Annotated in this window: 56 protein-coding genes and 1 pseudogene (2 of these 57 cut by a window edge); 27 read left to right on the plus strand and 30 right to left on the minus strand. The window is 67.8% G+C overall.

The window, feature by feature from the left end:
* Positions 1–339 carry the final stretch of a glycosyltransferase family 87 protein gene (locus ACZYZ7_RS24705; protein ID WP_463742031.1) on the plus strand. Its footprint begins 975 nt before the window's first position, so 339 of the gene's 1,314 nt are visible here — the last part of the coding sequence; its start codon lies beyond the left edge, outside the window; it ends in the stop codon at positions 337–339.
* On the opposite strand, the gene ACZYZ7_RS24710 is transcribed toward ACZYZ7_RS24705, so the two are convergent.
* The 5 genes from ACZYZ7_RS24710 to ACZYZ7_RS24730 form a co-directional block, all read right to left on the minus strand.
* Positions 336–1,079, minus strand: coding sequence for a lysophospholipid acyltransferase family protein (locus ACZYZ7_RS24710; protein WP_135455740.1), 744 nt, complete (start codon positions 1,077–1,079; stop codon positions 336–338). The genes ACZYZ7_RS24705 and ACZYZ7_RS24710 overlap by 4 nt on opposite strands.
* A gap of 108 nt (positions 1,080–1,187) precedes the next feature.
* Complete coding sequence (locus tag ACZYZ7_RS24715; RefSeq protein ID WP_463742032.1) at positions 1,188–1,601, minus strand: hypothetical protein; 414 nt, start codon at positions 1,599–1,601, stop codon at positions 1,188–1,190.
* On the minus strand, positions 1,598–2,872 hold the full coding sequence (locus tag ACZYZ7_RS24720) for an ArsA family ATPase (protein ID WP_135455745.1): 1,275 nt from the start codon (positions 2,870–2,872) through the stop codon (positions 1,598–1,600). Before ACZYZ7_RS24720 ends, ACZYZ7_RS24715 begins: the two co-directional genes overlap by 4 nt.
* Complete coding sequence (locus tag ACZYZ7_RS24725) at positions 2,869–3,306, minus strand: SRPBCC family protein (RefSeq protein WP_135455747.1); 438 nt, start codon at positions 3,304–3,306, stop codon at positions 2,869–2,871. The genes ACZYZ7_RS24720 and ACZYZ7_RS24725 overlap by 4 nt, the downstream gene beginning before the upstream one ends.
* A gap of 103 nt (positions 3,307–3,409) precedes the next feature.
* Positions 3,410–3,799 carry a polyketide cyclase / dehydrase and lipid transport gene (locus ACZYZ7_RS24730; protein WP_135455749.1) on the minus strand — a complete coding sequence of 130 codons (390 nt, stop codon included), beginning with the start codon at positions 3,797–3,799 and terminating at the stop codon, positions 3,410–3,412.
* 241 nt (positions 3,800–4,040) lie between these two features.
* Between ACZYZ7_RS24730 and ACZYZ7_RS24735 the strand changes: the two genes are divergently transcribed.
* Positions 4,041–5,837 carry an AMP-dependent synthetase/ligase gene (locus ACZYZ7_RS24735; RefSeq protein ID WP_463742033.1) on the plus strand — a complete coding sequence of 599 codons (1,797 nt, stop codon included), beginning with the start codon at positions 4,041–4,043 and terminating at the stop codon, positions 5,835–5,837.
* Positions 5,838–5,847: 10 nt separating this feature from the next.
* Here ACZYZ7_RS24735 and pimB read toward each other — a convergent pair whose 3' ends face one another.
* The 4 genes from pimB to ACZYZ7_RS24755 form a co-directional block, all read right to left on the minus strand.
* Complete coding sequence (pimB, locus tag ACZYZ7_RS24740) at positions 5,848–6,981, minus strand: GDP-mannose-dependent alpha-(1-6)-phosphatidylinositol monomannoside mannosyltransferase (RefSeq protein ID WP_463742034.1); 1,134 nt, start codon at positions 6,979–6,981, stop codon at positions 5,848–5,850.
* Positions 6,982–7,041: 60 nt separating this feature from the next.
* Positions 7,042–7,917, minus strand: a complete 876-nt coding sequence (locus tag ACZYZ7_RS24745; RefSeq protein WP_463742035.1) for a peptidase — start codon at positions 7,915–7,917, stop codon at positions 7,042–7,044.
* Positions 7,886–9,019, minus strand: coding sequence for a peptidoglycan hydrolase RipC (ripC, locus tag ACZYZ7_RS24750; RefSeq protein WP_450070664.1), 1,134 nt, complete (start codon positions 9,017–9,019; stop codon positions 7,886–7,888). The genes ACZYZ7_RS24745 and ripC overlap by 32 nt, the downstream gene beginning before the upstream one ends.
* A gap of 152 nt (positions 9,020–9,171) precedes the next feature.
* Positions 9,172–9,438, minus strand: a complete 267-nt coding sequence (locus ACZYZ7_RS24755) for a hypothetical protein (RefSeq protein ID WP_286175061.1) — start codon at positions 9,436–9,438, stop codon at positions 9,172–9,174.
* Here ACZYZ7_RS24755 and ACZYZ7_RS24760 point away from each other — a divergent pair.
* Together ACZYZ7_RS24760 and ACZYZ7_RS24765 are read left to right on the plus strand one after the other, a co-directional pair.
* Positions 9,359–9,589 carry a hypothetical protein gene (locus ACZYZ7_RS24760; RefSeq protein ID WP_167857645.1) on the plus strand — a complete coding sequence of 77 codons (231 nt, stop codon included), beginning with the start codon at positions 9,359–9,361 and terminating at the stop codon, positions 9,587–9,589. The genes ACZYZ7_RS24755 and ACZYZ7_RS24760 overlap by 80 nt on opposite strands.
* Before the next feature lie 32 nt (positions 9,590–9,621).
* Positions 9,622–11,439, plus strand: a pseudogene (locus ACZYZ7_RS24765) (DEDD exonuclease domain-containing protein); the annotation flags it as partial.
* Here ACZYZ7_RS24765 and trpD read toward each other — a convergent pair.
* A complete protein-coding gene (trpD, locus tag ACZYZ7_RS24770) occupies positions 11,377–12,471 on the minus strand; it encodes an anthranilate phosphoribosyltransferase (protein WP_286175062.1) in 1,095 nt (364 codons plus the stop codon). The pseudogene ACZYZ7_RS24765 and the gene trpD overlap by 63 nt on opposite strands.
* Positions 12,472–12,606: 135 nt before the next feature.
* Here trpD and ctaE point away from each other — a divergent pair, with 135 nt between their 5' ends.
* From ctaE to ACZYZ7_RS24795, 5 genes are all read left to right on the plus strand, one after another.
* Complete coding sequence (gene ctaE / locus ACZYZ7_RS24775) at positions 12,607–13,218, plus strand: aa3-type cytochrome oxidase subunit III (RefSeq protein ID WP_135460124.1); 612 nt, start codon at positions 12,607–12,609, stop codon at positions 13,216–13,218.
* 11 nt (positions 13,219–13,229) lie between these two features.
* Complete coding sequence (gene qcrC, locus ACZYZ7_RS24780; RefSeq protein ID WP_463742141.1) at positions 13,230–14,063, plus strand: cytochrome bc1 complex diheme cytochrome c subunit; 834 nt, start codon at positions 13,230–13,232, stop codon at positions 14,061–14,063.
* Entirely contained in the window at positions 14,060–15,226 is a 1,167-nt protein-coding gene (gene qcrA / locus ACZYZ7_RS24785; protein WP_167857881.1) for a cytochrome bc1 complex Rieske iron-sulfur subunit, read from the plus strand. The genes qcrC and qcrA overlap by 4 nt, the downstream gene beginning before the upstream one ends.
* Positions 15,223–16,860: a cytochrome bc1 complex cytochrome b subunit gene (qcrB, locus tag ACZYZ7_RS24790; RefSeq protein WP_135455765.1), complete on the plus strand. Its 1,638-nt coding sequence runs from the start codon at positions 15,223–15,225 to the stop codon at positions 16,858–16,860. The genes qcrA and qcrB overlap by 4 nt, the downstream gene beginning before the upstream one ends.
* Before the next feature lie 237 nt (positions 16,861–17,097).
* Positions 17,098–17,316: a hypothetical protein gene (locus ACZYZ7_RS24795; protein WP_450070665.1), complete on the plus strand. Its 219-nt coding sequence runs from the start codon at positions 17,098–17,100 to the stop codon at positions 17,314–17,316.
* Here the strand turns inward: ACZYZ7_RS24795 and lpqN are convergent.
* The 5 genes from lpqN to ctaC all read right to left on the minus strand — a co-directional run bounded on the left by lpqN (position 17,306) and on the right by ctaC (position 21,196).
* Entirely contained in the window at positions 17,306–17,968 is a 663-nt protein-coding gene (gene lpqN / locus ACZYZ7_RS24800) for an envelope biogenesis lipoprotein LpqN (RefSeq protein WP_463742036.1), read from the minus strand. The genes ACZYZ7_RS24795 and lpqN overlap by 11 nt on opposite strands.
* Positions 17,969–18,081: 113 nt before the next feature.
* Positions 18,082–18,663 carry a DUF2561 family protein gene (locus ACZYZ7_RS24805; RefSeq protein WP_450070667.1) on the minus strand — a complete coding sequence of 194 codons (582 nt, stop codon included), beginning with the start codon at positions 18,661–18,663 and terminating at the stop codon, positions 18,082–18,084.
* A complete protein-coding gene (locus ACZYZ7_RS24810; protein ID WP_135455790.1) occupies positions 18,663–19,541 on the minus strand; it encodes an MmpS family transport accessory protein in 879 nt (292 codons plus the stop codon). The genes ACZYZ7_RS24805 and ACZYZ7_RS24810 overlap by 1 nt, the downstream gene beginning before the upstream one ends.
* Positions 19,542–19,726: 185 nt before the next feature.
* Positions 19,727–20,146 (minus strand): cytochrome c oxidase subunit 4, encoded by a 420-nt coding sequence (locus ACZYZ7_RS24815; RefSeq protein ID WP_135455791.1) that lies wholly within the window; start codon positions 20,144–20,146, stop codon positions 19,727–19,729.
* Positions 20,147–20,158: 12 nt separating this feature from the next.
* Positions 20,159–21,196 (minus strand): aa3-type cytochrome oxidase subunit II, encoded by a 1,038-nt coding sequence (gene ctaC, locus ACZYZ7_RS24820; protein WP_450070668.1) that lies wholly within the window; start codon positions 21,194–21,196, stop codon positions 20,159–20,161.
* Positions 21,197–21,386: 190 nt separating this feature from the next.
* On the opposite strand from ctaC, the gene asnB reads away from it, so the two are divergent.
* Positions 21,387–23,360, plus strand: a complete 1,974-nt coding sequence (gene asnB, locus ACZYZ7_RS24825) for an asparagine synthase (glutamine-hydrolyzing) (protein ID WP_463742037.1) — start codon at positions 21,387–21,389, stop codon at positions 23,358–23,360.
* A 91-nt stretch (positions 23,361–23,451) separates the two neighbouring features.
* Here the strand turns inward: asnB and ACZYZ7_RS24830 are convergent, their stop codons facing one another.
* Positions 23,452–24,426, minus strand: a complete 975-nt coding sequence (locus tag ACZYZ7_RS24830; protein WP_450070669.1) for a carbohydrate kinase family protein — start codon at positions 24,424–24,426, stop codon at positions 23,452–23,454.
* 172 nt (positions 24,427–24,598) lie between these two features.
* On the opposite strand from ACZYZ7_RS24830, the gene ACZYZ7_RS24835 reads away from it, so the two are divergent.
* The gene (locus ACZYZ7_RS24835) at positions 24,599–25,225 is read left to right on the plus strand and encodes an Rv0361 family membrane protein (protein ID WP_135455800.1); all 627 of its coding nucleotides are present in this window, start codon (positions 24,599–24,601) and stop codon (positions 25,223–25,225) included.
* A 20-nt stretch (positions 25,226–25,245) separates the two neighbouring features.
* Here ACZYZ7_RS24835 and ACZYZ7_RS24840 read toward each other — a convergent pair whose 3' ends face one another.
* Positions 25,246–25,602, minus strand: a complete 357-nt coding sequence (locus tag ACZYZ7_RS24840; RefSeq protein WP_044523587.1) for a HesB/IscA family protein — start codon at positions 25,600–25,602, stop codon at positions 25,246–25,248.
* A 154-nt stretch (positions 25,603–25,756) separates the two neighbouring features.
* Between ACZYZ7_RS24840 and ACZYZ7_RS24845 the strand changes: the two genes are divergently transcribed.
* From ACZYZ7_RS24845 to ACZYZ7_RS24860, 4 genes are read left to right on the plus strand one after another with little or no spacing between them, the layout of a single operon-like run.
* A complete protein-coding gene (locus tag ACZYZ7_RS24845) occupies positions 25,757–26,443 on the plus strand; it encodes a DUF3043 domain-containing protein (protein WP_450070670.1) in 687 nt (228 codons plus the stop codon).
* Positions 26,444–26,466: 23 nt separating this feature from the next.
* Positions 26,467–27,009, plus strand: a complete 543-nt coding sequence (locus ACZYZ7_RS24850) for a bifunctional adenosylcobinamide kinase/adenosylcobinamide-phosphate guanylyltransferase (protein WP_463742038.1) — start codon at positions 26,467–26,469, stop codon at positions 27,007–27,009.
* Positions 27,006–28,067 (plus strand): nicotinate-nucleotide--dimethylbenzimidazole phosphoribosyltransferase, encoded by a 1,062-nt coding sequence (cobT, locus tag ACZYZ7_RS24855; protein WP_463742039.1) that lies wholly within the window; start codon positions 27,006–27,008, stop codon positions 28,065–28,067. The genes ACZYZ7_RS24850 and cobT overlap by 4 nt, the downstream gene beginning before the upstream one ends.
* On the plus strand, positions 28,064–28,789 hold the full coding sequence (locus ACZYZ7_RS24860; RefSeq protein WP_463742040.1) for an adenosylcobinamide-GDP ribazoletransferase: 726 nt from the start codon (positions 28,064–28,066) through the stop codon (positions 28,787–28,789). The genes cobT and ACZYZ7_RS24860 overlap by 4 nt, the downstream gene beginning before the upstream one ends.
* Here ACZYZ7_RS24860 and ACZYZ7_RS24865 read toward each other — a convergent pair.
* From ACZYZ7_RS24865 to gcvT, 3 genes are all read right to left on the minus strand, one after another.
* Entirely contained in the window at positions 28,716–30,476 is a 1,761-nt protein-coding gene (locus ACZYZ7_RS24865; RefSeq protein ID WP_450070674.1) for an autotransporter outer membrane beta-barrel domain-containing protein, read from the minus strand. The two genes, ACZYZ7_RS24860 and ACZYZ7_RS24865, sit on opposite strands and share 74 nt — an antisense overlap.
* 73 nt (positions 30,477–30,549) lie before the next feature.
* Positions 30,550–31,656, minus strand: a complete 1,107-nt coding sequence (locus tag ACZYZ7_RS24870; protein WP_135455815.1) for a branched-chain amino acid aminotransferase — start codon at positions 31,654–31,656, stop codon at positions 30,550–30,552.
* Positions 31,657–31,679: 23 nt separating this feature from the next.
* Positions 31,680–32,777 carry a glycine cleavage system aminomethyltransferase GcvT gene (gene gcvT, locus ACZYZ7_RS24875; RefSeq protein WP_450070675.1) on the minus strand — a complete coding sequence of 366 codons (1,098 nt, stop codon included), beginning with the start codon at positions 32,775–32,777 and terminating at the stop codon, positions 31,680–31,682.
* Positions 32,778–32,831: 54 nt separating this feature from the next.
* Between gcvT and ACZYZ7_RS24880 the strand changes: the two genes are divergently transcribed.
* From ACZYZ7_RS24880 to ACZYZ7_RS24895, 4 genes are read left to right on the plus strand one after another with little or no spacing between them, the layout of a single operon-like run.
* On the plus strand, positions 32,832–33,917 hold the full coding sequence (locus ACZYZ7_RS24880) for an adenylate/guanylate cyclase domain-containing protein (RefSeq protein WP_286175063.1): 1,086 nt from the start codon (positions 32,832–32,834) through the stop codon (positions 33,915–33,917).
* 18 nt (positions 33,918–33,935) lie between these two features.
* The gene (locus ACZYZ7_RS24885; protein ID WP_463742041.1) at positions 33,936–35,018 is read left to right on the plus strand and encodes an adenylate/guanylate cyclase domain-containing protein; all 1,083 of its coding nucleotides are present in this window, start codon (positions 33,936–33,938) and stop codon (positions 35,016–35,018) included.
* 10 nt (positions 35,019–35,028) lie between these two features.
* Positions 35,029–36,549 carry a leucyl aminopeptidase gene (locus tag ACZYZ7_RS24890; RefSeq protein ID WP_463742042.1) on the plus strand — a complete coding sequence of 507 codons (1,521 nt, stop codon included), beginning with the start codon at positions 35,029–35,031 and terminating at the stop codon, positions 36,547–36,549.
* A gap of 54 nt (positions 36,550–36,603) precedes the next feature.
* Positions 36,604–37,518, plus strand: a complete 915-nt coding sequence (locus ACZYZ7_RS24895) for a lytic transglycosylase domain-containing protein (RefSeq protein ID WP_463742142.1) — start codon at positions 36,604–36,606, stop codon at positions 37,516–37,518.
* Between the two features lie 5 nt (positions 37,519–37,523).
* On the opposite strand, the gene ACZYZ7_RS24900 is transcribed toward ACZYZ7_RS24895, so the two are convergent.
* Both ACZYZ7_RS24900 and ACZYZ7_RS24905 read right to left on the minus strand, forming a co-directional pair.
* The gene (locus ACZYZ7_RS24900; RefSeq protein ID WP_135455826.1) at positions 37,524–39,260 is read right to left on the minus strand and encodes an SDR family oxidoreductase; all 1,737 of its coding nucleotides are present in this window, start codon (positions 39,258–39,260) and stop codon (positions 37,524–37,526) included.
* Between the two features lie 68 nt (positions 39,261–39,328).
* Positions 39,329–39,682 (minus strand): oxidoreductase, encoded by a 354-nt coding sequence (locus ACZYZ7_RS24905; protein ID WP_463742043.1) that lies wholly within the window; start codon positions 39,680–39,682, stop codon positions 39,329–39,331.
* Between the two features lie 216 nt (positions 39,683–39,898).
* Between ACZYZ7_RS24905 and sucB the strand changes: the two genes are divergently transcribed.
* Positions 39,899–41,695, plus strand: a complete 1,797-nt coding sequence (sucB, locus tag ACZYZ7_RS24910) for a 2-oxoglutarate dehydrogenase, E2 component, dihydrolipoamide succinyltransferase (RefSeq protein WP_463742044.1) — start codon at positions 39,899–39,901, stop codon at positions 41,693–41,695.
* 25 nt (positions 41,696–41,720) lie between these two features.
* A complete protein-coding gene (locus ACZYZ7_RS24915) occupies positions 41,721–42,629 on the plus strand; it encodes a TIGR01777 family oxidoreductase (protein ID WP_463742045.1) in 909 nt (302 codons plus the stop codon).
* Here the strand turns inward: ACZYZ7_RS24915 and ACZYZ7_RS24920 are convergent.
* Positions 42,626–43,117 (minus strand): STM3941 family protein, encoded by a 492-nt coding sequence (locus ACZYZ7_RS24920; protein ID WP_463742046.1) that lies wholly within the window; start codon positions 43,115–43,117, stop codon positions 42,626–42,628. The two genes, ACZYZ7_RS24915 and ACZYZ7_RS24920, sit on opposite strands and share 4 nt — an antisense overlap.
* 11 nt (positions 43,118–43,128) lie before the next feature.
* On the opposite strand from ACZYZ7_RS24920, the gene lipB reads away from it, so the two are divergent.
* From lipB to ACZYZ7_RS24935, 3 genes are read left to right on the plus strand one after another with little or no spacing between them, the layout of a single operon-like run.
* Positions 43,129–43,857: a lipoyl(octanoyl) transferase LipB gene (gene lipB / locus ACZYZ7_RS24925; RefSeq protein WP_463742047.1), complete on the plus strand. Its 729-nt coding sequence runs from the start codon at positions 43,129–43,131 to the stop codon at positions 43,855–43,857.
* Between the two features lie 4 nt (positions 43,858–43,861).
* On the plus strand, positions 43,862–44,806 hold the full coding sequence (lipA, locus tag ACZYZ7_RS24930; protein WP_450070684.1) for a lipoyl synthase: 945 nt from the start codon (positions 43,862–43,864) through the stop codon (positions 44,804–44,806).
* A gap of 4 nt (positions 44,807–44,810) precedes the next feature.
* The gene (locus ACZYZ7_RS24935) at positions 44,811–45,563 is read left to right on the plus strand and encodes a DUF4191 domain-containing protein (RefSeq protein ID WP_135455840.1); all 753 of its coding nucleotides are present in this window, start codon (positions 44,811–44,813) and stop codon (positions 45,561–45,563) included.
* Between the two features lie 69 nt (positions 45,564–45,632).
* Here the strand turns inward: ACZYZ7_RS24935 and ACZYZ7_RS24940 are convergent, their stop codons facing one another.
* A complete protein-coding gene (locus ACZYZ7_RS24940) occupies positions 45,633–46,109 on the minus strand; it encodes an RDD family protein (RefSeq protein ID WP_463742048.1) in 477 nt (158 codons plus the stop codon).
* A gap of 147 nt (positions 46,110–46,256) precedes the next feature.
* On the opposite strand from ACZYZ7_RS24940, the gene glnA (ACZYZ7_RS24945) reads away from it, so the two are divergent.
* The 3 genes from glnA (ACZYZ7_RS24945) to ACZYZ7_RS24955 all read left to right on the plus strand — a co-directional run bounded on the left by glnA (ACZYZ7_RS24945) (position 46,257) and on the right by ACZYZ7_RS24955 (position 48,779).
* The gene (glnA, locus tag ACZYZ7_RS24945; protein WP_135455844.1) at positions 46,257–47,693 is read left to right on the plus strand and encodes a type I glutamate--ammonia ligase; all 1,437 of its coding nucleotides are present in this window, start codon (positions 46,257–46,259) and stop codon (positions 47,691–47,693) included.
* Positions 47,694–47,881: 188 nt separating this feature from the next.
* The gene (gene dtd / locus ACZYZ7_RS24950) at positions 47,882–48,313 is read left to right on the plus strand and encodes a D-aminoacyl-tRNA deacylase (protein ID WP_450070686.1); all 432 of its coding nucleotides are present in this window, start codon (positions 47,882–47,884) and stop codon (positions 48,311–48,313) included.
* 31 nt (positions 48,314–48,344) lie between these two features.
* Complete coding sequence (locus tag ACZYZ7_RS24955) at positions 48,345–48,779, plus strand: DoxX family protein (protein WP_463742049.1); 435 nt, start codon at positions 48,345–48,347, stop codon at positions 48,777–48,779.
* On the opposite strand, the gene ACZYZ7_RS24960 is transcribed toward ACZYZ7_RS24955, so the two are convergent.
* The 6 genes from ACZYZ7_RS24960 to ACZYZ7_RS24985 form a co-directional block, all read right to left on the minus strand.
* Positions 48,776–49,633 (minus strand): TIGR03619 family F420-dependent LLM class oxidoreductase, encoded by an 858-nt coding sequence (locus ACZYZ7_RS24960; protein ID WP_463742050.1) that lies wholly within the window; start codon positions 49,631–49,633, stop codon positions 48,776–48,778. The two genes, ACZYZ7_RS24955 and ACZYZ7_RS24960, sit on opposite strands and share 4 nt — an antisense overlap.
* Positions 49,630–50,259 (minus strand): PaaI family thioesterase, encoded by a 630-nt coding sequence (locus ACZYZ7_RS24965; RefSeq protein WP_135455852.1) that lies wholly within the window; start codon positions 50,257–50,259, stop codon positions 49,630–49,632. Before ACZYZ7_RS24965 ends, ACZYZ7_RS24960 begins: the two co-directional genes overlap by 4 nt.
* Positions 50,260–50,338: 79 nt before the next feature.
* Positions 50,339–53,344 (minus strand): bifunctional [glutamine synthetase] adenylyltransferase/[glutamine synthetase]-adenylyl-L-tyrosine phosphorylase, encoded by a 3,006-nt coding sequence (locus ACZYZ7_RS24970; RefSeq protein ID WP_463742051.1) that lies wholly within the window; start codon positions 53,342–53,344, stop codon positions 50,339–50,341.
* Positions 53,345–53,395: 51 nt separating this feature from the next.
* Positions 53,396–54,736: a type I glutamate--ammonia ligase gene (glnA, locus tag ACZYZ7_RS24975; RefSeq protein ID WP_036449413.1), complete on the minus strand. Its 1,341-nt coding sequence runs from the start codon at positions 54,734–54,736 to the stop codon at positions 53,396–53,398.
* A 52-nt stretch (positions 54,737–54,788) separates the two neighbouring features.
* Entirely contained in the window at positions 54,789–56,312 is a 1,524-nt protein-coding gene (locus ACZYZ7_RS24980) for an alpha/beta hydrolase (RefSeq protein ID WP_463742052.1), read from the minus strand.
* 89 nt (positions 56,313–56,401) lie between these two features.
* On the minus strand, positions 56,402–56,472 hold the final stretch of the coding sequence (locus tag ACZYZ7_RS24985; RefSeq protein ID WP_286175064.1) for an alpha/beta hydrolase. The gene runs 1,447 nt beyond the window's last position; only the last 71 of its 1,518 coding nucleotides appear in the window; its start codon lies off the right edge, out of view — the gene reads right to left on this strand; its stop codon occupies positions 56,402–56,404.

Raw genomic sequence — 56,472 nt, forward strand, 5'->3', positions numbered from 1 at the left:
CCGGTGTCGTGGTCACATCACTGGGTCTGGACCCTGCCGACCCTGGTGGTGACCGGTGTGCTCGCCTACCGGATGCGCAAGATCCCCCTGGCCGCGCTGTCGCTGGCCCTGGTGACCCTGATCGGACTCGCCCTGATGGTGTGGACGCCCATCGCATTGTTGACGCCCCACCACGAGACCGCCGCGTCGCTGATGCGGCAGCTGGCCGGTGACGCCTACCTGTGGTGGGCACTCGCAGTCATCGCGGTCATCGGCTTCGCGTGCGCCGCCCGGGCGGGTCAGACCACCGCTGAGCCCGCCGCCCCACTGGTCCGGTTGACCGGCGGCGAAACGTCCTAGCCCGCTGCGGCGTGCGGCAGCCGGGACGCGGGCTTGCTCGCGTCGACCGGCTGGCCGTTGGTCTGCTGCGCGCTCTCCTTGATGGCGGCGGCATAGATGTCGACGTACTCCTGACCGGACAGGTCCATCAGGTCGTACATCACCTCGTCGATCACCGCGCGCTCGATGAAGCGGTTACCGGCCAGACCGTCGAACCGGCTGAAGTCCATGGGCTTGCCGAACCTGACCTCGACCCGGCCGAACCGCAGCCCCTTCGACCCCGGCGGGTTGACCACATCGGTGCCGACCATGGCCACCGGGATCACCGGCACACCGGTCTCCAGGGCCAACCTGGCCAACCCGGTCTTGCCCTTGTAGAGGCGGCCGTCCGGGGATCGGGTGCCCTCGGGATACATACCGAGCAGCTTGCCCTCACCCAGGATGCGCTTGGCGGTGGTCAGAGCGGCCTGCGCCGAATCCGCATCGGTGCGGTCGATCGGCACCTGTCCGACGACGGTGTAGAACCAGGCCAGGAACCGGCCCTTGATCCCGGTACCGGTGAAGTATTCCTGTTTGGCCAGGAACGTGATTCGACGGCTGACCGCCAGCGGCAGGTAGAAGCTGTCCATCACCGCCAGGTGATTACTGGCCAGGATGGCCGGACCGTCGGTCGGAAGATGTTCCAGCCCAGTGATTTTGGGCCGGCCGAGGACGGCCAGCAAGGGGCCCAACAGGACGTACTTGAACAGCCAATACCACATGGACCCTCCACCTTGTGCGCACCGCGCAATGCTCTGCGACAACTGTACCCAGGCCATGTTGTGGCTACCACAGCAAGCCCTGGATGCCTGCTGAGTCTCAGCAATGCCTCAGTCTTCGACCGTGACCGGGATGTGCTGGTAGCGCCCCGGAGGCGGCGGGGGCGGGTAATCGTCGGGCGGCGGTGCATCCGGTCCCCCGTCCGGCGTCGGGCTACCTCCGCCGGGACCGCTATCCCCACCACCGCCGAACCCATCGGCCCCCTCATCGAGGATCGCGCGAATCACCGTCAGCAGGGCCACACTGTGCTCGGCGATCACCGACAACAGCGGATGCTGCTCACCGTTGACGACCGCGGCCAACGCACACACCGGGCACCACACCTGCTGGCACTTACCCGGGCTGTCATCGGCCGACGCCGCGAAATTGGCCGCTACCAACCGCACCGCCGGATCCAGCCGGTCCAGGATTTCCTGCGCCAACTGCCGCAACTCCGAACCCAACTCGGGATGAGACCCCGTCATGCCGGCCACACCTCCGGATTCGGACGAAAACGTACCGTCAGTTCGCTACCCCGCAATTGCGCATCTGCCACGGTGCACCGACGCAGGACAGAGGCCAACCGCACCCGGCGCCGCATACCCGCGACACCGATGATCAAGTCGTCATCGACACGCCCCAGCGTGAGGCCGGCCGAATCGATCTGCGGTAACTCTAACCTCAACCGGTACACGGCTTCGAGTCCAGATCCCGACTCCCGGTCGACGACGGGCCGCAATGGGCCCGGTGGCGGCGACCCGTCACGGCGTCGCGCGCTGTCGATCAGCTCCCCCAGTGCCTTGGCGCCGATCGGCTCCCCCGGCACGTGCGGTACGAGCACCAGCTGCACATCGCCGATGGTGGCATCGAGATCGTCGAGCACCGACTGCTGCTCGGCGATCCGCTCGGTGTACCAGTCGAACGCGGGATGGGCCGGAAGGTTGTGGTACTCGAACGAATCATCCTGCACCAAAATCTGATTCACGATGATCTCGGTCACCTCGACGCCCATCAGGGCAAGCGATCCCAGCGTCCGCGAGGCTTCGGCCGCCACCACCCGTTCGGGGGTGAGCACCAGATGGGCGCTTACCCGGGACCCGTCGGTGAGCAAGGTCCCCAGCCTGCGGATGCCCGAATCCACGCGTTCGATCAGGGCGACGATGGCCGCGCTGACCGCATCCGGTGAGCCCGACAGCCTGCGGTGCCGTGGCCAGGCCCGCTCCAGATACAGGCCGAAGGTCTCGGGCAGCGTGAGCATCCGCAAGGCATCGGCGGTCGAGGCACAGTCCACCACCACGTGATCCCAGCGTCCGGAATCGGCGAGCTCCCCGACCTCGTGCAGCCCGAGCACTTCCTGGATCCCCGGAAGCGCCGAAAGTTCTTCGGGGGCAACGTCTCCCAGATCCGATTCGGGGAAGCGGGCCGCCAGCGGCCCGGCCGTCTCGACCCAGCGCGCACCGAGTAGGGCCAGCGTGTCGAGCGCGAGGGCGTCCAGCACCCCGCCCGCTTCCGTCAGTCCGGCGTCCAGATCGCTGAGCACCCGGGTGGGGGCACGTTGACCGGTTGGGGCGAGCGCGATCCCGAGAACATCGCCCGTGGAATGAGCCTGATCGGTGGACACGATCAGCACCCGCTGACCGGACGCGGCGTCACGAACCGCGGTGGCCGTCGCCAGCGTCGACTTACCTACGCCGCCCTTGCCGACGAACAGGCTGATCCTCGCAGGGGTCCGTGCGCTCCCGTCCGGCGAAGTCACTCAGCCTCTGCTCGCTTCTTCAGGTCTTTGAGCGCGGTGTCAGTCAGCCGCCGCTCAGCCTTCCGCTTGAGCAGACCGATCATCGGGATGATGAGATCGACCGACAGCTCATAGGTCACCTCGGTACCGGATCCCTTGGGCGCCAAGCGGTATGCCCCCTCCAGCGACCGCAGCAGTGAACTGGATACCAATGACCAGGTCACCGAGGTGCGATCGGCGGGCCACACGTAGGTCAGCACCATGGTGTCCTTGAGCACCGCGGCGTCGAGCACCATCCTGGCGGTCTTGGGATTGCCCTGCGCGTCGGTCTCGAGGACCTCGGCTTCCTTGTATTCGGCGACCCACTGCGGGTACGAGCCGATATCGGCGATGACATCCATCACCGTCACCGGATCAGCGTCGATATAGATGGTCTGTGTCGTCTTGTCGGCCACCGCGTCGCCCTTCTCCCCGCCCCACGGGGCTGCCGTGCTCCCCTGCCCCGCGGGGATGCCCTGGCTCTCGCCGAGAAATCTACCCTCCCGTGAACAAACGTGGTCAGGCCAGTCGGGACACCCCGACTGGGCGAGCCGACTCCAACCGCTGCTTGATCCCGAAGGACATCACCTTGCCCGCCACGCGGCGTTGGTGGTTCATTTTTGCCAGATCCATCTCGGCCAACTGTTTGGCCGTGGCGCCGGACGGTTCGGCATGCAGGAAGTAGTGCAGCACCACACCGTCCATCACCTCCTCGAGCCAGACCTCCATCGTGCCGGTCAACGCACCGGTCACGTTCCAGCGGTGGCCCTTCTCGGCGCGGTCCTCGACGACGTTGAGCACCAGGTCGGGCCACCACCGCCGCCAGCTGGCGGGATCGGCAACCGCGGCGCCGACCGCGACAGGATCGGCGCAGACGAATGTCTCGTCTGCGATCTGAATGCTGTTCATGCGGACTAGCTTCACATATGTGTGATGACCACCGCACACAGCCGGGAGAAGCAACGATGACCATCGCCCTTCGCACGGCCACCCCGCTCGTGGCCGGTGCGCCGGCCATCAGGGTGCTACCGCACCGGGCGGTGTGGCCGGATCGACGACGACAGAATCCAAACCCGTGCTCTGGGTGAGCGCCTGACGCGGACTAGGCTGACCCGCAAAGTCGGTACCACAAGCCTGGGAGGGCAAGATCGTGCGTGAGTTCAGTGTTGCCGCGTCGTTCACCGTCGACGAGCACGACAACATCGTCAGTTCGGTAGCCGCGCACGCGGCCGAGAGCCCTGACCACGTCATCTTCCGGCGCCTGGTCAACGGCACCTGGACCGACGTGACCTGCGCCGAAGCAGCCGACCAGATTCGTGCGGTCGCCCTGGGCCTGATCGCCGAGGGCATCCAGCCCGGTGACCGCGTGGCGATCCTGTCGGCCACCCGCTACGAGTGGCCGATCATCGACTTCGCGATCCTGTCGGTCGGCGCGGTGACCGTGCCGATCTACGAGACCTCCTCGGCCGAACAGGTGCGGTTTGTCCTCGACAACTCCGCGGCGCGGATCGTCTTCGCCGAGACCGACACGCACGCCGAGACCGTGGAACAGCTCCGCGGCCAGTTGCCCGAATTGCAGAAGGTGCTGCGGATCGAAGGCACCGGCACACCCGCGCTGGAGGCCATGGCCGAAGCCGGTAAAGCGGTCGACGCCGCCGAGATCGACACGCGCCTGGCCGGGATCCGTTCGGCCGACCCGGCCACCCTGATCTACACCTCCGGAACCACCGGACAGCCCAAGGGCTGCCAGCTGACCCACTCGAACCTGCTCTACGAGATCCGGGGAGCCAAGGCCTGCTTCCCCACTGAGCTGGCCGCGGGTGAACGGATGCTGGTGTTCCTGCCGCTGGCCCACGTGCTGGCCCGGGCCATCACCATCGCGGCCTTCACCAACAAGGTCACCCTCGGCTTCACCAGCGACATCAAGAGCCTGGTCCCGACCTTCGGCGTGTTCAAGCCGACCCTGGTGGTCTCGGTGCCCCGCGTGTTCGAGAAGGTCTACAACACCGCCGAGCAGAACGCCCGAAACGACGGCAAGGGCAAGATCTTCGCGATCGCCGCCGACACCGCGATCGAGTGGAGCAAGGCCCAGGACACGGGCGGCGCCGGGCTGCTGCTGCGGGCCAAGCATGCGCTGTTCGACAAGCTGGTCTACGGCAAGCTCCGGGCGGCCCTGGGCGGTGAATGCCGGGCGGCAATCTCCGGCGGCGCACCACTGGGCGCGCGGCTCGGCCACTTCTATCGCGGTGTGGGACTGAGCATCTACGAGGGCTACGGCCTCACCGAGACCAGCGCGGCGATCACCGTGAACCGGGTCAACGACCTCAAGGTCGGCTCGGTCGGCAAGCTGATGCCCGGCAACAGCATGCGCCTCGCCGAGGACGGCGAGTTGCTCGTCAAGGGCGGCGTGGTGTTCAGCGGCTACTGGGGCAATGAGACCGAGACCAACGCGGTCTTCACCGACGACTGGTTCCACACCGGCGATCTGGGCGCCATCGACGACGACGGCTTCCTGACCATCGTCGGGCGCAAGAAAGAGATCATCGTGACCGCGGGTGGCAAGAACGTCGCACCCGCACTGCTCGAGGATCGGCTGCGGGCCCACCCGTTGATCAGCCAGGCGATGGCCGTCGGCGATAAGCAGCCGTTCATCGCCGCGCTCATCACCATCGACCCCGAGGCGTTCCCGGGATGGAAGCAGCGCAACGGGAAGGACGCGGGCGCCTCGGTGGCTGATCTGGCCGACGACCCGGACCTGCTGGCCGAGATCGACCTGGCGGTCAAGGAGGCCAATCAGGCTGTGTCGCATGCTGAGTCGATCCGCAAGTTCCGGATCCTGCCCGTCGACTTCACCGAGGACACCGGTGAACTCACCCCGACGCTGAAGGTCAAGCGCAAGGTGGTGGCCGAGAAGTTCGCCACCGACATCGCGGCGCTGTACGGCTGATCCCGCGGGCTCAGCCGGAGAGCAGCCCGGTCAGCCGGGCGCCCTGAGAGCGCCACTGCCAGTTGTCGACCGCCCAGTGCCGTCCTGCCACGCCCATCGCGGCAGCGCGGCCGGCATCGGCCAGCACGTCGCCCACGGCCGTCGCGACCGCAGCCACATCGGTGCCGTCCACCACGGTGCCGGTCTGACCGTCGAGCACGGTTTCCGGTGCCCCGCCAGAGGTTCCGGCGATCACAGGTACGCCGCAGGCCGACGCCTCCAGGTAGACGATGCCCAGTCCCTCGACATCCAGGCCCGCCCCCCGGGTACGGCACGGCATGGCGAACACGTCGGCCATCGCATGGTGGGCGGGCAGTTCCGCACCCGGCACCGCACCTGTGAAGTGGACGTCGGCGGCCACATCGTGGGTGTGTGCGAGTTGTTGCAAGCTCTGCAGATACGGTCCCCCACCGACGATGACCAACGCCGCATCGGGGACGCGGCGCCGGATGGCCGGCCACGCCCGGATGAGCATGTCCTGCCCCTTGCGCGGCACCAGTCGGGACAGGCACACCACCACCGGGCGCTGCCCCAGCCCGTAGCGGGCCCGCAACTCCGCCCGGGCCACCGAGTCGGGCACGAAGCGGTCGGTGTCGACGCCGGGCGGCAGATGTTCCAGCGCCGCACGGGGACCGAACGCCGAGGCGAACCTGCCGCGGGTGTAGCGGCTGATGAACGTCACGACGTCGGCGTCGTCTCCGATGCGGCGCAGTGCGCTCCGTGCCACCGGCAGCATCGACCAGCCGACCTCGTGGCCGTGGGTGCTCGCCACCACGCGCCTGGCTCCGGCTCGCCGGGCCAGCGGGCCCAGCAGCGCCAGCGGCGCGGCCGCCCCGAACCACACCGTCTCGATGTCGTTCTCGGCGATCAACCGCTGCATGCGGGACGCCACGGTCGGCTCCGGCACCATCAGCGTGGTGGGATGCCGCACGACGCGGTACCCGGCCGCGTCGTCGAAGTCTGCGCTGCCCTTCCATTTCGGTGCATACACCGTGAGCTCGTGCGAGCCGTCGCGCACCAACTCACCGACGAACGCCTCCAGGTACGACTGGATACCGCCGCGGCGCGGCGGAAAGTCGTTGGTGACCAACAAAACCCGCGTCATCGCGGTTGACCGCTCTGGCGCGACCCGTCTGCGCTCCGTCTGCTCCCCATCGGCGACAGGCTATCCGGTCAGCCAGCGGCGCCAACCGGCAACCACGCCGTCGAGGTCGGCGCCCAGCGTCTCCCGCACTGCAGTGGCCACATCCGGATGACCGGGGCCACATGCGCGCAGGTACAGCTCACGCAGCTTCGGAACCCCGTAGGCGTCGGCAACGTAGCGGCTGAACCACCACGCCCGGTCATAGGCCAGACTGCGGGCGGCGCCGGGTGTGTCGAGATCCGCATCGGTGGGCAGCTGGGCCAGCTCCGCCGCCTGCGCCGGTGCCGCGGTGGGCGGCCGACCGACATAGTCGGCCACGCCCTCGGTCAGCCAACGCGGTGCATCGGCCGCGGTCGCCGACCGGGCCGCGTAATGGAACAGCTCGTGGCGCAGCACGATTCGTAACGCGGCAGGACTCATGTCGGCGGCGCCCGGAGCGAACATGATCCGCGCCGCGGTGGTGGTCGCGGCAATGTCGGGGGCTCCGCCGGCCAGTACCCGGAACTGCTGATCGGACCCCGCGACCGCGATCTCGATGTCTCTCGGCCAGTCGGGACCCCAGAATGCGGTCACCGTGGCGGCCGCCGCACCGAGTTCGGATCCCAGGCGGCCCAACAGGGCCTGCGACTGCGATCCACCCAGGGCCAGCAGCCGGGCGGTGCGCCCGTCCGGCAACACCATCGTGGTGACGGGTTCGGGTTTGCGCAGCGTCGAGGCGACGGTGGTGCCGGACGACGCATCCGGAGGTGGGGTCGGCGGCGACTTCCACAACAGGGCCGCCGCCAGAATCAGTTCGACCAGCAAGACCGCTGTCAGCAGCCGCCGGCCGGCGGTCAGCGTGAAACTGGCCGCCCTATCGGGACGCTCAGTACCGACGGACGTTGTAGATCGGCGCATTGTTGACCGGGGCGACCCGAACCGGGGTGCCGTAGGTCGACGCGTGCACCATCATTCCGTCACCGATATAGATGCCCACATGGGAGGCGTCGGAGTAGTAGGTCACCAGATCACCCGGTTGCATCGAATCCGACGAGACCGGCTGACCACCGCGGGCCAGCGCCTGGCTCGAATGCGGCAGCGAGATGCCCGCCTGCTGGAACGCCCACATCACCAGGCCCGAGCAGTCGAAGGAGCTGGGGCCTGCCGCTCCCCAGGAGTAGGGCGAGCCGATGCGGCTCAGCGCCGCCTGGATGACAGCGCCGGAGTGGCCGCTGCCCCCACCCGCGAGGGCGCCTTCCGGCGGGGCGACATCACCGGGCGGAATCCCGTTCGGCGGGTCGGCCAATACGGCGGGATCCTGCGGCGGCAACGCCTCGGGCGCAGGCACCGGCGGCGTCGGCGGCAGGGCCGTCATCGCTTCCCGCTGGGCCGGGCTCAGGGCCTGGTACTGCGACTTGACGACCGCAATCTGCACCTGAAGCTGACTTTGCTTGGATTGCAAATCGGCGCGCACCGCGGCGGCCTGCTCGGCGGCGGTCTTGGCTTCGGCGGCCGATTTCGCCGACTCCTGCTCAGCCCGAGCGGCCTTCTCGCCCACCGAGCGGAAGCTCTTCATCTGTGCCGACATCTCGGTCGCCATCACCCGCTGCACCGCGAGTTGTTCGATCAACTGCTGCGGCGAGCTGGCCGTCAGGATCGCGTCGACACCGGAGGTGCGGCCCCCCATGTACTGGGCCGCAGCTACCTTGTTGACCGAAGTCTGAAAGATTGCCAGCTGCGACTTGGCCTGATCGATCGCCGCGGTGTCGTCGGCATGCTTCTTTTCCGCAGTCTCCTGTGCGACAAGCTTATTGTTCAGGTCGAGCTGCGCGGAGTGCATCGCCTCGGTGGTCTGCTCAGCCTGACGGGACAGCTCATTGAGCTTTGCCAGGGCATCATCACCGGGATCGGCGTGCGAACTCGTAGCCAGGAGTCCGGATATCAAGGTCAAGCCCGCTATTGCACCTGCAATGGGTCGCTTGACACGACTTGTGGGCCGGTGCGCGCGGTCGTGCCTCAAGTATTCGTCCTCACAACTGGCGATGGCGAGCCGCCTCGAACTGCTCTTAGGTCTCAGATAGGTTACGAAACGGCATCGGGCTTGTCCAACGGAAGCTGCAAATTTAACAGCCGTCCCTGAATATTTTCCTGTGCACGAACCGCTGCGTGTCGTCAGGCGACTCCCGATCTACCGTCCCGGTGAATCGGAACGAGTCGCAGCCGCGGCGCAAGGCCCACGTCAGCGAGCACTTCCAATGCCTGACGCTCGTCATCCAGCAAAGTTTCGGGAACCCCGAGCAACACACTCACTACGCAGTCCTGACATCCGGGCCCACGTACCGCGCAATCGTCGCAGTCGATGGTCACGCTGCCGGTGTCCGGCTGGTCGGGGCAAGGCTCGTCGGCCCAGGACCAGGTGTCCTGCCGCACTCCGCTCATCTTGACCGTCCTCTCGATCGGTGTTGCGCGCACCGTAACGCCGGGCACCGACAAGGAGCGCAGCGGATTGGAGCGACGACCCGACAAGGAGCGCAGTGGATTGGAGCGACGACCCGACAAACCCGGGCGCAGCGGCGGCGAGCTTGCCTGATGTTGTCAGTGGCAGTGCCTACCGTCATCACCATGGGCCAGCGCAACATCCCCGACGCCGGGCAGCTGGCCTTGAGCTTGGGCACAGGCGTCGACCCCGATGTCGCCCTCTCCCTCGCCGAGACCACCTTCGTCGTGGTGGACCTGGAGACCACCGGGGGGCGAGCCACCGCGAAGGCACCCGGCGACGGTTACGACGCCATCACCGAGATCGGTGCGGTGAAGATCCGTGGCGGCGAAGTGCTCGGCGAATTGGCCACCCTCGTCGATCCGGGCCGCGCCATCCCACCGCAGATCGTCGAGCTCACCGGGATCACCACGGCGATGGTGCGCGACGCGCCGCGTATCGAGTCGGTGCTGCCGGCATTCCTGGAGTTCTGTCGGGGCGCGGTGCTCGTCGCCCACAACGCCGGGTTCGACATCGGCTTCCTGCGCGCGGCCGCTCAGCGGGCGGAGCTCGGCTGGCCGCGGCCCCCGGTGCTGTGCACGGTGAAACTCGCGCGCCGCGTACTGACCCGGGACGAGGCGCCCAGCGTGAAGCTGTCGGCACTGGCCCGGCTGTTCGGTGCGTCCACCACGCCCACCCACCGTGCCCTCGACGACGCCCGCGCCACGGTCGACGTCCTACACGGACTGATCGAGCGAGTCGGCAACCAGGGCATCCACACCTTCGCCGACCTCAAGAACTACCTGCCCGACGTCACGCCCGCCCAGCGCCGCAACCGCTCACTGGCCGACCGGCTGCCCAACAGCCCTGGCGTCTACCTGTTCCGCGGCCCCTCTGACGAAGTGCTCTATGTGGGCACCGCGGTCGATCTGCGGCGGCGGGTCCGGCAGTACTTCACCGGCGCAGATCCGCGGGCCCGGATGAAGGAGATGGCCTCGCTGGCGCGGGTTGTCGACCATGTCGAATGCGCCCACGATCTGGAGGCCGGGGTGCGCGAGCTGCGACTGCTCGCGGCCCACGCACCGCCGTACAACCGGCGTTCCAAGTTCCCGCAACGATGGTGGTGGGTGGCCCTGACCGAGGAGGCCTTCCCGAGGTTGTCGGCGGTGCGAAACCCCGGGCGCCGCACCGCTTTCGGGCCGTTCTCGGCCCGGTCCGACGCCGTGCAGTCGGCAATCCTGCTGGCCCGGTTCACCGGGGTGCGCACCTGCACGGCCCGCTTCGGCGCGGCGGCGACCCACCACTGCCCCGAAGTCGAACTCTCACCGTGCCCGGCCCCCCAAGACGTCGATGCCGGGCAGTACGCGGCCGCGGTCCAACGTGCCACCGCGCTGATCAACGGCACCGACCACACCGCGCTGGCGGCGACACTGGCCCACATCGGAGAACTTGCCGCGGCCCGCCGGTACGAGACCGCCGCCCGGTTGCGCGATCACACCGCGGTGGCCATCGAGGCGCTGTGGCGGGGCCAGCGGTTACGCGCCCTGGCCGATCTGCCCGAACTCGTGGCCGCACGCGGCGACGGTAACGGCGGCTGGCATTTCGCGGTGGTCCGCTACGGCCAGTTGGCCGGGGCAGGCACCGCCCGGCGCGGCGTGCCGCCGATGCCGGTGGTCGAGGCGATCTGCGCGGCCGCGCAGGTAATCCTGCCCACCGCAACACCATTGGGCGGCGCACTGGTGGAGGAGACCGCGCTCATCGCCCGCTGGCTGGCAGCACCCGGAGTGCGCATCGTGCGCGCCGACGGCGGATACACGACACCGATCGGGGCGGCAGGCCGCTACGCACAGTGGGCGGCCACGGCCCGCTCGGCCCGATTGGCCGCGGCCCAGCAGCAGAACTCAGAACTGCAGGCTGAACCGCACCCAACGCGCGAGCAGTTGTTCGGCCGCACCAGAGTCGATGGCCTCGGTGGCCCGCGCCAGACCGGCCTCCCACGCCGGCACCCACTTGGCGTCGCTGGCTAGACCGGCATGGGCCACCATCGCGCCTGCCGCGTTGAGCACCACCGCGTCCCGCACCGGCCCCTTGGCCCCGCCCAGCACGGCGCGCGCCGATGCCGCGTTGGCCGTGGCGTCACCGCCGACCAACTCACTGATGTCGGCACGCTTGAAGCCGAAGGCTGCGGGGTCGAACTTCAACCGGTCCACCGTGCCGGCCTGCACTCGCCAGATGGTGCTGGTGGTCGTGGTGGTGAGTTCGTCGAGTCCGTCGTCGCCGTGCACGACCAACACGCTGGAACCGCGGGCGGCGTACACCCCGGCCATCACCTCGGCCAGGTCGTCGAACGCACAGCCGATCAGGCCGGCCCGGGGTGCGGCCGGATTGGTCAGCGGTCCAAGCAGATTGAAGACCGTGGGAACCCCGATCTCCCGACGCACCACCGAGGCGTGCCGGTACGACGGGTGGAACTGCGGAGCGAAGGCGAACCCGATGCCGACCTCGGCGACACTGCGGGCCACCTCGTCGGGACCCAGGTCGATCCGCACCCCGAGCGCCTCCAGGGTGTCCGCACCGCCCGACAGCGACGACGCCGCGCGGTTGCCGTGCTTGATCACCGGGACTCCGCAGGCCGCCACCACGATGGCCGCCATGGTCGACAGGTTCACCGTGTTGGCCCCGTCGCCGCCGGTACCGACGATGTCGACGGTCTCGTGACCGATCTGATCGGTGGGCACCCGGCGGGCGTGCGACAGCATGATGTCGGCCAGCTCCCCGACTTCGGTCGAGGTCGGCCGTTTCATCTTCATCGCCACCGCGAAGCCGGCGATCTGAGCCGGGGTCGCCACGCCGGTCATGATCTGGTCCATGGCCCATCCCGCGTAGCCGTTGGGCAGGCTCTGCTCAGTGGTCAGGCGCCCGAGAATGAGCGGCCACGACGGCGCCGCCACCGAGGCGGACGCGGATGAGAACTGAGAAGAAGATGCAGGAGCCACCGCCGAATGTTATCGCTGCGCGGCCATGACACCGGCGCCCCGGCGCCGTGCAGCCGACCCGAGGGCGACGCGTTTGAAGATCAATTGCTCGACCCGGGTGGAGTTCGACAACTACAAAGCGTCATACTTGCGGATGTGACGAGCGCTGTAGGTACCTCGGGAACGGCAATCACGTCGCGCGTTCATTCGCTGAACAGACCAAATATGGTCAGTGTCGGCACCATCGTGTGGCTTTCCAGTGAACTCATGTTCTTTGCTGGACTCTTCGCGATGTATTTCACCGCGCGCGCGCAAGCCGGTGGCAACTGGCCGCCCGAGCCGACCGAACTCAATTTGGCCCTTGCTGTTCCGGTGACGCTGGTTCTGATCGCGTCATCCTTCACCTGCCAGATGGGCGTGTTCGCCGCCGAGCGCGGCGACGTGTTCGGCCTGCGCCGGTGGTATGTGATCACGTTCCTGATGGGCCTGTTCTTCGTAATGGGCCAGGGGTACGAGTACATCCACCTGGTGAAGGAGGGCACCACCATCCCGGGCAGTGCCTACGGATCGGTCTTCTATCTGACGACCGGTTTCCACGGCCTGCACGTGATCGGCGGACTAGTTGCGTTCATCTTGCTGCTGGCCCGCACCAAGATGAGTAAGTTCACGCCCGCGCAGGCCACCGCAGCGATCGTCGTCTCGTACTACTGGCACTTCGTCGACATCGTCTGGATTGCGCTGTTCGCCACCATCTACTTTGTCCGATGATCGGCTGGCCGATGATCGACTCGATGAGAAGGGGTTCGATGACCAGCAAGTCGCGCCGACGACTGCGCCGACGACTGTCAGCAGGTCTCCTGCTGTTGGTCGGCCTGTCAGTCGCAGGTGGTGTTGCGGCCACGCTGACACCCACACCGCAGGTCGCAGTCGCCGACGAATCTCAGTCGGCACTGCTGCGCACGGGTAAGCAACTGTTCGAGACGTCGTGCGTGTCATGCCACGGCGCCAACCTGCAGGGTGTGCCCGACCGCGGGCCCAGCCTGATCGGCACCGGCGAGGCCGCGGTGTACTTCCAGGTCTCGACCGGTCGCATGCCCGCGATGCGCGGTGAGGCCCAGGCACCGTCCAAGCCCGAGCACTTCGACGAGAACCAGATCGACGCGCTCGGCGCGTTCGTTCAGGCCAACGGCGGCGGCCCGACGGTGATCCGCGACGAGAACGGCGCCATTGCCCAGGAGTCGCTGATCGGGTCCGACGTGGCCCGCGGCGCCGACCTGTTCCGGCTGAACTGCGCGTCCTGCCACAACTTCACCGGCAAGGGCGGCGCCCTGTCCTCCGGTAAGTACGCGCCGGACCTCGGTGACACCAAGCCGGCCCAGATCTACACCGCGATGCAGACGGGCCCGCAGAACATGCCCAAGTTCTCGGACCGTCAGCTGTCGCCGGAAGAGAAGCGCGACATCGTCGCCTACGTCCGCGAGTCGGCTGAGACTCCCAGCTACGGCGGCTACGGGCTCGGCGGCTTCGGCCCCGCTCCCGAGGGCATGGCGATGTGGATAATCGGAATGGTCGCCGCTATCGGCGTGGCAATGTGGATCGGGGCACGAGCATGACCGACAACGCACCGAAGATTCCCAGCGATGACGAGCTGGCTTCGATGTCGCGTGAGGACCTCGTTGAGCTCGGCGGCAAGATCGACGGCGTCGAGACCATCTTCAAGGAGCCGCGCTGGCCGGTCCCCGGCACCAAGGCCGAGAAGCGCACCGAGCGGCTGGTCGCGTACTGGCTCCTCCTTGGCGGGCTCTCGGGCCTGGCGCTGCTGCTGGTCTTCCTGTTCTGGCCGTGGGAGTACCAGCCCTTCGGTTCGGAGGGCGAGTTCCTCTACTCGCTGGCCACCCCGCTGTACGGCCTCACCTTCGGCCTGTCGATCCTGGCGATCGGCATCGGCGCGGTGCTGTTCCAGAAGAAGTTCATCCCCGAGGAGATCTCGGTCCAGGACCGCCATGACGGGCGCTCCCCCGAGCTGCACCGCAAGACCATCGCAGCCAACCTGACCGACGCTCTCGAAGGCTCGACCGTCAAGCGCCGCAAGCTGATCGGCTTGTCGCTGGGCATCGGCCTCGGCGCCTTCGGGGCCGGCACCCTGGTGGCCTTCATCGGCGGGTTGATCAAGAACCCGTGGAAGCCCGTGGTGCCCACCGCCGACGGCAAGAAGGCCGTGTTGTGGACCTCGGGGTGGACGCCCCGGTTCCACGGCGAGACCATCTACCTGGCCCGCGCGACGGGTCGGCCCGGCTCATCTCCGTTCGTGAAGATGCGGCCCGAGGATCTCGACGCCGGTGGCATGGAAACCGTCTTCCCCTGGCGGGAGTCGGACGGCGACGGCACCACCGTCGAGTCCGAGCATCACCTGACCACGATCTCGATGGGTGTCCGCAACCCGGTCATGTTGATCCGCATCAAGCCGGCCGACATGCCCCGCGTGGTCAAGCGGAAGGGCCAGGAGAGCTTCAACTTTGGTGAGCTGTTCGCCTACACCAAGGTCTGCTCGCACCTGGGCTGCCCCTCGTCGCTGTACGAGCAGCAGACCTACCGCATCCTTTGCCCGTGCCACCAGTCGCAGTTCGACGCGTTGCACTTCGCAAAGCCCATATTCGGTCCGGCTGCGCGCGCGTTGGCGCAGCTGCCCATCACCATCGACAAAGACGGCTACCTGGTCGCCAACGGCGACTTCGTAGAGCCCGTCGGACCGGCATTCTGGGAGCGCAAATCATGAGCCCTGACCTTGCCAAGATCGCAGCGGCACAAGGCGATGCGATCGATTCCCGTTACCACCCCTCGGCCGCGGTACGCCGCCAGCTGAACAAGGTGTTCCCCACCCACTGGTCCTTCCTGCTGGGTGAGATCGCGCTGTACAGCTTCATCGTGCTGCTGATCACCGGTGTCTGGTTGACGTTGTTCTTCGATCCGTCGATGGCACACGTCACCTACGACGGTGTGTACCAACCGCTTCGGGGCGTTCAGATGTCGCGGGCCTACGAGTCCGCGCTGCAGATCAGCTTCGAGGTGCGCGGCGGGTTGTTCGTCCGCCAGATCCACCACTGGGCCGCACTGATGTTCGCCGCGTCGATCATGGTGCACATGGCGCGCATCTTCTTCACCGGTGCGTTCCGCCGCCCGCGTGAGGCCAACTGGGTGATCGGCTCGCTGCTGCTCATCCTGGCGATGTTCGAGGGTTACTTCGGCTACTCGCTGCCCGACGACCTGCTGTCCGGCATCGGCCTGCGCGCCGCGCTGTCCTCGATCACCCTGGGCATGCCGATCATCGGAACCTGGCTGCACTGGGCGCTGTTCGGTGGGGACTTCCCCGGCGAGATCCTGATCCCGCGTCTGTACGCACTGCACATCCTGCTGATCCCGGGCATCATCCTGGCCCTCATCGGCGCACACATGGCGCTGGTGTGGTTCCAGAAGCACACCCAGTTCCCCGGCCCCGGCCGCACCGAGCACAACGTGGTCGGCGTGCGCGTCATGCCGGTGTTCGCGGTGAAGTCCGGCGCGTTCTTCGCGATGATCACCGGTGTGCTCGGCCTCATGGGCGGACTGCTGACGATCAACCCGATCTGGAATCTGGGCCCGTACAAGCCGTCTCAGATCTCGGCGGGTAGCCAGCCCGACTTCTACATGATGTGGACCGAAGGCCTGGCGCGTATCTGGCCGGCCTGGGAGTTCTACCCCTTCGGCCACACCATCCCCGCGGTGGTCTGGGTCGCGTTGATCATGGGCGGTGTCTTCGGTCTGCTGATCGCCTACCCCTTCATCGAGAGGAAGGTCACCGGCGACGACGCACACCACAACCTGTTGCAGCGTCCGCGCGACGTGCCGGTGCGTACCGCGATCGGTTCCATGGCGATCGCGTTCTACATGGTGCTGACCCTGGCCGCGATGAACGACATCATCGCGCTCAAGTTCCACATCTCGCTGAACGCGACCACGTGGATCGGCCGTATCGGCATGGTGGTGCTGCCGGGCATCGTGTACTTCATCGCTTACCGGTGGGCAATCTCGTTGCAGCGCAGCGACCGTGCGGTTCTGGAGCACGGCATCGAGACCGGCATCATCAAGCGCCTGCCGCACGGTGCCTACGTCGAGCTGCACCAGCCGCTGGGACCGGTCGACGACCATGGTCACCCGATCCCGCTGGAGTACCAGGGTGCCGCCCTGCCGAAACGGATGAACAAGCTCGGTTCGGCCGGCTCACCCGGCACCGGCAGCTTCTTGTTCGCCGATCCGGCGGTCGAGCACGACGCGCTCACCGAGGCTGCACACGCCTCCGAGCACAAGGCCCTGACCGCTCTGCGCGAACAGCAGGAGCGAAATGGCAACGGGGAGACCAACGGTCATCACTGACCACTCCCCTAGCTCGAACAATCGCCGCAACCTCTTCGAGAGGTTGCGGCGATTGTCTTTTATGCGGAGGTGCGGAGGTGCGGAGCCGGCTACGACAACGGCTACGGCCAGGTGCCCTTGGGTCCTGAACGCGGTGCAGGCCCGGCGGGTGGATAGGACGTCCTCAGCGCCGAGCCCGGAATCGGAGTGTTCTGCAGAGCACCGAGGCACAGGCCCACACGCCCTGGCAGGCAAGGGATGTTGCCCGAGCCGCCCAAACTGTTGCTCGGGCTGTTCTCCGACCAGCAGACGCCGGTGGTCGGGTCCAGGGTGCTTCCGCCCGGACAGGGAGCCGCCGTCGCCGACGGTGCTGCCCCAAGGAACGCGGAGGCCAGCATGGTGCTGCACAGAGTCGCCAACAGGAGCTCGGATGCCCTGGTTCGGATCTTCATGTCGATGGTCTCCGCTACGGGGTGATCTTGGTCTGCGCGTCGATGATCTTGGCTGCGTCGATCACCACGTCCTTCTGCCCTTCTGGGGCATCAGCGTTGAGCTGCAGCACGAACAATGCGTCGTTGCCGGGGATGACCACGGTCTTCTGGGCGATCACCCGGGCTTCGCCGTCGTGGCTGTAGGTGCCGGCTGACCGGATCGCCTCGAAGCCACCCAACGTGGACTTCTCAGGATCCATGACCGACTTGTAGTCCGGCAGGTTCTGCGTCATCCCGGGGGCGTACTCCAGGACCTCGGCCGCGTCCACGTCGCCGGTCAGCTTCGATGCGATGGCGATGATGGCAGGTGGATCGGCCGGATCCGCCGGTTTGTCGTAGACGATGGCACCGTAGGCCCAGGCGGGCGTCTTGTCCCCCGCGCTACTCCAGTCCGGCGGGAACGGGAAGTCGAAATCCGGTGTGCCGGGGTCGTTGGGCTTGAACGGCGTCTCGGCGATCTTGTTCTCGGTGATGTAGTCGTTGATCGTCTTCTGTGGACCGGTGATGTTCGGCCGCTCCGCCGCGGCGCTCGTGGTTGTCGCGGCGGAGGTCGTCGACTCGGTCTTGGTCTCGGTCCCACAACCGACGAGCGAGACGCTCACTCCCACCGTCACCAAGCCCGCCAAGAGCTTTCTCATGCGCGGCCTCGCCTTCCGTGTCGTTGGCCCATGTCCGCATCTGGACATCGAGGCTACGACCGGCCGGCGCCTTTCGCGGCAAAACCCGCAATGCTGGCCGGCGTCGCGCGAGCTCAGGACGCCGACGCGCCGAGCTGACGCAGCGCCACGATCGGCAGCGCGATGATGCCCGCCGTGACGAGCCCGGCCAATCCGTAGAGGCACCAGGCCGCCACATTGCTGCCGGTGGCCATCAGATAGGTCGCCAGCCCGATGGCCGCGGTCCCCAGGCCGATGGCGCAGACGACCGCCAAGGTAAACCGCAGCCAGATCGCATCGGCGGCCGCTGCGGCCGCACCGTCGCCCGCGGTGTAGCGGCTCATCGCGACGGGCGCGGCACGGTAGCTGCCCCCGATCGGGCGCGGCGAGCGGGCCGGGGGCTGGGGCCGGCGTCCGGGCTGGCGGTTGTCAGCCTGGGCCCGGGCCCGCAGCAGCAATGGCACGGCTCCGGCGATCACCACCACGGACAGGCCGATCACGGTATAGAGCACCCATGGGGTGTCAGCACTTTCCGCGCCCTGCGGGTGACTGCGCCCCAGGTCCACCAGGGCAACGACAGCGGCGACCCCGGCACCCAGCGCGGCGAGCCACACCGCGGCGCATGCGCCCAGCAAAACCCGGTCGGTGTTGTCGAGTTCGCTGATCGGCCCGGACATCAGCAGGCAGTCTGTGCCGAGTTGTTGGCGTTCGACGACAGCACGGTTCCGTCGCTGGCCGTGATCGAGCAGTTCAGCCTGCTGACCAGGAACAGGCTGGACGCCTCGACCGATCCCACATCCGAGTTGGAGATCGGGGTCATTGTGAAGGTCCACGGGATGTACACGTTGCGCAGGGTGCGGCGGTTTCCGTTCCCGTCGACATAGGTGATCGTGATGATGTCACCCGGGGCCTTGGTACCCGTCACCGAGTAGGTGACCTGACGTGGTCCGGCGTGGGTCGTGGTGGTGGTCGGCGGTGCCGTCGTGGTGCTCGGGGCCGGCGCAGGGGCCTCGCTGGACGGCCCAGGCACGGGAGGCGGCGGCTCGGTGACCGTCACGGTCTCCGGGGGCGGCGGAGGCGGTAGTTCCTCCGACGTCGGAGGGGGCGGAGGCGGCGGCGGAGGGGTCGTCGTCGTGATCTCGTCCTGCACCGGCGGCGCCGACGTGGTGGTACTCGGCTGTGGGGTGGCCAGGTTGGTGGTGTCGTCCTCTCGGGTCACCAGCACGGCCACCGAAGCCACCAGGGCGACCGCCGCGACGATCGCCGTGATGCCGACCACCCACGGCCAGCGCGGCGGCGGGGTGGTGTCGACGAGTTCGGTCGCGGGGTCGTAGTCGTCGTAGTCGTAGAGCGCCACGTCGGCAGGCACGTACGGCCCGCTGGTGAACTGCTCCGACTCCGGCGCGGAGTACGCCTGCGAGTAGAAATCCGTCTCGTCGCCATCCGCATCGGCACCGGCGACCTGAGTCGGCTCCTCGGGTGCAGAGTGTTTTCCGGGTTGATCCGGCAAATCAGAACCGGAGGCACCCGGTTCCGGGGGATTCGGCCCGCTCATCTACGCCTATCCTTCTCGACAACTTCACTGCCACGCGGAACGAACGAAACCGTTCGCTGGTGACAGTGCCCCGGCAACATTACCGAACGAGGTGAAGCCGGCGAGTCCGGCGCTGCCGGTGGCGGATGAAGTGACGGCCCGATTGTGACCTCGGTGAGGCCACAATCGGCACGTCGTCGGACGGGTCAGTGCTTCTCAGGACCCCAGTAGTACTCGAAGACCAGGCCACCGACCGCCATCAGCACGAAGCAGATACCGGCGACCATCAACCAGGGCAGCCACAGGGCGGTGCCCACAGCGGCGACGGAGAAGGACAGCGCGATCAGGATCGGCCACCAGCTGTGCGGCGAGTAGAAACCCAGTTCCCCTGCGCCATCGCTGATCTCGGCGTCTTCGTAGTCCTCGGGGCGGGTGTCGAGACGACGCGCCACGAAGCGGAAGAACGTACCGGTGATCAAGGTCAGGCCGGTGGTGAGCGTGAGCGCGGTGGTACCGGCCCACTCGACACCACCGGTGGCGAACATCGCCGTCAAAACGCCGTAGACCACCGCCGACAAGGCGAAGAACGCCGTGAGGATCTCGAACAGTCGAGCTTCAATATGCATTGCGTGTAGCCCCTACTTGCTCGCCTGCGGTGCCTGTTCACCGCGTCGGGTGTCGAACGGGTGCGTGGTGATGGCCACCGGATCCTGGTGGATCGCCGTCAACGCCTCGGCATTGGTCTTACCCGCGTTGCGCTGGTCGATGTAGGCCTTGAAGTCATTGGGCTCGACGACCCGGACCTCGAAGTTCATCATCGAGTGGTAGGTGCCGCACATCTCGGTGCAACGCCCCACGAACGCGCCGGTCTGCTCGATCTCGCTGACCTGGAAGATGTTGTCCGAGTGGTTGGCCGCCGGGTCGGGCATCACGTCGCGCTTGAAGAGGAACTCCGGCACCCAGAACCCGTGGATCACGTCCGCGGAGTTGAGCTGGAACTCGACGCGCTTGCCGACCGGGAGCACCAGAACCGGGATCTCGGTGGAGGTGCCCAGCGTCTCGATCTTGTCGAAGTTCAGGTAGGTGCGGTCCTCGGGGTTGAGGCCGTGCACCGCACCGACGCGCTCGTTGCCGTGCTCGTCCTTGCCCTCGGGCTTGGACGTCATCGCAGCCTTGCGCTGTTCGTCGGCACCGTCGTACTTGAATGTGCCGTCGGCGTAATTGATCTTCTGGTAGCCGAACTTCCAGTTCCACTGGAAGGCGGTCACGTCGATGACGACCTCAGGGTTGGGATCCTTGTGCAGCATCCGTTCCTGGACCACCACGGTGAAGTAGAACAGCACCGAGATGATGAGGAACGGGATGACCGTCAGCACCAGCTCCAGCGGCATGTTGTAGCCGAACTGGCGCGGCAGCTCGGTATCGCCCTTCTTCTTCCGGTGGAACGCACTCGACCAGAAGATCAGGGCCCACACGATGGCGCCCACCACGAAGGACGCAATCACGGAGCCGATCCACAGCTCTCGGTTGAGTTTGCCCTCCGGAGTGATTCCGGTCGGCCAACCGAGCGCGAGTGCGTCCTGCCAGCTGCAGCCGCTCAGCAAGAGCGCTGAGCCACCCAGGACAATTGTCAACAACGCCGCTCGGGCCACCTTCTTAAGCCCGCGAGGTGTCACGTTGGCGCCTCCTAGATCGGTATTTCGCGACCGCGACGGGTCGTTGTTTTGCGAATACTACGCAGCGTAGACCACGCCGGTCCACGGGAGCGAAGCGACTCGGGAATGGCGTCGCGACAAGAGTTGAACGACTGGGGCAACGGCCCGGGTGGTGGTCTCGTCGACCCGCCGGATCAGACATACTGGCGCGGTGTGCGGACTGCTCGCCTTGGTAACTGCCCCTTCCGAATCCACCCGGGGTGACATCTCCCCCGAGACCGGATCGCGGCTGGTCGACGCGGTGGCGAACGCTTCCCACCTGATGCGTCACCGGGGCCCCGACGAGCCCGGCACCTGGGCTGACACCGGCGACGGACACGACGGCACCGTGGTCCTCGGCTTCAACCGGCTGTCGATCATCGACATCGCGCACAGCCATCAGCCGTTGCGGTGGGGACCTGCTGATGCGCCGGACCGCTACGTGCTGGTCTTCAACGGCGAGATCTACAACTACGTCGAATTACGGGAAGTACTGCGCTCCGAACATGGTGCGGTATTTCACACCGACGGCGACGGCGAGGCCATCGTGGCGGCCTACCACTACTGGGGAACTGAGGCGCTGAATCGCCTTCGCGGCATGTTCGCGTTCGCGTTGTGGGACACCGTCGAGCGCGAATTGTTCTGCGCCAGGGACCCGTTCGGCATCAAGCCGCTGTTCATGGCCACCGGGCCGGGCGGTACCGCGTTCGGCAGCGAGAAGAAGTCCCTGCTGGACCTTGCCGATGTTCTGAAGCTCGATCTCGACCTCGACGCGCGGGCCGTGCAGCACTACACGGTGCTGCAGTACGTGCCCGAACCCGAGACGCTGCACCGCGGCATCCGCCGGCTGGAGTCGGGCAGCTACGCACGGATGAAGCCCGGCGGCCGCCCCGAGGTGACGCGCTACTTCGTTCCCAAGTTCAATGCGGTGCCGTTCGCCAAGGGTGCCGAGCAGTCCCGCTACGACGAGATCACCGCCGCCCTAGAGGATTCGGTCGCCAAGCACATGCGGGCCGATGTGACGGTCGGCGCGTTCCTGTCCGGTGGCATCGACTCGACGGCCACCGCGGCACTGGCGATGCGGCACAACCCCCGGCTGATCACCTTCACCACCGGCTTCGAGCGTGAGGGCTTCTCCGAGGTGGACGTGGCCGTCGCGTCCGCCGAAGCCATCGGCGCCCGGCACGTCACCAAGGTGGTCAGCCAGGCCGAATTCGTCGAGGCGCTCCCCGAGATCGTCTGGTACCTGGACGAGCCGGTGGCCGACCCGGCCCTGGTTCCGCTGTTCTTCATCGCCCGCGAGGCGCGCAAGCACGTCAAGGTGGTGCTGTCCGGCGAGGGAGCCGACGAGCTGTTCGGCGGCTACACCATCTACCGGGAACCGTTGTCGCTGAAGCCGTTCGACTATCTGCCACGTCCGGTGCGCAAGTCACTGCGCAAGGTGTCGAAGCCGCTGCCGGAGGGCATGCGCGGCAAGAGCCTGCTGCACCGCGGTTCGCTCACGCTCGAGGAGCGCTACTACGGCAATGCGCGCAGCTTCTCCGACGAGCAGCTGCGCGCGGTCCTGCCGGGCTTCCGGCCGGAATGGACGCACACCGACGTCACCGCCCCGTTGTACGCCGAGTCGCAGGGCTGGGATCCGGTGGCCCGCATGCAGCACATCGATCTGTTCACCTGGCTGCGCGGCGACATCCTGGTCAAAGCCGACAAGATCACCATGGCCAACTCACTGGAGCTGCGGGTGCCGTTCCTGGACCCCGAGGTGTTCGCGGTGGCCTCGCGGTTGCCGGTCGATCAGAAGATCACCCGCTCGACGACCAAGTACGCGCTGCGGCGCGCGCTGGAGCCGATCATCCCGGCCCATGTGCTGAACCGGCCCAAGCTGGGCTTTCCCGTGCCGATCCGGCACTGGCTGCGGGCCGGCGAGCTGATGGACTGGGCCTACGCCATGACGGCGTCATCCGGAGCCGGGGAGTACGTCGATCTCGCCGCCGTGCGCATCATGCTCGACGAGCACCGCAACGGCGTCAGCGATCACAGCCGCCGGTTGTGGACCGTGCTGATCTTCATGCTGTGGCACGCCATCTTCGTGGAGCACAGCGTGACCCCGCAGATCTCCGAACCGCACTACCCGGTCCAGCTCTAACCGCGAACAGTCCCCCGCAAGCGGGTGGAGCCCCCAGCAGAATCGCCCCGAAACCGTGGTTTCGGGGCGATTCTCTATCGGTTCGACCGGATCAGGCCAGAGCTTTGCCGATCTCGGCGCCTGCCTCTGCCCCGTAGGCATCGGTCAGGCGCTGCACGGCTTCGGCCGCGTCCCAGGTCCATTCCTGCGGACCCGTCGACTCCAGGACCAGCACCGCGACCAGCGACGCCAGCTGGGCGGAGCGCTCAAGGCCCAGTCCGGCGCTGCGTCCGGTGAGGAAGCCGGCGCGGAACGCGTCGCCGATACCGGTGGGGTCGGCCTGATGCTTCTCGGGCACCACATCGACGTGCACGAACGTGCCGTCCGAGCTGACCAGGTCGACGCCCTTGGCGCCCAGCGTGGTGACGCGCATGCCGATCTGGCTCATCACCTGGGCCTCGCTCCACCCCGACTTCTGCAGCAGCAGATCCCATTCGTAGTCGTTGGTGAACAGGTAGGCGGCACCGTTGATGAGCTTGCGGATCTCCTCACCGGACAGCCGGGCCAGCTGCTGCGAGGGGTCGGCGGCGAAGGCCAGGCCGAGCTTGCGGCACTCCTCGGTGTGCAGGAACATCGCTTCGGGATCGTTGGCGCCGATGATCACCAGTTCCGGCTTGCCCACCCGGTCCACCAGATCGGCCAGGGCGATGTTGCGTGCCTCCGACATGGCGCCGGGGTAGAACGAGGCGATCTGGGCCATGTCCTCGTCGGTGGTGCAGACGAAGCGCGCGGTGTAGGCGCTCTCGGAGATCAGCACGTTGCCGCAGTCGACGTTGGCGCCCTCCAGCCAGGTGCGGTACTCACCGAAATCCTGACCGGCGGCGCCGACCAGCGCGACGTCACCGCCGAGGATGCCGATCGCGAAGGCCATGTTGCCTGCCACGCCCCCGCGGTGGATCACCAGATCGTCGACCAGGAAGCTCAGCGACACCTTCTGCAGGTGGTCGGCCAGCAGTTGCTCGGAGAATTTGCCCGGGAACCGCATCAGGTGGTCGGTTGCGATGGATCCGGTAACTGCGATGGTCACGTGGTGTCACCCCTCATTTCGTTAAGTCGGCTACATAACAGTACCCGCGCGGCCCGGCGGCGATCTGCGCGCACGGTCGCACGTCGCGGGTTGCGCTAACCTGCGTATAACCGTATTCCCGGTCACCGTAGACGGCTGACCAACCTCCAGAACACGCGGGGAGCGCCAATTAATGACTGGTTCTTACCAGTACCCCGAGCAGACTCCGCCTCTCCCATATCCCGAGCAGGTGTCGTCCACGCCGTCCGCGTATCCCGGGACGCTGCCGCCGCCGGTGCCGTACCCGACACGGCGGCGCTGGCCCAAGATCCTGGCGGGGCTGCTGGTGGTGGTCGCGCTTGGAGGTGTGTTGACCGCGGTGCTGGTAGCCGGGCGTCGCAGTCCCGCCGCGCCGGTGGTGGTCTCCGACGCCCGGGCCGAGGCCGCGATCCAGGAATACCTCAACGCGCTGCTCGACGGGGATGAGGAAGCCGTTGCGCGGCACACCCTGTGCGGGCTGTACGACGGGGTCAGGGACCGCAAGGCCGATCTCGCGGTGGCCGGCCTGGCCAGCGACGCTTTCCGCAAACAGTTCAGCCAGGTCGAGGTGACCGGGATCGACGCGAACGTGCCGTGGTCCACCACGCAGACTCAGGTGTTGTTCACCATGCGGGTCGCACCGGCCAGCGGGTCAACACGCGGGCAACGCCCTGTCGATGAGCAACAGCAGGGCGTGGCGCAGCTATTGGTGAAACGAGACGGGAAAAACGAGCAGGTTCTGGTGTGCTCGTACGTGCTACGCACCAGCGGTCAGTACTGACCGCTGGTCGTCAGCTCACGTCAGTTGAAGGAGTCGCCGCAGGCGCAGGAGCCGGTGGCGTTCGGGTTGTCGATCGTGAAGCCCTGCTTCTCGATGGAGTCGACGAAGTCGATGGTGGCGCCCTGGATGTACGGCGCGCTCATCCGGTCCACGACCAGCTTGACACCGCCGAACTCGCTGGTGAGGTCACCGTCGAGGGTGCGGTCGTCGAAGAACAGGTTGTAGCGCAGGCCGGCACAGCCGCCCGGCTGCACCGCGATACGCAGCGCGAGGTCGTCGCGGCCTTCCTGGTCCAGCAGCGCCTTCGCCTTCGTCGCCGCAGCGTCGGACAGGGTCGCACCGTGGGTTTCGGTGGTGCTGGCGTCCTGAACAGTCATAGCTCTCCCTAAGGATCCCGGGGCATCGAGGAAACGCGTGGATGTACCGCGCGTCTACTACCTCAACGGTACCTTGTTCCGACGCTATTCCCGACTTATCCACAGGCCGGGGCATGTGACCGGGCCACCTGCGGCGGGCAGTAACCTGGCTGGCGTGAAGCTGCTGGGCCGTAAGAAGGACAACGAAGGCGAACCCGCCGGGACCGACCAGGTCACGAGCGTCGACGGGGCCGCCGAATCGACAGCCGGCGGCGCCGCCCCGAGCACCGCCCCCAAGGGCAGGCCGACGCCCAAGCGGAGCGAGGCCACCAAGCGGCGCGGCCCGGTCGCGCCCGCACCCCTGACGTCTGCCGAGGCACGTCAGCGCCGTAAGGAGCTGCGCGGGCCGAAGCTGTCCAAGGAGGAGCGCAAGATCGAGCGGCTCACCCGCCGCGCCGATATGGCCGACCGCCGCGAGAAGATGATGGCCGGCGATGAGTCCTATCTGCTCCCCCGCGACAAGGGTCCGGTGCGCCGCTATGTCCGCGACATCGTCGACTCCCGCCGCAACGTGCTGGGCCTGTTCATGCCCGCCGCCCTGGCGATGATCTTCTTCATGCTCGCGCTGCCCTCGCTGAAGTTCCAGCAGATGCTGTCCTACGCGATGCTGATCCTGGTGGTCATCATGCTGATCGACGGGTTGATCGTCGGCCGCAAGGTGAACCACATGGTGGACGAGAAGTTCCCCGGGAACACCGAAAGTGGTTGGAAACTGGGGCTTTACGCGGCCAGCCGGGCGTCGCAGCTGCGCCGCATGCGGGCGCCGCGGCCCGTCGTCGAGCGCGGCGCCAAGATCTCTTGATGCCGCGTCAGGCGGGCTGAGAAGTGCGCACACTGGTGCTCGGCGGCATCCGCTCCGGTAAATCCCAGTGGGCCGAAGCGGCCGCGGCGCACACCGCCGGCGACGGCGTGCCCGTGCGTTACCTGGCCACCGGCCCCGCCGCTGACGGCGATCCGGCCTGGGCTCAGCGCGTGGGTGCGCATCAGGCTCGTCGTCCCGCGCACTGGCGCACCGTCGAGACCTGTGATCTCGTGGCGGCTCTGACTGCCGACCCGCAGGAACCTGACACCGCGACACTCGTCGACGACATCGGTGGCTGGCTGACGGCGACCATGGACCGGATCGGTGCGTGGACCGGTGCACCCGTGGGCCCCGAGGTCGACGCGCTGGTCAAGGCGGTGGACGCTTTCACCGCTCCCCTGGTCCTCGTCAGCCCCGAGGTCGGGCTGACCGTTGTCCCCGCCACCGAGGCAGGACGCCGGTTCGCCGACGAACTGGGCACGGTCAACCAACGCCTGGCCGCGGTGTGCGACCACGTGGTGCTGGTGGTGGCCGGCCAACCGCTCACGGTGAAGGAGCCTTCATGACCGAATTCGATGCGGCCTTCGACCCGGTCACCGCCCCGGACGCCGACGTCGCCACGGAGGCGCGGGCCCGTCAGACCCGGCTCACCAAGCCGCCCGGCTCCCTGGGCCGCCTCGAGGAACTTTCGATCTGGGCGGCCTCGTGCCAGGGCGTATGCCCGCCGCAGCCGCTCACCCGGGCGCGGGTGGTGGTTTTCGCCGCGGACCACGGGGTCACGGCCGCGGGGGTATCGGCGTTCCCGTCCGCGGTGACCGGCCAGATGGTGGCCAACTTCGACGCGGGCGGTGCCGCGATCAACGTGCTGGCCGAGGTGGCCGGCGCCACCGTGCGCGTGGCCGACATCGCCGTCGACTGCGACGAGCCGCTCTCCCCCGCGATCGGTGCCCACAAGGTGCGCCGCAGTTCGGGCAACATCGCGGTCGAAGATGCACTCAGCGAAGACGAAGCGGTCGCTGCAATTTCAGCAGGGCGCCAGATCGCCGACGACGAGGTCGACGCCGGCGCCGACCTTCTCATCGCAGGCGATATGGGAATCGGAAATACCACGGCGGCAACGACTTTGGTGGCCGCTCTGACCGGTGCCGAGCCAGTTGTGGTGGTGGGCCGCGGCACCGGCATCGACGACCTCGGCTGGATGCGCAAGGCCGGCGCCGTACGGGACGCGCTGTACCGGGCCCGCGACGTGACGCGCGATCCGCTGGGACTGCTGCGGGTGTGCGGGGGCGCAGACCTGGCTGCCATGGCCGGGTTCCTGGCCCAGGCCGCCGTCCGGCGCACCCCGGTGCTGCTGGACGGCTTGGTGGTGACGGCGGCGGCCCTGGTGGCCGAGGAGTTGGCGCCGGGTGCGCGGGCCTGGTGGCAGGCCGGGCACCGGTCGACCGAGCCGGCCCACAGCCTGGCGCTGTCACACCTGCGGCTCGAGCCGATCGTCGACCTCGGCATGCGGCTGGGCGAGGGCACCGGCGCCGCGGTGGCGTTGCCGATCGTGCGGGCCGCCATCGCCACCCTGGCCTCGATGGCCACCTTCGACGAAGCCGGAATCTCCGAAGAGACACCATGATTGGCGCACTCGGCGGGGCGTTCGCATTCGGCACGGTGTTGCCGGTACGAACTTCGGCCGGCGTCGGGCGGGGTGCACTCACGGCCCTGCCTGTGGTCGGGCTGGCGCTCGGCGGGCTGGCGGCCGCGGTCGTGGCAGGTGGCCAGTGGGCGTTCGGCACCGGCAGTGCACTGCCCGGCCTACTGGCGGTGGCCGCGCTCCTGCTGGCCACCCGCGGGCTGCACATCGACGGGTTCTGCGACACCATCGACGGTCTGGGCTGCTACGGCCCGCCGGAACGGGCACTGGCGGTCATGCGCGACGGTTCGGCCGGACCCTTCGGTGTCGCCGCGGTGATCGTTGTGATCGGTTGTCAGACACTGGCATTCAATCAACTCAACACGGTAGGCATCATCGTCGCCGTCACTGCCGGCCGCGTTGCCGCGGTCCTCGCCTGTCGACGTTCGGTGCCCGCGGCCGCCGGCAGCTCACTGGGCGGCGCCGTGGCGGCCACCCAGCCGGCCGCCGTGGTGGCGGGCTGGGTGATCGCCGTCGCCGCACTGGCCGCATGGGCGGGCCCCCGGCTGTGGCAGGGCCCGGTCGTGGTGCTGGTCGCGGTGGGCGCTTCGGCGCTGCTGGTCGCCCACTGCGTGCGACGGTTCGGCGGCATCACCGGCGACGTACTCGGCGCGAGTGTCGAGGTGACGACGACGATCGTCGCGCTCGGGTTGGCGATTGGCTGACCTGCGGACGAATCGCCTCCACCGCGTCACGCACGGCTTGCCACTGCTCCTGCAGTTCGGCGCGTCCGACTGTCGGCGGGGGTAGCTCCGGGACTGCACCCAACCGCTTCTCCGCACGCCGTCGATCGGCGGCCCACGTCGCGCCGAGCACGCGCCGGGCCCTGCTCAGGTACCCGATCAGTTTCTGGCCGGGCGCCGCGCTCAGGTCTGCGGGCAGCCGCTCGGCCCAGTCGCTCAGTTCCGGCGGAACCACCTGGGCGACCCGCGCCGGCGGGGCCGGATGCAGTGCCACCGCCTTGGGCCCGAACAGTTCGGGATGCAGGTACTTACCGCGCTCGCCGTCGGGCTTGCGCTGCTCGGGGGTGACCCGATTCGCTTCGGCCCAGGCATCTTTGCGCACCCCGGTGACCTGCCAGCACACCTTGACCCGACCGGTGTCGGTGGCGATCGTGAACGCATTGTCCGTGATCTCCTCGGAGACCACCGCCTGGCTGAACGTACCGACCACGGTGAGCTGGTAGCGGAAGTCCCGGTTGAGCGCCTCGAAGTACGGCGGCAGCTTCACCCGCGCCCGCCCGGACCGGTCCGTGGTCACGGTGCCGCTGTAGATGTTGAGCATGTCCGGGGACTCGACGAAGGAATGCGACAGGTACCGGTTCGCCGGATCGGCCGGGTGATCGACGGTGAACCCGCCACCGCTCTTGCTGAGGAAACCCGTCACCCGCACCCGGCCCACGAACAGCCCGGCGAAGCCGTTGGCGCTTTGACCGCGGACCGCTGCCACGTCGGGGTTGCGCCGGGTGTCGGCGAAAGTGAAGCCCTCGACCCCGTTTCCGATCACGCTGAGCCCGGAGACCCCGCCGCCGGGATGGGTGGAGAAATGCACGCCGGACACCCCGTGACCGGAACCGGTCGTGAGGCCGGCGGTGCCGTCCGAGGACAGGCTGACTCCGCGCACCCCCACCTGGTCGTCGCTACTGCCCCGCACCCCGGTACCGCTGTGGCTGTGCCCGGCGACCCCGGCCCCGGTCGAGTCCGCGACGACGTGCAAGCCGGACACCCCGGAGACCCCGACCCCGTAGGTGAGACCGGCGATGGCATCGGTCGTCTGGCTGACGCCGTACACACCCGGACCGTTGCTGCTGGTGCCCAGCACGCCCATGGTGTTGTCGCCGGTGCCGAATACGCCTGGGGCGCTACCACCGTCGGCGAAGCTGATGCCCATGACGCCGGCATTGTCACCACTCGTGCCACGCACCCCGAAACCATCGATACTGCTGCCGATCACCCCGGTCGCGCCACCCACGAAGCCGGTGACTCCGTTGCCTCCGGTGGTGCTGGAACCGAATACCCCGTGTGAATCGTCGGTGGGACTGAAGGTCACGCCGAGCAGCCCCGACGCGGTGGAGCTGCGCGCCAAAACACCTGGCGCCTGCAAACTTTCGCCCACAACGCCGTTGCCGGCGGGGCTGCGGCCCACCACACCCGGCCCGTCGGCGCCGTGGCCCTCGACACCGGCCGGCGGATCGATGAACACGGTGGTGCCGCTCGGCAATACCCCACTGCTGCCGAACACGCCGCCACCGATATCGGAATCCCCCCACACGCCGACCGGCACCGGGGTGCCGTTCTCGTCGACCGGTTGCTGCCCGCTGTTGGCCGGATCGAATCCCGCTACCAGTGCCATGACGGCCTCCCTCGATTGATGGCGCAGGTCAGATCAATTCTGCGCGCGCCTCAAATCGTTCGGGGAGAAACCGCTAGTTCAGCCGGGCCATCCAGCCATGGGTATCGGCGAAGGTGCCCCGCTGAATCCCGGTCAGGGTGTCGCGCAGCGCCATGGTGATCTCGCCCGGTTGCCCGTCGGCGATGGTGAACTCGCCGTCCGCGTACTTGACGTGCGAGACCGGGGTGATCACGGCGGCGGTACCGCAGGCGAACACCTCGGTGATCTCGCCCGCCGCGGCCTTCTTCTGCCATTCGGCGACGTCGATCTTGCGTTCCTCGACCGCGAAACCGGCGTCGGTGGCCAACTGCAGCAAGGAATCCCGCGTGATACCCGGCAACAGCGAACCGGACAGCTCGGGCGTGACGAGGCGGGCCGAACCGCCGCTGCCGAAGACGAAGAACAGGTTCATCCCGCCCATCTCTTCGACGTAGCGACGCTCGAGCGCGTCCAGCCACACCACCTGATCGCACCCGTTGTCGGCGGCCTGCGCCTGCGCGAGCAGAGATGCGGCGTAGTTGCCGCCGAACTTGGCCGCGCCGGTGCCACCGGGTGAGGCGCGCACGTACTCATGCGACAGCCACACGCTGACCGGCTTGATGCCGCCCTTGAAGTACGCCCCCGCCGGTGAGCCGATCACCAGGTAGCGGTACTCGCCGGCCGGGCGCACGCCCAGGCCGGGTTCGGTGGCGATGACGAACGGCCGTAGATACAGCGACTCCTCACCGCCGGCCGCGGGCACCCACTTCTCGTCGACCGCGATGAGCTGGCGCAGCGATTCGATGAACACGTCCTCGGGAAGTTCCGGGATGGCCAGCCGCCGCGATGAGGCCTGCAGCCGCGCCGCGTTGGACTCCGGCCGGAACGTCACGATCGAGCCGTCCGCCCAGCGGTACGCCTTGAGCCCTTCGAACACTTCCTGCGCGTAGTGCAGAACGATGGCCGAGGGGTCGAGCTCGATCGGCCCGTACGGGATCACCTGCGCGTCGTGCCAGCCCTGCCCGGCGGTGTAGTCGATGGCCACCATGTGGTCGGTGTGGTACTTGCCGAAGCCCGGGTTGGCCAGAATGGATTCGCGTACCGCATCGGTCTCCGGATTCGCGTTGGCTGAAACCGTGAACTCGAGATGGCCGCTAGTCATGCAAGCGATTGTATCGTCCGAGGCTAACGTGTTTTCGGGGCCACGAACGGTGGCTTGACCACTTCACATTCAACGGCGCGGCCACGCACGTCCACACTCACCCGCTGCCCGTCGGCGATGTCGGCGGCGGTGTCGATGAGCGCCAGCGCGATACCGACTTTCAGTGACGGCGAGAACGTCCCCGACGTCGTTGTGCCGATGCGGGTGTCTCCGTCGAGCACCGCAAGATCGGCGCGCAGCACCCCGCGGCCGACGGCCTTGAGTCCACGCAGCACCCGGGCCGGGCCGGCCTCCTTCTCGGCCAGCAGCGCGTCGCGCCCCCAGAACGCATCCTTCTTCCACCCGATCGCCCAGCCGCAGCGGGCCTGCAGCGGCGAGATGTCCAGTGACAGCTCATGGCCGTGCAGTGGGTAGCCCATCTCGGTGCGCAGCGTGTCACGGGCGCCCAGGCCCGCGGGTTCGCCGCCGGCCGCGCGCACGGCCGCCACCAGGGCGTCGAACACCACGCCGGCGCGGTCCCAGGCCGGCAGCAGCTCATAGCCGTGTTCGCCGGTGTAGCCGGTGCGGCACACCCGCACGAACACGCCGTCGTACTCGGCGTCGGCATAGCCCATGTAGTCCATCTCGGTGGGCAGCCCCAGCTCAGCGAGCACCTCGGCGGATTTCGGTCCCTGCACCGCCAGCACCGCATACGAGCGGTGTTCGTCGGTGATGGTCAGCCCGTCGGGGGCGTTCTTGCGCAGTTCGGCGACCACGGCCGCGGTGTTGGCGGCGTTGGGCACCAGGAAGATCTCGTCGTCGGAGACGTAGTAGGCGATCAGGTCATCGATAACACCCCCGGACTCGGTGCAGCACAGGGTGTACTGCGCCTTGCCCGGTCCGATCCGGTTCAGGTCGTTGGTGAGGGCCGAGTTGACGTAGGCGGCCGCCCCCGGACCTTTGACCAGCGCTTTTCCGAGGTGGCTGACGTCGAAGAGGCCGACGTTGTCGCGCGTGGCGTTGTGTTCGGAGACAGTCCCGGCGTAGGACACCGGCATCAGCCAGCCACCGAATTCGGCGAAACTGGCCCCCAGTTCGCGGTGGCGGTCTTCCAACGGTCCGTGCAGCAGGTCGTCACTCACGGTTTCACCCTAATCTGCACGCCTAACCGGACCACCAAACTGCACACTGGTCTTGTGGTCGATTTCGATGCACTGGCCGCCGCCGGGATCACCGATGCGCGGGACCGCGCCCCGCTCATCGAATACCTCGACGGTCTGGGTTTCACCGCCGAGCAGATGATCGAGGCCGAGTCCCGCGGCCGATTGTTCGGGCTGGCCGGCGACGTCCTGCAGTGGTCGGGGCCGCCGGAATACTGTCTGGCCGACGTGGCCGCCGAGATCGACCTCCCGCTGGAAGATGTCCAGCGGGCGTGGGCCGCACTGGGCCTGACGGTGGCCGGCTGCGATGTGAAGACCCTCAGCCGGGCCGATTTGGATGCGTTGCGCACCTGGGCGGAGTTGCGGGTGCTGGTCGGTGATGTCGAGGCCACCGGTCTGCTGCGCGTGATCGGCTCGGGTATGGCCCGGTTGGCCGAAACGCTGTCGTCGATGGGCCGGGCCAGCACCCCCGACATCCAGCTCGACGTCAGCCGTGACGAGCTGACCACGGCCAGGGCCTACCGGGCCGCCGCCGGGTTCATCCCGCGGATCGGCTTGATGATCGATGCGGTGCACCGCCACCATATGATGAGTGCGCGCACCTACTTCGAACACGTGATCCGTGACGGCTCTTCGAATGTGGTGTGCGGCATCGGTTTTGCCGATCTTTCCGGGTTCACCGCACTCACCCAGATGCTGACCGCCGCCGAACTGTCGGCACTGCTCAACGAATTCAGCGCCACCAGCACCGAGATCGTGCACGCCGCCGACTGCCGCGTGGTGAAGTTCATCGGGGACGCCATCATGTGGGTCGGCTCCGAACCCGCCGAACTGGTGCAGGTCGCCGTCGACCTGGTGACCCACCCCCGGGCCGCCGAGACCAGCCTGCAGGTGCGGGCCGGAGTCGATTTCGGCGAGGTGCTGGCCTTTGGTGGCGATTATTTCGGCACTCCGGTGAATCGGGCGGCCCGCCTCGTGGCCGCCGCCGACCCCAGCCAGGTCCTGGTGTCCGAGCCGCTGCGTGAGCTCCTCGACGGACAGGCGTTCGCCCCGCCTCGCTCACTGACACTCAAGGGTTTCGCCACACCGGTCACGGCGTATCCGCTGCGTCTGCCGCGCTGACGGATTCGAGGAGGGCGCGTGGTCGACCTGAACGCGTTGGAAGCCGCGGGGATAGCCGATGCGCGACAACGCGCCGAGCTGATCGAATATCTGTCCGGTCTCGGCTTCTCCGTCGACGACATGGTCGAGGCCGAGCGTCGTGGGCGCCTGTTCGGCCTCGCGGGGGACGCCATCAGGCGCCCCGGGCCACCGACCTACAGCCTGCGCAGTGCCGCCGCCGTACTCGGGCTGCCGCTCGACGACGTCGGACAGTTCTGGGCCGCGCTGGACCTGGGTGTCCCTGATCCCGACGACGTCACGTTGACCGAAGCGGATTTCGACGCCCTGGCAACCTGCGCCGCAATGCGGGCGCGACTGGGCGACGACGGTGGCCTGTTGCGACTCATCGCTAGTGCAATGACCCGGTTGGCAGAGGCGGAGACGACGCTACTGCGAACCTCTCGTCCCGATTTCTGGATCACCCGCAGCCACGACGAGCTCACCACGGCACGGGCCTGGCGCGAAGTGGCCGAGTTGATTCCACGCATCGGGGCCCTGCTCGACACCGTTCATCGGCATCAGACGACGCGTCCCCGGCTGTTCGAGAGCGTCACGCTCAATCCCGCGGGCAGCGTCACATGTGGCGTCGGATTCGCCGATCTCTCGGGATTCACCGCACTCACCCATGTGCTCTCCCCCGCGGAACTGTCGACCCTGCTCAACGGTTTCAACGCCGCCGTCACCGATGTGATGCACGCCGGAGACAGCCGCGTGGTGAAGTTCATCGGCGACGCCGCGATGTGGGTCAGTTCGACCCCTGACCGTCTGGTGCAAACCGCCGCCGACCTCGTCGAAGACCCGCGCACGCAGAAGGCCGGGCTCCAAGTCCGGGCGGGACTCAGCTACGGCGAAGTCCTTGCGATCGGAGGCGACTACTTCGGCGATACGGTGAACCTGGCCGCGCGATTGGTGGCCGCCGCGTCACCAGGGCAGATCCTCGCTGCGCCGGAGGTCCGCGCAGCGCTGCCGGACTGGCCTGCTGTCGCACAAGATCCGTTGACCCTCAAGGGCTTCGACGAGCCTGTCACGACCTACGACATGAGTGGTTGCGACCGTAGCTAGGCTGAGGCGTGTGAGCCCCGCAAATCCCGGTTACCAGGTTCCCAACGTCACCGTCAGCGCGTCGCTGCCCAAACGCAAGACTGACGCCGTACTGATCGTTCCCGTGGTCAGTGGACAGGATGACGACGCAACCGCCACCGTCGTCGGCAACCCCTTCCTCGACGCCGAGGCGATCGGCGAGATCGAGGTCGCGCTCGAGGCACTCGGCGCGAAGGGCGGCACCGACCAGGTCACCAGGGTGCTGGCGCCGTCACTCCCGGTCGCCAGCGTGCTGACCGTCGGCCTGGGCAAGCCGCGCGACGAGTGGCCGTCCGACGTGATCCGCCGGGCCGCCGGCACCGCCGCACGGTCGTTGAACGGCACCGAGACGGTCATCACCACGTTGTCCGACATCGATCTGGAAGCCGCCGTCGAGGGCCTGATCCTGGGCGCCTACCGCTTCAGCGACTTCCGCAGCGCCAAGACCGCGCCCAAGGACGCCGGCCTGACCACGATCACCGCACTGACAGCCGACACCAAGGCGGCGACCAAGAACCTGGCTCAGCGCGCAGCGGACATCGCGTCGGCGGTGGCCACGGCCCGCGATTTCGTGAACACCCCGCCCAGCCATCTGTTCCCCGATGAATTCGCCAAGCGGGCAAAGGCTTTGGGTGAGGCCGCCGGGCTTGAGGTCGAAGTGCTCGACGACAAGGCCCTGACCAAGGCGGGCTACGGCGGCATCGTGGGGGTCGGCAAGGGATCCTCGCGCCCGCCGCGTCTGGTCCGGTTGACCCACCGGGGCGGCACCAAGAAGAGCAAGCGCGTCGCGCTGGTCGGCAAGGGCATCACGTTCGACACCGGCGGCATCTCGATCAAGCCGGCCGCCAACATGCATCACATGACCTCGGACATGGGCGGCGCCGCGGCGGTGATCGCGACCGTGGTGCTGGCCGCCAAGCAGAACCTGCCGATCGAGGTCATCGCGACCGTGCCGATGGCCGAGAACATGCCGTCGGCGACCGCGCAGCGTCCGGGCGACGTGCTCACGCAGTACGGCGGGATCACCGTCGAGGTGCTCAACACCGACGCCGAGGGCCGGCTGATCCTGGCCGACGCGATCGTGCGGGCCTGCGAGGACGACCCGGACTACCTGATCGAGACCTCGACGCTGACCGGCGCCCAGACCGTCGCGCTGGGTTCCCGCACGCCGGGCGTGATGGGCAGCGAAGAGTTCCGCGACCGGGTCGCGACGCTGTCTCAGTCCGTCGGTGAAAACGGTTGGGCGATGCCACTTCCCGAGGAACTGAAGGACGACCTGAAGTCCACGGTGGCAGACCTGGCCAACGTCAGCGGATCACGCTACGCCGGGATGCTGGTGGCCGGAACCTACCTGCGCGAGTTCGTCGCCGACGGGGTCGAGTGGACGCACATCGATGTCGCCGCTCCGGCCTACAACACCGGCGGGCCATGGGGTTACACACCCAAGGGCGGCACCGGCGTGCCGACCCGCACGATGTTCGCGGTCCTCGAGGACATCGCAGTGAACGGCTGATTGAGACACAGCGGCGAACGGCTGTAGACGGTGGGCCCGCCCGACGTGAACAAGCTGGCGAGAGTTCTTCACGATCTCGCGATCCTGTTCACGTTGGGCGCGGCGCTCACCGGCTGTTCTGGATCGTCGAACCCGCCGCCTCCCGCACCCCCGAGCACGACATCGGTGACACAGCCGGCTACCACCGCCCCGGCCGGCGCCCAACCCCGCCTGGCTCCGGACCCCGTCCGGCTGGCGGAGGATCTGGTGGCCGACGAGCGGGCGCTGCGCGACCCGTCGACACCGGAGGCTGCCCTGACGCAGGCCGCCCGCCGTCAGCAGGTGGCCTACCGCGCGATCGGCCGGCACCCCGAGTGGGACGGCACCATCCGGCCCCGTATCCCGGCTGACCTGGTCGCGTTCTACGACCGGAATGTCAACGCACGGCGCCAGCTCGCCGCGCTGGCCCAGCCGAAGGACACCCTGCCCGCGTGGCGCATCAACCCGCCACCCCCGGCCGAGGTGCTTCTGGGCGCCTACCGCGAGGCCGAGGCGGCCTCCGGCGTGAGCTGGAACTTCCTTGCCGCGATCAACCTGATCGAGACGCACTTCGGCAGCGTGAGTGGCACCAGCTCGGCCGGCGCCCAGGGACCGATGCAGTTCATGCCGTCCACGTTTGCGGCGTATGGCAAGGGCGGCGATATCCACTCGCCCCGGGACAGCATCATGGCAGCCGGTAATTACCTGGCCGCCAACGGTTTTACGAATGACCCGGACCGTGCCCTGTTCCGGTACAACAACGCCGACGAGTACGTGCGGGCAGTCAGCGACTATGCCGCCGCGATCGCTGCCGATCCCGCGGTGTTCGCCGCGTTCTACCGCTGGGACGTCTACTACGTCTCGACTGCGGGTGACGTGCTACTGCCCATCGGATACGCCGCCGGATCACCGATACCGGTCGGCGAGTACCTGACCGCCCACCCGCAGTAGCGCGGTTAGAGTGACCCCGCTCGCGCCGCCCGGCGCAGCGCCGACGGCATCAGTCGCGCCACCCCGTAGGCCGCATAGGCCTCCGGCGTAACCGGCCGGACCGCTTTGTCTCTGACGACGGCCGCGACGATGGCCTTGGCCACCTTGTCCGGCCCATAGCGTCGCGCAGCGAAGGCCTTCTTGGTCTGGGCCCGCATCTGCTCGATCTGGCCCTGCTGCTCGGCGGGGACGTCGAATCGGGTGGTGTCGATGATGTTCGTATCGATGACGCCCGGGCAGATCGTGGTCAAACCTATTCCCGCCGAGCTCAATTCGGCACGCAGGCAGTCGGAGAACATGAACACCGCGGCCTTGCTGGTGGCGTATGCGTTCGCCGCCGCCGACGGCGAGTAGGCGGCCATCGAGGCCACGTTGACGATGTGGCCACCGGTGCCGCGGTCGACGAGCCTGCGGGCAAAGGACCGGCAGCAGTTGACGACTCCGCCGAAGTTGACGTCCAGCACCCGGTCGTACTGCTCGGCCGGGGTGTCGAGGAACTTGCCGCCGTGGCCGATTCCGGCGTTGTTGACCACCACGTCGGGCACCCCGTGTGTGCCGCAGACCTGCTCGACGAAACTCTCCACGGCCTCGGCATCGGACACGTCGAGCCCGTAGGCATGTGCCACTCCGCCGCGTGCGGCGATCTCGTTGGCGGTGGACTTGGCGGATGCTTCGTCGATATCGCTGACCACGAGTTCGGCGCCCTGTTCGGCGAAGGCCAGCGCAGTGGCGCGGCCGATGCCACTGCCGGCACCGGTCACCGAAACCAGTGTGTCACCGAAGCGTTCACGCGACCGGCCGACCTGGGCGCGGCGAAGTGCGCGAGCCGCCGGGGCACCCTCGATGTGGTCGATCAGCTCGGCCGTCGCGTTGGCGATGGCGCGCCAGTGCGAGAACGGCGCCCAGTGCCCGGCTTTGAGGTCACGGCGCCACAGCAGCGGCACCCAGGTGGACTCCTCGGCGTAGCCGTCGCCGCGCACCACCGGATCGTGGTCGTTGCAGATCAACTGCACCGGCACGGTCACGTAGTGGTCGCTGCGCAGCGTCGTGAACGATCGAATCGCGTTGGCCTGGTAGATCTTCAGCGAGTTGGCCGCGTCGATGTCGAGGTTCTCGGACTGGAATTTGGGGCCAGGGGTGTCGATGGCCTGCAGTCGGCGCGCCGCGCCTCGACGCATCAGCGCGGGCGCGATCACCGGGATCGAGAACGGGATCCAGTAGCTGAACCGCGATGCCAGGTTCACCGCCTTGGCGAACCGGATCGGACGGTACGGGCGGGCCAGCCGGCCGCGCACGAACGAGCCGTAATGGTCGGTGCTGGGTCCCGAAACCGACGTGAACGACGCCACCCGCTCGGAGGCCTCCGGGCGGCTCAGGTACTCCCACACCCCCACCGATCCCCAGTCGTGCGCCAGGACGTGCACGGGGCGGCCGGGACTGACGGCATCGATCACCGCGGACAGGTCGTCGGCGAACCGGTCCATGCGATAGGCGGATACGGGCTTGGGAACGTCCGAGGCGCCGGCACCGCGGTTGTCGTACCGCACGATGTGGAACCGGTCGCCCAGTTCACCGGTCACGCCGTTCCACAACACATGCGAGTCCGGCCATCCGTGCGCCATCACCAGCGTGGGACGCTGCCGATCCCCTTGTTCGTAAACCGCGATGCGGGTTCCGTCCGAGCTGACGACGAAGCGCTGCATAGTCCACCCCTCCACGAGGTACCTGTAACGAACAGTATCCAATACCGGAGGTATCGGTTGCCTTGACTCTAACGGTCGCCGAGTTCCTGGCGTACGGCGCGCTCCCGTTCGATGCGCCGCCGCGCGTCGTGGTCCCGCATGCGTTGCGGGTAGCCGACCTTCTGGACGTCGTAGACCGGGATCTGCAGCCGATCGCTGAGCCGGCGTGCCCCGGCCTCACCACCGGCCCGGCGCCGGGTCCATTCCCCGTCGGCAGCAACCAGCACGACGGTCACCTCGGTGACGGTGGTGCGGGGTTCCACGAATGCCTCGACGCCGGCGTGCTCGGCCACCCACCGCTGCAGATACCGCAGATCCTCGCCCGCGTCGCCGCCGAATCCGCGCGCCGAGCGACCTCGGCGAAACGTATCGAACAACCCCAACGGAACGGTCTCCTCAGCTCGGGGGAAGTTCGACGAACAACCCTGCAAACCCTCATTCGATAGTGCCAGAGCTCGGAGCAACCCTGAGTGAGTGCGAATGGTGCTGCAGTGACAGGATGGTTCCGACAATCCACCTAGGTGCCGTACCCAGTGCACCTAGCTGTGGTAAGCCAGAGTTCGAGTCGTCACAAGTGACCGTCCGAGGAGTCAATACACATGGCCATCTCCGTCCAGATGCCCGCGCTAGGTGAGAGCGTCACCGAGGGGACCGTCACCCGCTGGCTTAAACAGGAGGGCGACACCGTCGAACTCGACGAGCCGCTGCTGGAGGTGTCCACGGACAAGGTCGACACCGAGATCCCGTCGCCCGCCGCAGGCGTGTTGACGAAGATCGTCGCCCAGGAGGACGACACCGTCGAGATCGGTGGCGAGCTCGCGGTCATCGGCGAGGCCGGCGAAGCACCGGCACCGGCACCGGCCGCGGCTCCGGCAGCCGCTCCCGAACCCGAACCCGAGCCTGCCCCTGCCGCACCGGCTCCCGCGCCGGTCGCTGCCGCCGCGCCGGCGCCCGCCCCCGCGGCTGCACCCCCCGCCGCCGCGTCCGGTTCGGCCACCACCGTCGTGATGCCGGAGTTGGGCGAGTCGGTCACCGAAGGCACGGTCACCCGGTGGCTCAAGAAGGTCGGCGACTCCGTCGGCGTCGACGAGCCGCTGGTCGAGGTGTCCACCGACAAGGTCGACACCGAGATCCCGTCACCGGTGGCCGGCACCCTGCTGGAGATCACCGCGCAAGAGGACGACACCGTCGCGATCGGCGGCGAGCTGGCCAAGATCGGGGACGCCTCCGCCGCGCCGGCCGCTGCCCCCGCACCCGCGGCACCTGCACCCGCGGCACCTGCACCAGCACCCGCTCCGGCGGCCCCCGCGCCTGAGCCCAAGCCGGCTCCCGCAGCCGCCCCGGCACCCGCAGCGACTCCGGCTCCCGCAGCCGCACCAGCGGCAGCTGCCCCGGCGCCCGCCCCCGCACCCGCACCCGCGGCACCGGCTCCCGCAGCCGCTGCCGCCGCCGGGGACGGCTCCCCGTACGTCACCCCGTTGGTGCGAAAGCTGGCCGCGGAGAACGGTGTTGACCTCGCGGCCGTGAAGGGCACCGGCGTCGGCGGCCGTATCCGCAAGCAGGACGTGCTCGCGGCGGCCGAGGCGAAAAAGGCTCCCCCGGCACCGGCACCGGCAGCCCCTGCGGCAGCCGCGCCCGCCGCTGCGGCCGCAGCAGCTCCGGCATTGGCCCACCTGCGCGGAACGACGCAGAAGGCCAACCGGATTCGCCAGATCACCGCGAAGAAGACGCGCGAATCGTTGCAGGCGACCGCACAGCTCACCCAGACCCACGAGGTCGACATGACCAAGATCGTGGCGCTGCGGGCCCGGGCCAAGGCGGACTTCGCCGAGCGCGAGGGCGTCAACCTCACGTACCTGCCGTTCATCGCGCGCGCCGTCATCGACGCGCTCAAGATCCACCCGAACGTCAACGCCAGCTACAACGAGGACACCAAGGAGATCACCTACTACGACGCCGAGCACCTTGGCTTCGCGGTGGACACCGACCAGGGCCTGCTCTCGCCGGTGATCCACAACGCCGGCGACCTGTCGCTGGGCGGACTGGCGCGCGCCATCTCCGACATCGCGGCCCGGGCCCGGTCGGGCAACCTCAAGCCCGACGAGTTGTCCGGCGGCACGTTCACCATCACCAACATCGGCAGCCAGGGCGCGCTGTTCGACACCCCGATCCTGGTGCCGCCGCAGGCGGCGATGCTGGGCACCGGGGCGATCGTCAAGCGGCCGCGGGTGATCTCGGACGCCTACGGCAACGAGTCGATCGGTGTGCGCTCGGTGTGCTACCTGCCGCTGACCTACGACCACCGACTGATCGACGGCGCCGACGCCGGCCGGTTCGTGACCACCATCAAGCGCAGGCTCGAAGAAGGTGCTTTCGAGGCCGACCTCGGGCTGTAAGGGCCGTTAGGAGGGGCTCCCCACTGTGGCGGATGCCGTCATCGCGATAGCGGGATCATCCGGTCTGATCGGTTCGGCGCTGGTGTCAATGCTGCGCGCCGCCGATCGCCGGGTGCTCCGGATCGTACGCAGGGCACCATCGAACGGCGACGAGCTGTTCTGGAACCCCGACACCGGGGAGTTCGACACCGGCGCGCTACAGGGTGTGGACGTGGTGGTGAACCTCTGCGGCGTCGGTGTCGGCGACAAGCGTTGGTCGGGTGCGTTCAAACAGAGCCTGCGCGACAGCCGGATCGGACCCACCGAGATGCTCGCCGGTGCCGTGGCCGACGCCGGGGTGCCGGTGTTGATCAACGCGAGCGCGGTCGGCTACTACGGCGACACCAGAGACCGGGTGACCGATGAGTCGGCGCCCGAGGGACACGGTTTCCTGGCCAGGCTGTGCGCGGATTGGGAAGCGGCCACCGCGCCCGCCGTCGCGGCCGGGTCGCGGGTGGTGCTGTTGCGCACCGGACTGGTGATGGCCCCGTCCGGGGGGATGGTGAACCGACTCAAGCCGTTGTTCTCGCTGGGCCTTGGCGCACGGTTGGGCAATGGCAGGCAGTACATCCCGTGGATCAGCCTGGAGGACGAGGTCCGCGCGGTGCTGTTCGCGATATCGAACGAAAGCCTGTCGGGCCCGGTCAATCTCACCGGACCGGCGCCCGTGACCAACGCCGAGTTCACCGCGGCGCTGGGCCGGGCCGTCAACCGGCCCACCCCGGTGATGATTCCGGGTTTTGCGCTGCGCACGCTGCTGGGCGAGATCGCCGACGAAGGACTGCTCGTGGGCCAGCGCGCCATTCCCGCCGCCCTGGAACGCGCCGGCTTCACCTTTCACCACAACACCGTCGGCGAGGCGCTGGCCTACGCCACCGCCGCACCCAGGGACTAGCGAGCCGACGTAGCCCGGTACTCCTCGATAGCCGTCATGGCCTCGTCGAACCCGCGGTCCATGGGGGTGAGCGATATCGCAATGTCGCCGCCGGTCAGCCGCCGGTTGGCCCTGGCGAGCCGGCCCAGGAGCGTGGTCGACGGGAATCGTCGGGGATCGGCCAGGTGCAGGATGATCGCCCGCTGGCGCCGGTACTGCCACACCGTCACGCCGACGACCTGTTCCCACGGGATGACCGACTCAGACCACTGCTTGTAGTAGATGCCGTCGGATGCCACGCGGAGTTGCTCGCCACGGTCGAAGAACCGGATGACCACAAGAACTTCCAGACCCACGAAGAGCACGGTCCCGACCACACCGACTGCTCGGTGCAGCACCGAGAGCTCAGCATCCTGAGCCATCCAGAACGACGCCGCCGACAGCAGCACACCGAACACCAGCATCATCAACAATCGCCACGGCGAATACCGGGCAGAGAATGTCGACACCATCCGACCCTATGCCGCGCCAACCCCTGCGCTGGGCAGCAATCTCGGGGCGTACCGTCGACGCTGTGACATCCATCCGCTCGGCCGCGGAGCCCCTCGAGGTGCGACGCCTGGGCACACTCGATTACGAGGCCGCCTGGGAACTACAGCGCGAGATCGCCGACGCCAGGGTGGCCGGTGGCCCCGACACCCTCCTGCTGCTTGAGCACCCTGCCGTCTACACCGCGGGCAAGCGCACCGAGCCGCATGAGCGCCCGGTGGACGGCACTCCCGTCGTCGACACCGACCGCGGCGGCAAGATCACCTGGCACGGCCCCGGACAGCTGGTGGGCTACCCCATCATCGCGCTGGCCGAACCGCTAGATGTGGTGAATTTCGTTCGGCGCCTTGAACAAGCGCTCATAAGCGTGTGCGCGGATCTCGGTCTGGAGACCGGTCGGGTCGAGGGACGCTCCGGTGTGTGGGTGGCCGGCGACGAGCTCAGGCCGGCCCGCAAGATCGGGGCGATCGGGATCCGGGTGGCCCGGGCGACGACGCTGCACGGGTTCGCGCTGAACTGTGACTGCGACCTGTCCGCCTTCTCGTCGATCGTGCCGTGCGGGATCGCCGATGCCGGTGTGACGTCGCTGACGGCCGAACTCGGCCGCCGCATCACCGTCGAGGACGTCACCGACCGGGTCGCCGCGAAGGTATGTGATGCGCTCGACGGACGGCTGGAAGTGGCCGTGAACGTAGGATGAACCAGTGACTGTGGTGCCTGAAGGTCGGAAGCTGCTGCGTCTGGAAGTGCGGAACGCGGAGACGCCCATCGAACGCAAGCCACCGTGGATCAAGACGCGGGCCAAGATGGGTCCGGAGTACACGGAGCTCAAGGGTCTGGTGCGCCGCGAGGGCCTGCACACGGTGTGCGAGGAGGCCGGCTGCCCCAACATCTTCGAGTGCTGGGAGGACCGGGAAGCCACGTTCCTGATCGGTGGCGAGCAGTGCACCCGGCGGTGTGACTTCTGCCAGATCGACACCGGTAAGCCGGCCGAGCTGGATCGCGACGAACCGCGCCGGGTCGCCGAGAGTGTCCAGGCGATGGGCCTGCGCTACTCGACTGTGACCGGGGTGGCCCGCGATGACCTACCCGACGGTGGGGCATGGCTGTACGCCGAGACCGTCCGCTACATCAAGCGGCTGAACCCGAACACCGGCGTGGAGTTGCTGGCCCCGGACTTCAACGGCAACCCCGACCAGTTGGCCGAAGTGTTCGAGTCACGCCCAGAAGTGTTCGCGCACAACGTCGAAACGGTGCCGCGCATCTTCAAGCGGATTCGTCCGGCGTTCCGATACGACCGCAGCCTGGCGGTGATCACCGCCGCCCGCGACTTCGGTCTGGTCACCAAATCGAACCTGATCCTCGGGATGGGCGAGACCATCGACGAGGTGCACACCGCGCTGCGCGACCTGCATGAGGCGGGCTGCGACATCGTCACCATCACCCAGTACCTGCGGCCGTCACCCCGCCACCACCCGGTGGAACGCTGGGTCCATCCCGACGAATTCGTCGCGCTGTCGAGCTATGCCGAGGGCCTCGGATTCGCCGGCGTGCTGGCCGGACCGCTGGTGCGTTCGTCCTACCGCGCGGGCAAGCTCTATGCGCAGGCCGCGCGGGTTCGGTTCGCCGATCGGCCCCCCGTATCCTGATGTAATGGCGAAAACCCGCAATGCCGCAGAAACCAAGGCGGCAAAGGCCGAGGCGAAGGCAGCCCGCAAGGCGGCGTCCAAGCAGCGGCGCAGTCAGCTGTGGCAGGCATTCCAGATCCAGCGCAAAGAGGACAAGCGCCTGCTGCCGTACATGATCGGCGCGTTCGTGCTGATCGTGGCCGCCGCTGTGGTCGCCGGTCTGCTCATCGGCGGGTTCACCATGTACACGCTGATCCCGCTGGGCGTGGTGCTGGGCGCGCTGGTCGCCTTCATCATCTTCGGCCGGCGGGCGCAAAAGTCTGTCTACACGAAGGCCGAGGGCCAGACCGGTGCCGCAGCCTGGGCGCTGGACAATCTTCGCGGCAAGTGGCGCGTCACCCCCGGTGTCGCGGCGACCGGTCATTTCGACGCCGTCCACCGGGTGATCGGCCGGCCCGGCGTGATCTTCGTCGGTGAGGGTTCGGCCAATCGGGTCAAGCCGCTGCTGGCGCAGGAGAAGAAGCGCACGGCACGCCTGGTCGGCGAGATCCCGATCTACGACATCGTGGTCGGCAACGGTGAGGGCGAGGTGCCGTTGTCCAAGCTGGAGCGGCACCTGAACAAGCTGCCGGCGAACATCACGGTCAAGCAGATGGACTCGATCGAGTCCCGGCTCGCCGCGCTCAGCACCAAGGCCGGTCCGGCCGGGATGCCCAAGGGCCCGATGCCCGCCGGCGCGAAGATGCGCGGTGTGCAACGGACGGTCCGCAGGCGCTGACCGCGCCCAGCCGCCGAGTGTGATCAAGATCGCGAGAACCTCGCGATCTTCGTCACGTTCGGGGCGGAGCTACCGCCGCACCACCGCGGTCTTGGATGCCAGATCATGCAAACCTCGATGGTCGGCATCGGTGAACAGTGCCGGGATCACCAGCACGATCAGCAGGTTGCGCGTGAGGGCCCGGCCCACTGTGACGCGGTCACGGCCGTCGAGCGGAATCACCCCCAGTCCGAGCAGATACTGGCCCGGGGTGAACCCGAACAACCGCACCGCCGCAACGCCGATGACCAGCCAGACCAGCAGGGCGATGTTCCGGAAATCCATCGAGTACAACAGTTGCTCGCGACTCATCAGCCCCAGAGACACCGCCACTATGCCGGTGAGGCCGACAGCGACCAGCCAGTCGACCAGGATGGCACCGACGCGTCGGCCGAACCGCGCGATCGAACCCGGCCCATGCTCGGGCAACCCAAGCCGCTCCCCTGGATACCCACTGGCTGGGTCGGAAGCGGGACCGGACAGCCAGGACGAAATCTCGCGTGCCATGGTTGCCAGGATAGATTTAGCCGAGAGCGGGGTTGCCCGTCGGCATCGCAAGCGATTGCGTAACTTGCGCGCAACATATGGTTGACGACTGCGCAACATCGTGTCCTTAGCGTCAACCCGCGGGTTACCAGTAAAGGAGAACACTCAGTGGCAGAAAAGACGTCCGACGACATCTTCAAGCTGATCAAGGACGAGAACGTCGAGTACGTCGACATTCGCTTCTGCGATCTGCCCGGCGTCGTCCAGCACTTCTCGATCCCGGCGTCGGCGTTCGACCAGAGCGTCTTCGAGGACGGCCTCGCGTTCGACGGCTCGTCGGTCCGCGGCTTCCAGTCGATCCACGAATCCGACATGATGCTGCTGCCGGACCCCGACACCGCGCGTATCGACCCGTTCCGCGCCGCCAAGACGCTGAACCTGAGCTTCTTCGTGCACGATCCGTTCACCCGTGAGGCCTACTCCCGCGACCCGCGCAACGTGGCCCGCAAGGCGGAGAACTACCTGGCCAGCACCGGTATCGCCGATACCTGTTACTTCGGTGCCGAGGCCGAGTTCTACATCTTCGATTCGGTGGCGTTCGACTCCAAGATGAACGGCACCTTCTACGAGGTCGATTCCGAGTCCGCGTGGTGGAACACCGGCGAGCCCTCCGAGGCCGACGGCTCCCCCAACCTCGGTTACAAGGTCCGCCCCAAGGGTGGCTACTTCCCCGTCGCACCGTACGACCACTACGTCGACCTGCGCGACGAGATGTCGACCAACCTGATCAACGCCGGGTTCACCCTCGAGCGCGGCCACCACGAGGTGGGCACCGCCGGCCAGGCCGAGATCAACTACAAGTTCAACACCCTGCTGGCCGCAGCCGACGATGTGCTGCTGTTCAAGTACATCATCAAGAACACCGCGTGGCAGAACGGCAAGACCGTCACCTTCATGCCCAAGCCGCTGTTCGGTGACAACGGTTCCGGCATGCACGCCCACCAGTCGCTGTGGAAGGACGGCAAGCCGCTGTTCCACGACGAGTCCGGCTACGCCGGCCTGTCCGACATCGCCCGCCACTACATCGGCGGCATCCTGCACCACGCTCCGTCGCTGCTGGCGTTCACCAACCCGACGGTGAACTCCTACAAGCGTCTGGTGCCGGGTTACGAGGCCCCGATCAACCTGGTGTACAGCCAGCGCAACCGCTCGGCCTGTGTCCGTATCCCGATCACCGGCAACAACCCGAAGGCCAAGCGCCTCGAGTTCCGCTGCCCGGACAGCTCGGGTAACCCGTACCTGGCGTTCGCGGCGATGCTGATGGCCGGCATCGACGGCATCAAGAAGAAGATCGAGCCGCTCGCCCCGGTCGACAAGGACCTCTACGAGCTGCCGCCGGACGAGGCCGCCAACATCCCGCAGGCCCCGACCTCGCTGTCCGCAGTCATCGACAGGCTCGAAGAGGACCACGAGTACCTCACCGAGGGTGGCGTGTTCACCGAGGACCTGATCGAGACCTGGATCTCCTACAAGCGGGAGAACGAGATCATGCCGATCCAGATCCGGCCTCACCCGTACGAGTTCAGCCTGTACTACGACGTGTAAGTCGGCTCGCCGACGCGACGTGTAAGTCGGCTCGCCGACGCGACATGTAAGTCGGCCAACGCACGGCACAAGGGCCGGGGGTTCTCCCCCGGCCCTTTGTCGTTGCCGGTTTCTACTCCTGGGTCGTTGATGATCGATGATCACGGCCCAGGCGTAGAAACCGGCGGCCTTCCCTTCACAATGGACCGATGCGTGTTCTGGTGCAGCGGGTGACATCGGCGAGCGTTGCGGTCGACGGCGAAGTCGTCGGCGCGATCGCTCCGAATCCGCAGGGACTGCTCGCCCTGGTCGGGGCGACTCATGACGACGACGCCGCCAAGGCCCGACGGATGGCCGAAAAGCTCTGGCAGTTACGGATTCTCGACGGCGAGAAATCCGCATCGGACGTTGCCGCCCCCATCCTGGTGATCAGTCAGTTCACGTTGTACGCCAATACCGACAAGGGCAGGCGCCCGTCGTGGAATGCGGCAGCGCCGGGGCCCGTCGCCGAACCGCTGGTGGCCGAATTTGCCGACGCGTTGAGGAAGTTGGGCGCGGTTGTGGAAACAGGGGTTTTCGGTGCGGATATGCGGGTGGAACTGGTCAATGACGGACCGGTAACAGTGTTGCTGGAGCTCTGAGTTTCCTTCGAGCTGCGCGTATTGTCAGCACATGACGACCAACCTGGACACCCGACTGGGCTCGCTTTCGCCCGCTGTCATCAGTTTGTTCCGTGTCGTGTTCGGCTTCCTGTACACCATCCACGGAGCCCAGAAGTTGTTCGCCTGGCCGGTCGGGATGCCGGACAACGCAGGCGATCTCGTCGGTCCGGCAGTGCCCGTGGGCACCTGGCCCTTCTGGTACGGCGGCCTCATCGAATTCGTTCTGGGCCTTCTGATCCTGACCGGCATGTTCACCCGCATCGCGGCCTTCATCGCCTCCGGCGAGATGGCGTTCGCCTACTTCACCCAGCATCAGCCCAAGGGTCTGTTGCCGATCGAGAACGGCGGCGAACTCGCCGTGCTGTACTGCTTCGGCTTCCTGCTGCTCGCCGCAATCGGTGGCGGTGCGTTCGCGTTGGATGCGGCGCGCAGTAAGCGCACCTAGTCCAGCGCGAGGTCCTTGCGGAACCGCTTCAACCCGTCGATCTTCTCGGCCAGCGTGGCGCCGGGGCCGCTGTAGAACATCCACGGCATGGTGATGATGCCCTGGATACCGCCGGCTTCCGCCCGGGCGTAGTGCTCGGGGGTGAAGGCGTCGGTCAGCGGTGTGATGACGGTGAAATCATCCATCGTCAAACCCTTTTCGGCGCGCAGGTCACGTAGCCGGTCGACCCGCTGCAGGGCGGCCTCGGTGGAGATCAGGTCACCGATCCACCCGTCGTGCCGCGCCGCGCGGCGCAGCGCGATGTCGGACAGCCCGCCGACATAGATCGGGATCCGCGGCGGCGTGGGCTCCATCTCCAGGCGCGGGGTGGAATAGAACTCGCCGGAGAACTCGGTCCACCCGGGCTCCCACAGCTTCTTCATCAATTCGAGCATCTCGTCGGTGCGCTTGCCGCGCCGCGCGAATTGCTGGCCCAGCAGTTCAAACTCCTCCTCGCACCAGCCGACACCGATGCCGAGCTCCAGCCGTCCCCCGGCCAGATAGGCAGCGGTGCCAATGGCTTTCGCCGCCGAATACGGGTCGCGCATCGCGGGCAGGTAGACCGTGGTGACGAACTTCAGCCGAGTGGTGACCAGCGCGAGTGCGCCGATCATCACCCACGGGTCCGGCCAGTCGGTGAACGCCTCCCAGCGCCGCTTGCCGTCCTTGGTGTACGGATACGGCGTGTTCAGCGTCTCGAGGTTCACCACGTGATCCGGGATGCCCATGCCGTCATAGCCGAGATCGTCTGCCGCCCTGGCCACTTCGACGGCCTCCTGGGTATCCATGAAGGCCATGCTCACGTAGACCTTCATCCGGCATCCCGCGCCCATGCCGGCGTGATGAAGACTCCCTCAGCCTCGACGGTGATCCCGTCGGCGTCGCTGATATGGCCCCGCGCAAAGGTTTTCACGCCTTCGGTCCGGTCGATGTAGGCCTCGGCGCGCAACGGGCCCAGCGGCGTGCCGCGACCATAGCGACAGGTGATGGTCCCGGTATAGCGCGGCTCGTGCAGTCCGCCACTGGCCACCTCGCCGAGAATGTGGTCGAGCACCAACGCGCAGATGCCGCCGTGCACCCAGCCCAGCGGCCCCTCATAGGCGGCGCCCAGCACGAATTCGCTCCAGCAGCTGCCGTCGTCGGCGTGCTCGATCACCAGCGGCGGGGCCAGCGCATTGCGCAATCCGACGACCGGGTTCGCCCACACCACCGGGCGGTTCGTCTCGGCATGCAGCATGGCCTGCGGCCCGTCGCGCTGTTCGCGGCGCAGCGAGGCGGTGACGGCCTCGACGGCCGCGGTCGCCTCGGCGATGGTCTGCGGGTCCACCTGGGTGCGCACACCGGCGTCGACGAGTTCGCGCATCGCCTGGGCAAAGGGCTCATAGAGGGCTTCGAGCCGATCGTGCTCGGCCGCGGTGATGACGTCGAACGTGTGCTTCATCCGGACTCCCAGTGAATTGGTTATACGCCCTTATTAACATCACCCACTGCGACGTCCTGCACTCGGGGCGGCCTAACCCCTACTCTCCGCCGAAAATCTTCCGGACCACGCCCTTCGCCCGCCGGGTCACCCGCAGGTAGTTGTCCAGGAACTCCCCACCGTCGTCGCTGCCCCACCCGGCCGCCAAGGCCACCGCGTTGAGCTGACGACCCGGCCCGGGCAACTGATCGGTGGGCTTGCCGCGCACCAGCACCAGGGCGTTGCGCGCCCGCGTGGCCGTAAGCCAGGCGTCGCGCAACAGCTCGACGTCGCTCTCGGCGACCAGTTCGGCCGCGCCGATCGCGTCGAGGGTCTGCAATGTCGAGGTGTTGTGCAGCGCCGGCACCTTGTGGGCGTAGCGCAGTTGCAGCAGCTGCACGGTCCACTCGATGTCGGCCAGCCCGCCACGGCCCAGTTTGGTGTGCGTGTTGGGGTCGGCACCGCGGGGCAGACGCTCGGCGTCCACGCGGGCCTTGATTCGCCGGATCTCCTGGACGGTCTCGGCCGATACCCCGCCGGAGGGGTAACGGGTCTTGTCGACCATCACCAGAAAGCGTTCGCCGAGTTCCAGATCGCCTGCCACCCGGTGGGCCCGCAACAGCGCCTGGATCTCCCACGGCTGGGCCCACTGCTCGTAATAGGCCGCATACGAGGCCAGCGTGCGCACCAGCGGTCCGTTTCGCCCCTCTGGACGCAGCCCGGTGTCGACCTCCAGTGGCGGATCCGCGCTCGGCGTCCCCAGCAGGGCCCTCACCTGTTCGGCGATGCTCACCGACCAGCGCATGGCTGCGGACTCCTCGACGCCGGTGGCCGGTTCGCACACGAACATCACGTCGGCGTCGGAGCCGTATCCGAGCTCGCCGCCGCCGAGCCGGCCCATGCCGATCACCGCGATGCGTGCGGGCGCACCGGATTCCGGTGTGTTGGCCCGGACCACCGCATTCAGCGCGGCCTCCAGCACTGCGACCCACACCGAGGTCAATGCCCTGCAGACGTCGGTCACATCGAGCAGGCCCAGCACGTCGGCCGAGGCGATGCGGGCCAGTTCCCGCCGGCGCAGCGTGCGCGCGGCCGCGATGCCGCGTACCGGGTCCGGATGCCGGCCGGCCGAGGCCACCAGTGCGCGAGCCACGCTGTCGGGATCACCGTCGAGCAGTTTCGGCCCGCTGGGCCCGTCGGCGTACAGCTGGATCACCTCGGGAGCCCGCATCAGCAGTTCCGGGATGTAGGCCGAGGTGCCGAGCACGCGCATCAGCCGCTTGGCCACCGCCCCCTCGTCACGCAGGGTCGACAGATACCAGCGCTGCTCGGCCAGCTCCTCGCTGATCCGGCGGTAGGCCAGCAGGCCGGCGTCCGGGTCCGGCGTGTCCGAGAGCCAGTCCAGCAGGGTCGGCAACAGCACCTGTTGCACCCGCGCACGGCGTCCGCCCTGGCCGGTCAGCGCCGCCAGATGCGTCAGCGCGCTCTGCGGTCCCTCGTAACCCAGTGCGGCGAGCTGACGTTCGGCCGCCTCGGTGCTCATCCCGGCGCCGATGCCCACCGCCGGTTGACCCACCGATTCCAGCAGCGGCTGGTAGAAGAGCTTGGCGTGCAACCGCGACACCCGCATGCTCTGCCGTTTGAGTTCCTCGCGCAGCACGCCCGCCGCGTCATGGCGGCCATCGGGGCGCACGTGCGCGGCCCGGGCCAGCCAACGGTAGGCCTCGTCGTCGTTGTCGTCGGGCAGCATGTGGGTGCGCTTGAGCCGCTGCAACTGCAGCCGGTGTTCGAGCAGCCGCAGGAATTCGTAGGACGCGGTCATGTTGGCGGTGTCGTCGCGGCCGATGTAGCCGCCCTCGCCGAGGGCCGCCAGCGCGTCGACGGTGGACGCCACATGCAGTGAGTCGTCATTGCGTCCGTGCACCAATTGCAGGAGCTGGACGGCGAATTCGACGTCGCGCAGGCCTCCGGTGCCGAGCTTGAGCTCGCGGGCCCGCACCCCGGCCGGGACGAGTTCCTCGACGCGGCGGCGCATGGCCTGCACCTCGGGAACGAAATCCTCACGCTCGCAAGCGGTCCACACCATGGGCATCAGGGCCTCGATGTAGGCCTTACCGAGCTCGGGGTCACCCGCGGCGGGACGCGCCTTGAGCAGCGCCTGGAATTCCCAGGTTTTCGCCCAGCGCTGGTAGTAGGCGACGTGGGATTCCAGCGTCCGGACCAGTTGACCGCGTTTGCCTTCCGGGCGCAATGCGGCATCGACCTCGAAGAAGGCATCACCGGCGAAGCGCATCATCTCGCCGGCGATCCGGGTCGCGGTGGCCAGATTGTCGTCGTTGTCCCCGCCTGCGACGGATTCACCCACGAAGATGACGTCGACGTCGCTGACGTAATTCAGCTCGCGCGCACCGCATTTGCCCATGGCGATGACCGCCAGCCGGGGCTCGCTGCCGCCCGCGCACACAACCCGGGTGGCAACCGTCAGCGCTGCGCCCAGCGCGGCATCGGCGAGGTCGGACAGGTGTGCGGCGACCTCGACGAAGGGCAGCACCGGCTCGTTCTCGACGGTGGACGCCACGTCAAGGGCACCGAGGACCAACAACCGGTCGCGGTAGAGATCCCGCAGCGCGGGCACGGCACTGCTTGCGCCCCTGTCGATCTCGACATTGCGGGCGGCAGCGGTGAAGACGCTGTGCAGCTCCTCGACACCGGGGAGGACGACGTTGCCGACCAACAACCGCCACGACAGCGGGTGGGCGACGAGGTGGTCACCGAGAGCCAGGGAGGATCCCAGTACGCCGAACAACCGGCCCCGCACGGCCCGGTCGGTCAATAGTTGGCGGTTGAGCTCGTCCGCGCCGGCCCCGAGCGCATCGGCCAGCCGCACCATCGCCAGCAGCGCGATGTCGGCGTCGGGTGCGCGCGACAGCGACCACAGAAGCTCGACGTGAGCCTCGGTGTTCCAACCGAGCTGTTCCAGGTGGGCCGACGCCTGCGGATGCACCAAACCGAGCCGACCGACGCTGGGCAGTTTCGGACGATCGGTTGCAGGCTTTGGCACGTTCACGACGGTAGCGCACGCCCGCAGGAAAATACCGGCACTGCTACCGCCCCCGACTCACAGCGACAGATAGTTCTTCAGCTCGTAGGGCGTGACGTGGCTGCGGTAGTTCTCCCACTCCGCACGCTTGTTGCGCAGGAAGTAGTCGAATACGTGCTCCCCCAACGCTTCCGCGACGAGCTCGGAGTTCTCCATGGCCTCCAGCGCATTGCCCAGGCTGGACGGCAGCTCGCGGTAGCCCATGGCGCGCCGCTCCTCGGGCGTCAGGCTCCAGACGTTGTCCTCGGCCTGCGGGCCCAGCACGTAACCCTTCTCGACGCCCCGCAGGCCGGCGGCCAGCAGGACCGCGAAGGTCAGGTAGGGGTTGCATGCCGAGTCGGGGCTGCGAACCTCGACGCGCCGCGACGACGCCTTGCGCGGGGTGTACATCGGAACCCGTACCAGCGCCGAGCGGTTGGCCGCGCCCCACGAGGCCGCGGTGGGCGCCTCGCCGCCATGCACCAGGCGCTTGTAGGAGTTCACCCACTGGTTGGTCACGGCACTGATCTCGCTGGCGTGCTCCAGGATGCCTGCGATGAACGACTTGGCCACATCCGAGAGCTGCAGCGGATCGTCGGGGCTGTGGAAGGCGTTGGTGTCGCCTTCGAACAGGCTCATGTGCGTGTGCATGGCCGATCCCGGGTGCTCGCCGAACGGCTTTGGCATGAACGACGCACGCACGCCGTCGGCGAGGGCGACCTCCTTGACCAGATAGCGGAAGGTCATCACGTTGTCGGCCATCGACAGCGCGTCGGCGTAGCGCAGGTCGATCTCCTGCTGGCCGGGCGCGCCCTCGTGGTGGCTGAACTCGACCGAGATGCCCATCTGTTCCAGGGCCTCGATGGCGTGGCGGCGGAAGTTGGGGGCCGAATCGTGCACGGCCTGGTCGAAATAGCCGCTGTTGTCGGCTGGCACGGGCACCGAGCCGTCGTCAGGTCCGGGCTGCAGCAGGAAGAACTCGATCTCGGGGTGCACGTAGCAGGTGAAGCCCAGGTCGCTGGCCTTGGCCAGCTGGCGGCGAAGCACGTGCCGGGAGTCGGCCCACGACGGTGAGCCGTCCGGCATGGTGATGTCGCAGAACATGCGTGCCGAGTAGTGCTTGCCCGCGCTGGTGGTCCAGGGCAGCACCTGGAAGGTGGACGGATCGGGGCGGGCCACGGTGTCCGACTCCGAGACGCGGGCGAAGCCCTCGATCGAAGAGCCGTCGAAACCGATGCCCTCCTCGAAGGCACCTTCGAGTTCGGCGGGCGCGATCGCTACCGATTTGAGGTAGCCGAGGACGTCGGTGAACCACAACCGAACGAACCGGATATCGCGTTCCTCCAGGGTGCGCAGCACGAATTCCTTCTGGCGGTCCATGCCCGCAGCGTAGGCATCGGCTGTTAAATCTGTGTTACAGCCCTGCAAGGAGTTAGCAGGAGAGGTCGCCCGGCGAGGTTCCGTTGACAAAGAAACCCAGTACCGCGGTGTCCACGCAGGCGTCTCCGTTGAACACCACGGTGTGTTGGGTGCCGGTGAAGGAGATCAGCGCCCCGCCCATTTGCCGGGCCAGGTCCACCCCGGCCTGATACGGCGTGGCCGGGTCCCCGGTGGTGGACACCACCACGACCTTGCCCGGTCCGGGCCCGGTGACCGGGTGCGGCGCCGACGTCGCAGGCACCGGCCACAGTGCACAGACGTCGCGGGGCGCATATCCGGTGAACTCGCCGTAGGACATGAACGGTGCCACGGTACGGAGCTGCTGATCGGCGTCGGCCCACACAGCCGGGTCGGTGGGGAACGGCCTGTCCACGCAGCGGATCGCGGTGAACGCGTCCTGCATGTTCTGGTAGTGCCCGTTTTCGTCGCGGCGCCAGTAGTCGTCGGCGAGCAACAGCAGGTCCCCGGCGTCGGTGCCACGCGACAACCCGAGCAGCCCGCTGGTCAGGTAGGGCCAGTACCGCGCCGAGTAGAGGGCGTTGCCGGTGCCGGTGATCGCGTCGGCGTAGCCGAGTCCGCGCGGGTCGGAGGTGGCGCCCGGCGTCGTCACCAACGGGTCCACCAGTCGCTGGAACCGGCTGACGAACTGAGCGGGGTCGGTGCCCAGCGGGCAGTCGGTCGATTTCGCGCAGTCCGCGGCGTAGGTGTCGAACGCCTTCTGGAAGCCGGCGAGCTGGCGGTTGTTCTTGGTGATCGGATCCTGGCTGGGGTCGATCGCCCCGTCGAGCACCATGGTGCGCACCCGGTCGCCGAACTGTTCGGCGTACGCGCCGCCGAGTTCGGTGCCGTAGGAGAAGCCCAGATAGTTGATCTGCTCCTCCCCCAGCGCGGCGCGCACCGCATCCATGTCCCGCACCGCCGAGGCGGTGCCCACGTTGGCCAGGAACGGCGCGCCCATGCGGTCCAGGCACTGCTGGGCGAACTGGCGGTAGACGTCTTCGATGTGGGCGACGCCGGCCGGGCTGTAATCGGCCATCGGCTCGCGGCGGTAGGCGTCGATCTCGGCGTCTGTCCGGCACCGCAACTCCGGAGTGGAATGCCCGACGCCGCGCGGGTCGAAGCCGACCAGATCGAAATGGTCGGTGAGTGGTGAGCCGGCCAGCGCGGCGCCCATGCCGGCGACGGTGTTCACCGCCGAGGCGCCGGGGCCGCCGGGGTTGATGAACAACGCGCCGATCCGCTCACCGCTGGCCGGTATCCGGATGACCGCCAATTGCGCTTGTGCGCCTTGAGGATCCGGCGAATTCCAGTCCAGCGGTACCGCGACGGAGCCGCATTGTGCGGTCGGGATCGTGGCCGGATCTTGCACCCAACGGGCGCAACTTCCCCATTCCGGCCCCGATTCCGGTGCGGCCTGTGCGGCCGGTGCGGCGATCGGGCACAGCACAGCGGTTGCGCCGAGGAGCGCTGCCGCCACAACGCGTATCGCCCCGCCCGCCCACCACACGGCAGTCATGGTCCCACGGCGACCGGTAGCGGGTCTGTGCCTGAGGCCGACCAGAGATCGGCAGGAGACCATCCGGTGACCTTGTCGGCCGGATCCGGTCAGCAACGGGTTCCGGGTGGCGGCACCGTCACGTCGAGGAGGTAGGTGGCGGCGATGTCGTCGATGCACT

This window comes from Mycobacterium sp. IDUB_17 (genome assembly GCF_055419465.1).

Coding starts and splice junctions, on each gene's coding strand:
- ACZYZ7_RS24710 (WP_135455740.1), bottom strand. CDS start 1,079: ATGTGGTATTGGCTGTTCAAGTACGTCCTGTTGGGCCCCTTGCTGGCC.
- ACZYZ7_RS24715 (WP_463742032.1), bottom strand. CDS start 1,601: ATGACGGGGTCTCATCCCGAGTTGGGTTCGGAGTTGCGGCAGTTGGCG.
- ACZYZ7_RS24730 (WP_135455749.1), bottom strand. CDS start 3,799: ATGAACAGCATTCAGATCGCAGACGAGACATTCGTCTGCGCCGATCCT.
- pimB (WP_463742034.1), bottom strand. CDS start 6,981: ATGACGCGGGTTTTGTTGGTCACCAACGACTTTCCGCCGCGCCGCGGC.
- ACZYZ7_RS24745 (WP_463742035.1), bottom strand. CDS start 7,917: ATGCGCCGATCTACAACGTCCGTCGGTACTGAGCGTCCCGATAGGGCG.
- ACZYZ7_RS24760 (WP_167857645.1), top strand. CDS start 9,359: ATGGTCACGCTGCCGGTGTCCGGCTGGTCGGGGCAAGGCTCGTCGGCC.
- ACZYZ7_RS24755 (WP_286175061.1), bottom strand. CDS start 9,438: ATGAGCGGAGTGCGGCAGGACACCTGGTCCTGGGCCGACGAGCCTTGC.
- qcrC (WP_463742141.1), top strand. CDS start 13,230: ATGATCGACTCGATGAGAAGGGGTTCGATGACCAGCAAGTCGCGCCGA.
- qcrA (WP_167857881.1), top strand. CDS start 14,060: ATGACCGACAACGCACCGAAGATTCCCAGCGATGACGAGCTGGCTTCG.
- qcrB (WP_135455765.1), top strand. CDS start 15,223: ATGAGCCCTGACCTTGCCAAGATCGCAGCGGCACAAGGCGATGCGATC.
- ACZYZ7_RS24795 (WP_450070665.1), top strand. CDS start 17,098: ATGTTGCCCGAGCCGCCCAAACTGTTGCTCGGGCTGTTCTCCGACCAG.
- lpqN (WP_463742036.1), bottom strand. CDS start 17,968: ATGAGAAAGCTCTTGGCGGGCTTGGTGACGGTGGGAGTGAGCGTCTCG.
- ACZYZ7_RS24805 (WP_450070667.1), bottom strand. CDS start 18,663: ATGTCCGGGCCGATCAGCGAACTCGACAACACCGACCGGGTTTTGCTG.
- ACZYZ7_RS24810 (WP_135455790.1), bottom strand. CDS start 19,541: ATGAGCGGGCCGAATCCCCCGGAACCGGGTGCCTCCGGTTCTGATTTG.
- ACZYZ7_RS24815 (WP_135455791.1), bottom strand. CDS start 20,146: ATGCATATTGAAGCTCGACTGTTCGAGATCCTCACGGCGTTCTTCGCC.
- ACZYZ7_RS24835 (WP_135455800.1), top strand. CDS start 24,599: ATGACTGGTTCTTACCAGTACCCCGAGCAGACTCCGCCTCTCCCATAT.
- ACZYZ7_RS24840 (WP_044523587.1), bottom strand. CDS start 25,602: ATGACTGTTCAGGACGCCAGCACCACCGAAACCCACGGTGCGACCCTG.
- cobT (WP_463742039.1), top strand. CDS start 27,006: ATGACCGAATTCGATGCGGCCTTCGACCCGGTCACCGCCCCGGACGCC.
- ACZYZ7_RS24860 (WP_463742040.1), top strand. CDS start 28,064: ATGATTGGCGCACTCGGCGGGGCGTTCGCATTCGGCACGGTGTTGCCG.
- ACZYZ7_RS24865 (WP_450070674.1), bottom strand. CDS start 30,476: ATGGCACTGGTAGCGGGATTCGATCCGGCCAACAGCGGGCAGCAACCG.
- ACZYZ7_RS24870 (WP_135455815.1), bottom strand. CDS start 31,656: ATGACTAGCGGCCATCTCGAGTTCACGGTTTCAGCCAACGCGAATCCG.
- ACZYZ7_RS24900 (WP_135455826.1), bottom strand. CDS start 39,260: ATGCAGCGCTTCGTCGTCAGCTCGGACGGAACCCGCATCGCGGTTTAC.
- sucB (WP_463742044.1), top strand. CDS start 39,899: ATGGCCATCTCCGTCCAGATGCCCGCGCTAGGTGAGAGCGTCACCGAG.
- lipB (WP_463742047.1), top strand. CDS start 43,129: ATGCCGCGCCAACCCCTGCGCTGGGCAGCAATCTCGGGGCGTACCGTC.
- ACZYZ7_RS24935 (WP_135455840.1), top strand. CDS start 44,811: ATGGCGAAAACCCGCAATGCCGCAGAAACCAAGGCGGCAAAGGCCGAG.
- ACZYZ7_RS24940 (WP_463742048.1), bottom strand. CDS start 46,109: ATGGCACGCGAGATTTCGTCCTGGCTGTCCGGTCCCGCTTCCGACCCA.
- dtd (WP_450070686.1), top strand. CDS start 47,882: ATGCGTGTTCTGGTGCAGCGGGTGACATCGGCGAGCGTTGCGGTCGAC.
- ACZYZ7_RS24955 (WP_463742049.1), top strand. CDS start 48,345: ATGACGACCAACCTGGACACCCGACTGGGCTCGCTTTCGCCCGCTGTC.
- ACZYZ7_RS24960 (WP_463742050.1), bottom strand. CDS start 49,633: ATGAAGGTCTACGTGAGCATGGCCTTCATGGATACCCAGGAGGCCGTC.
- ACZYZ7_RS24965 (WP_135455852.1), bottom strand. CDS start 50,259: ATGAAGCACACGTTCGACGTCATCACCGCGGCCGAGCACGATCGGCTC.
- glnA (WP_036449413.1), bottom strand. CDS start 54,736: ATGGACCGCCAGAAGGAATTCGTGCTGCGCACCCTGGAGGAACGCGAT.
- ACZYZ7_RS24980 (WP_463742052.1), bottom strand. CDS start 56,312: ATGACTGCCGTGTGGTGGGCGGGCGGGGCGATACGCGTTGTGGCGGCA.